General features: G+C 57.6%; 59 protein-coding genes and 1 tRNA gene (2 of these 60 running past the window's edge). 27 read left to right on the top strand and 33 right to left on the bottom strand.

What is annotated here, in order from left to right; all coding sequences use genetic code 11:
• On the bottom strand, nt 1–440 hold the start of the coding sequence (dgcN, locus tag GS612_RS01735) for an N-acetyltransferase DgcN (protein WP_171638893.1). 562 nt of this gene lie to the left of the window's left edge; only the first 440 of its 1,002 coding nucleotides appear in the window; the start codon lies at nt 438–440; its stop codon lies beyond the left edge, outside the window.
• Between the two features lie 295 nt (nt 441–735).
• Here dgcN and GS612_RS01730 point away from each other — a divergent pair, with 295 nt between their 5' ends.
• On the top strand, nt 736–1,698 hold the full coding sequence (locus GS612_RS01730) for an L-malyl-CoA/beta-methylmalyl-CoA lyase (protein WP_171638892.1): 963 nt from the start codon (nt 736–738) through the stop codon (nt 1,696–1,698).
• A 44-nt stretch (nt 1,699–1,742) separates the two neighbouring features.
• Here GS612_RS01730 and GS612_RS01725 read toward each other — a convergent pair whose 3' ends face one another.
• Nucleotides 1,743–2,321, bottom strand: a complete 579-nt coding sequence (locus GS612_RS01725) for a PA14 domain-containing protein (RefSeq protein ID WP_171229028.1) — start codon at nt 2,319–2,321, stop codon at nt 1,743–1,745.
• Nucleotides 2,322–2,440: 119 nt separating this feature from the next.
• Complete coding sequence (locus GS612_RS01720) at nt 2,441–2,893, bottom strand: Lrp/AsnC family transcriptional regulator (protein WP_171638891.1); 453 nt, start codon at nt 2,891–2,893, stop codon at nt 2,441–2,443.
• A 73-nt stretch (nt 2,894–2,966) separates the two neighbouring features.
• Here GS612_RS01720 and GS612_RS01715 point away from each other — a divergent pair, with 73 nt between their 5' ends.
• On the top strand, nt 2,967–3,563 hold the full coding sequence (locus tag GS612_RS01715; RefSeq protein WP_171638890.1) for a LysE family translocator: 597 nt from the start codon (nt 2,967–2,969) through the stop codon (nt 3,561–3,563).
• A 241-nt stretch (nt 3,564–3,804) separates the two neighbouring features.
• Nucleotides 3,805–4,767: an acetyl-CoA carboxylase carboxyltransferase subunit alpha gene (locus tag GS612_RS01710; protein ID WP_152459042.1), complete on the top strand. Its 963-nt coding sequence runs from the start codon at nt 3,805–3,807 to the stop codon at nt 4,765–4,767.
• Nucleotides 4,768–4,770: 3 nt separating this feature from the next.
• Here the strand turns inward: GS612_RS01710 and GS612_RS01705 are convergent, their stop codons facing one another.
• The 3 genes from GS612_RS01705 to GS612_RS01695 all read right to left on the bottom strand — a co-directional run bounded on the left by GS612_RS01705 (nt 4,771) and on the right by GS612_RS01695 (nt 7,388).
• The gene (locus GS612_RS01705) at nt 4,771–5,901 is read right to left on the bottom strand and encodes a lytic murein transglycosylase (RefSeq protein WP_171638889.1); all 1,131 of its coding nucleotides are present in this window, start codon (nt 5,899–5,901) and stop codon (nt 4,771–4,773) included.
• Nucleotides 5,902–6,014: 113 nt separating this feature from the next.
• Nucleotides 6,015–6,662, bottom strand: a complete 648-nt coding sequence (locus tag GS612_RS01700; RefSeq protein ID WP_170346010.1) for a GntR family transcriptional regulator — start codon at nt 6,660–6,662, stop codon at nt 6,015–6,017.
• A 30-nt stretch (nt 6,663–6,692) separates the two neighbouring features.
• Nucleotides 6,693–7,388, bottom strand: coding sequence for a M48 family metallopeptidase (locus GS612_RS01695; RefSeq protein WP_253286087.1), 696 nt, complete (start codon nt 7,386–7,388; stop codon nt 6,693–6,695).
• 100 nt (nt 7,389–7,488) lie between these two features.
• Here GS612_RS01695 and GS612_RS01690 point away from each other — a divergent pair, with 100 nt between their 5' ends.
• The 6 genes from GS612_RS01690 (at nt 7,489) to GS612_RS01670 (ending at nt 10,726) form a co-directional block, all read left to right on the top strand.
• A complete protein-coding gene (locus tag GS612_RS01690; RefSeq protein WP_171118864.1) occupies nt 7,489–7,815 on the top strand; it encodes a TIGR02300 family protein in 327 nt (108 codons plus the stop codon).
• Nucleotides 7,816–7,958: 143 nt separating this feature from the next.
• Nucleotides 7,959–8,034, top strand: a tRNA-Ala gene (locus GS612_RS01685).
• 63 nt (nt 8,035–8,097) lie between these two features.
• On the top strand, nt 8,098–8,307 hold the full coding sequence (locus GS612_RS20680) for a DUF6538 domain-containing protein (RefSeq protein ID WP_371809262.1): 210 nt from the start codon (nt 8,098–8,100) through the stop codon (nt 8,305–8,307).
• Nucleotides 8,308–9,064: 757 nt separating this feature from the next.
• Nucleotides 9,065–9,496, top strand: a complete 432-nt coding sequence (locus GS612_RS01680) for a cytochrome c (RefSeq protein ID WP_171638887.1) — start codon at nt 9,065–9,067, stop codon at nt 9,494–9,496.
• Nucleotides 9,497–9,506: 10 nt separating this feature from the next.
• On the top strand, nt 9,507–9,848 hold the full coding sequence (locus tag GS612_RS01675) for a copper resistance CopC family protein (RefSeq protein ID WP_171638886.1): 342 nt from the start codon (nt 9,507–9,509) through the stop codon (nt 9,846–9,848).
• Nucleotides 9,845–10,726 carry a copper resistance D family protein gene (locus GS612_RS01670; RefSeq protein ID WP_253286086.1) on the top strand — a complete coding sequence of 294 codons (882 nt, stop codon included), beginning with the start codon at nt 9,845–9,847 and terminating at the stop codon, nt 10,724–10,726. The genes GS612_RS01675 and GS612_RS01670 overlap by 4 nt, the downstream gene beginning before the upstream one ends.
• A 266-nt stretch (nt 10,727–10,992) precedes the next feature.
• Here GS612_RS01670 and GS612_RS01665 read toward each other — a convergent pair whose 3' ends face one another.
• Genes GS612_RS01665 through GS612_RS01650 form a run of 4 tightly spaced genes read right to left on the bottom strand, consistent with a single transcriptional unit; the run spans nt 10,993 to nt 15,217 of the window.
• A complete protein-coding gene (locus GS612_RS01665) occupies nt 10,993–11,775 on the bottom strand; it encodes a dimethylarginine dimethylaminohydrolase family protein (protein ID WP_171638885.1) in 783 nt (260 codons plus the stop codon).
• Nucleotides 11,776–11,778: 3 nt separating this feature from the next.
• Nucleotides 11,779–13,383 carry a 5-guanidino-2-oxopentanoate decarboxylase gene (locus tag GS612_RS01660; RefSeq protein ID WP_171638884.1) on the bottom strand — a complete coding sequence of 535 codons (1,605 nt, stop codon included), beginning with the start codon at nt 13,381–13,383 and terminating at the stop codon, nt 11,779–11,781.
• Nucleotides 13,380–14,564: a pyridoxal phosphate-dependent aminotransferase gene (locus tag GS612_RS01655; protein WP_171638883.1), complete on the bottom strand. Its 1,185-nt coding sequence runs from the start codon at nt 14,562–14,564 to the stop codon at nt 13,380–13,382. Before GS612_RS01655 ends, GS612_RS01660 begins: the two co-directional genes overlap by 4 nt.
• Entirely contained in the window at nt 14,561–15,217 is a 657-nt protein-coding gene (locus tag GS612_RS01650; RefSeq protein ID WP_174830398.1) for a TetR/AcrR family transcriptional regulator, read from the bottom strand. Before GS612_RS01650 ends, GS612_RS01655 begins: the two co-directional genes overlap by 4 nt.
• A 77-nt stretch (nt 15,218–15,294) precedes the next feature.
• On the opposite strand from GS612_RS01650, the gene GS612_RS01645 reads away from it, so the two are divergent.
• The 4 genes from GS612_RS01645 to GS612_RS01630 are packed head-to-tail and all read left to right on the top strand — an operon-like array spanning nt 15,295 to nt 18,455.
• On the top strand, nt 15,295–16,092 hold the full coding sequence (locus GS612_RS01645) for an ABC transporter ATP-binding protein (RefSeq protein ID WP_171169002.1): 798 nt from the start codon (nt 15,295–15,297) through the stop codon (nt 16,090–16,092).
• 42 nt (nt 16,093–16,134) lie between these two features.
• Complete coding sequence (locus GS612_RS01640; protein WP_171638882.1) at nt 16,135–16,899, top strand: transporter substrate-binding domain-containing protein; 765 nt, start codon at nt 16,135–16,137, stop codon at nt 16,897–16,899.
• A gap of 9 nt (nt 16,900–16,908) precedes the next feature.
• Nucleotides 16,909–17,661, top strand: a complete 753-nt coding sequence (locus tag GS612_RS01635) for an ABC transporter permease subunit (protein ID WP_171638881.1) — start codon at nt 16,909–16,911, stop codon at nt 17,659–17,661.
• Nucleotides 17,658–18,455 carry an ABC transporter permease gene (locus tag GS612_RS01630; RefSeq protein WP_171638880.1) on the top strand — a complete coding sequence of 266 codons (798 nt, stop codon included), beginning with the start codon at nt 17,658–17,660 and terminating at the stop codon, nt 18,453–18,455. Before GS612_RS01635 ends, GS612_RS01630 begins: the two co-directional genes overlap by 4 nt.
• Nucleotides 18,456–18,945: 490 nt before the next feature.
• Here GS612_RS01630 and GS612_RS01625 read toward each other — a convergent pair whose 3' ends face one another.
• The 10 genes from GS612_RS01625 to GS612_RS01580 all read right to left on the bottom strand — a co-directional run bounded on the left by GS612_RS01625 (nt 18,946) and on the right by GS612_RS01580 (nt 29,677).
• Nucleotides 18,946–19,701 (bottom strand): ABC transporter ATP-binding protein, encoded by a 756-nt coding sequence (locus tag GS612_RS01625; RefSeq protein WP_152459073.1) that lies wholly within the window; start codon nt 19,699–19,701, stop codon nt 18,946–18,948.
• 9 nt (nt 19,702–19,710) lie between these two features.
• Nucleotides 19,711–20,466, bottom strand: a complete 756-nt coding sequence (locus tag GS612_RS01620) for an ABC transporter ATP-binding protein (protein ID WP_170346000.1) — start codon at nt 20,464–20,466, stop codon at nt 19,711–19,713.
• A 10-nt stretch (nt 20,467–20,476) separates the two neighbouring features.
• Nucleotides 20,477–21,682, bottom strand: a complete 1,206-nt coding sequence (locus tag GS612_RS01615; protein WP_171118889.1) for a branched-chain amino acid ABC transporter permease — start codon at nt 21,680–21,682, stop codon at nt 20,477–20,479.
• A gap of 3 nt (nt 21,683–21,685) precedes the next feature.
• Nucleotides 21,686–22,717, bottom strand: coding sequence for a branched-chain amino acid ABC transporter permease (locus GS612_RS01610; protein WP_171118891.1), 1,032 nt, complete (start codon nt 22,715–22,717; stop codon nt 21,686–21,688).
• A 105-nt stretch (nt 22,718–22,822) separates the two neighbouring features.
• Nucleotides 22,823–24,169 (bottom strand): substrate-binding protein, encoded by a 1,347-nt coding sequence (locus GS612_RS01605; protein WP_152459077.1) that lies wholly within the window; start codon nt 24,167–24,169, stop codon nt 22,823–22,825.
• A 110-nt stretch (nt 24,170–24,279) separates the two neighbouring features.
• Complete coding sequence (locus GS612_RS01600; RefSeq protein ID WP_171638879.1) at nt 24,280–24,594, bottom strand: hypothetical protein; 315 nt, start codon at nt 24,592–24,594, stop codon at nt 24,280–24,282.
• A 144-nt stretch (nt 24,595–24,738) separates the two neighbouring features.
• Nucleotides 24,739–25,725, bottom strand: coding sequence for a zinc-binding alcohol dehydrogenase family protein (locus GS612_RS01595; RefSeq protein ID WP_171638878.1), 987 nt, complete (start codon nt 25,723–25,725; stop codon nt 24,739–24,741).
• 273 nt (nt 25,726–25,998) lie between these two features.
• Nucleotides 25,999–27,792 carry an alpha/beta hydrolase gene (locus tag GS612_RS01590; protein ID WP_171638877.1) on the bottom strand — a complete coding sequence of 598 codons (1,794 nt, stop codon included), beginning with the start codon at nt 27,790–27,792 and terminating at the stop codon, nt 25,999–26,001.
• A gap of 186 nt (nt 27,793–27,978) precedes the next feature.
• The gene (locus GS612_RS01585; RefSeq protein ID WP_171638876.1) at nt 27,979–28,356 is read right to left on the bottom strand and encodes a nuclear transport factor 2 family protein; all 378 of its coding nucleotides are present in this window, start codon (nt 28,354–28,356) and stop codon (nt 27,979–27,981) included.
• Nucleotides 28,357–28,498: 142 nt separating this feature from the next.
• Nucleotides 28,499–29,677 (bottom strand): AraC family transcriptional regulator, encoded by a 1,179-nt coding sequence (locus GS612_RS01580; RefSeq protein ID WP_171638875.1) that lies wholly within the window; start codon nt 29,675–29,677, stop codon nt 28,499–28,501.
• 78 nt (nt 29,678–29,755) lie between these two features.
• Between GS612_RS01580 and GS612_RS01575 the strand changes: the two genes are divergently transcribed.
• Nucleotides 29,756–31,414, top strand: coding sequence for a sulfatase-like hydrolase/transferase (locus GS612_RS01575; RefSeq protein ID WP_171638874.1), 1,659 nt, complete (start codon nt 29,756–29,758; stop codon nt 31,412–31,414).
• 250 nt (nt 31,415–31,664) lie between these two features.
• Nucleotides 31,665–31,865: a twin-arginine translocation signal domain-containing protein gene (locus GS612_RS20470; RefSeq protein ID WP_253286085.1), complete on the top strand. Its 201-nt coding sequence runs from the start codon at nt 31,665–31,667 to the stop codon at nt 31,863–31,865.
• 18 nt (nt 31,866–31,883) lie between these two features.
• Here GS612_RS20470 and GS612_RS01565 read toward each other — a convergent pair whose 3' ends face one another.
• From GS612_RS01565 to GS612_RS01545, 5 genes are all read right to left on the bottom strand, one after another.
• Nucleotides 31,884–32,150 (bottom strand): hypothetical protein, encoded by a 267-nt coding sequence (locus GS612_RS01565; protein WP_171638872.1) that lies wholly within the window; start codon nt 32,148–32,150, stop codon nt 31,884–31,886.
• A 346-nt stretch (nt 32,151–32,496) separates the two neighbouring features.
• Complete coding sequence (locus tag GS612_RS01560) at nt 32,497–33,345, bottom strand: ABC transporter six-transmembrane domain-containing protein (protein WP_171638871.1); 849 nt, start codon at nt 33,343–33,345, stop codon at nt 32,497–32,499.
• A 6-nt stretch (nt 33,346–33,351) separates the two neighbouring features.
• Entirely contained in the window at nt 33,352–33,771 is a 420-nt protein-coding gene (locus GS612_RS01555; RefSeq protein ID WP_171638870.1) for a DUF2141 domain-containing protein, read from the bottom strand.
• Nucleotides 33,768–36,896, bottom strand: coding sequence for an efflux RND transporter permease subunit (locus GS612_RS01550; RefSeq protein WP_171638869.1), 3,129 nt, complete (start codon nt 36,894–36,896; stop codon nt 33,768–33,770). Before GS612_RS01550 ends, GS612_RS01555 begins: the two co-directional genes overlap by 4 nt.
• A 3-nt stretch (nt 36,897–36,899) precedes the next feature.
• The gene (locus GS612_RS01545; protein WP_171638868.1) at nt 36,900–38,048 is read right to left on the bottom strand and encodes an efflux RND transporter periplasmic adaptor subunit; all 1,149 of its coding nucleotides are present in this window, start codon (nt 38,046–38,048) and stop codon (nt 36,900–36,902) included.
• 101 nt (nt 38,049–38,149) lie between these two features.
• Here GS612_RS01545 and GS612_RS01540 point away from each other — a divergent pair, with 101 nt between their 5' ends.
• The 10 genes from GS612_RS01540 to ureG all read left to right on the top strand — a co-directional run bounded on the left by GS612_RS01540 (nt 38,150) and on the right by ureG (nt 44,550).
• On the top strand, nt 38,150–38,767 hold the full coding sequence (locus GS612_RS01540; RefSeq protein ID WP_171638867.1) for a TetR/AcrR family transcriptional regulator: 618 nt from the start codon (nt 38,150–38,152) through the stop codon (nt 38,765–38,767).
• 248 nt (nt 38,768–39,015) lie between these two features.
• On the top strand, nt 39,016–39,912 hold the full coding sequence (locus GS612_RS01535; RefSeq protein WP_371809259.1) for an urease accessory protein UreD: 897 nt from the start codon (nt 39,016–39,018) through the stop codon (nt 39,910–39,912).
• A 1-nt stretch (nt 39,913) separates the two neighbouring features.
• On the top strand, nt 39,914–40,216 hold the full coding sequence (locus GS612_RS01530) for an urease subunit gamma (protein WP_152459090.1): 303 nt from the start codon (nt 39,914–39,916) through the stop codon (nt 40,214–40,216).
• 18 nt (nt 40,217–40,234) lie between these two features.
• Nucleotides 40,235–40,396 carry a hypothetical protein gene (locus GS612_RS01525; RefSeq protein ID WP_171638866.1) on the top strand — a complete coding sequence of 54 codons (162 nt, stop codon included), beginning with the start codon at nt 40,235–40,237 and terminating at the stop codon, nt 40,394–40,396.
• Nucleotides 40,393–40,725, top strand: coding sequence for an urease subunit beta (locus tag GS612_RS01520; RefSeq protein WP_171229060.1), 333 nt, complete (start codon nt 40,393–40,395; stop codon nt 40,723–40,725). Before GS612_RS01525 ends, GS612_RS01520 begins: the two co-directional genes overlap by 4 nt.
• Nucleotides 40,700–42,460, top strand: coding sequence for an urease subunit alpha (gene ureC, locus GS612_RS01515; RefSeq protein ID WP_171638865.1), 1,761 nt, complete (start codon nt 40,700–40,702; stop codon nt 42,458–42,460). Before GS612_RS01520 ends, ureC begins: the two co-directional genes overlap by 26 nt.
• Nucleotides 42,461–42,581: 121 nt before the next feature.
• The gene (locus tag GS612_RS01510; RefSeq protein ID WP_171232930.1) at nt 42,582–42,806 is read left to right on the top strand and encodes a DUF1127 domain-containing protein; all 225 of its coding nucleotides are present in this window, start codon (nt 42,582–42,584) and stop codon (nt 42,804–42,806) included.
• Between the two features lie 28 nt (nt 42,807–42,834).
• Nucleotides 42,835–43,287, top strand: a complete 453-nt coding sequence (gene ureE, locus GS612_RS01505; RefSeq protein ID WP_171363985.1) for an urease accessory protein UreE — start codon at nt 42,835–42,837, stop codon at nt 43,285–43,287.
• Nucleotides 43,271–43,924, top strand: coding sequence for an urease accessory protein UreF (locus GS612_RS01500; protein WP_171638864.1), 654 nt, complete (start codon nt 43,271–43,273; stop codon nt 43,922–43,924). The genes ureE and GS612_RS01500 overlap by 17 nt, the downstream gene beginning before the upstream one ends.
• Nucleotides 43,921–44,550: an urease accessory protein UreG gene (ureG, locus tag GS612_RS01495; protein WP_171638863.1), complete on the top strand. Its 630-nt coding sequence runs from the start codon at nt 43,921–43,923 to the stop codon at nt 44,548–44,550. The genes GS612_RS01500 and ureG overlap by 4 nt, the downstream gene beginning before the upstream one ends.
• A gap of 284 nt (nt 44,551–44,834) precedes the next feature.
• Here the strand turns inward: ureG and tcuB are convergent, their stop codons facing one another.
• From tcuB to GS612_RS01480, 3 genes are read right to left on the bottom strand one after another with little or no spacing between them, the layout of a single operon-like run.
• Nucleotides 44,835–45,914, bottom strand: a complete 1,080-nt coding sequence (gene tcuB, locus GS612_RS01490; RefSeq protein ID WP_171638862.1) for a tricarballylate utilization 4Fe-4S protein TcuB — start codon at nt 45,912–45,914, stop codon at nt 44,835–44,837.
• Nucleotides 45,904–47,298: an FAD-dependent tricarballylate dehydrogenase TcuA gene (tcuA, locus tag GS612_RS01485; RefSeq protein WP_171638861.1), complete on the bottom strand. Its 1,395-nt coding sequence runs from the start codon at nt 47,296–47,298 to the stop codon at nt 45,904–45,906. The genes tcuB and tcuA overlap by 11 nt, the downstream gene beginning before the upstream one ends.
• A gap of 11 nt (nt 47,299–47,309) precedes the next feature.
• The gene (locus GS612_RS01480; RefSeq protein WP_171118934.1) at nt 47,310–47,990 is read right to left on the bottom strand and encodes a GntR family transcriptional regulator; all 681 of its coding nucleotides are present in this window, start codon (nt 47,988–47,990) and stop codon (nt 47,310–47,312) included.
• A gap of 168 nt (nt 47,991–48,158) precedes the next feature.
• Here GS612_RS01480 and GS612_RS01475 point away from each other — a divergent pair, with 168 nt between their 5' ends.
• Nucleotides 48,159–49,133 (top strand): AbrB family transcriptional regulator, encoded by a 975-nt coding sequence (locus tag GS612_RS01475; protein ID WP_371809258.1) that lies wholly within the window; start codon nt 48,159–48,161, stop codon nt 49,131–49,133.
• Here GS612_RS01475 and GS612_RS01470 read toward each other — a convergent pair.
• The 5 genes from GS612_RS01470 to GS612_RS01450 all read right to left on the bottom strand — a co-directional run bounded on the left by GS612_RS01470 (nt 49,102) and on the right by GS612_RS01450 (nt 54,730).
• A complete protein-coding gene (locus GS612_RS01470) occupies nt 49,102–50,082 on the bottom strand; it encodes a D-2-hydroxyacid dehydrogenase family protein (protein WP_171638860.1) in 981 nt (326 codons plus the stop codon). The two genes, GS612_RS01475 and GS612_RS01470, sit on opposite strands and share 32 nt — an antisense overlap.
• Nucleotides 50,079–50,315 carry a hypothetical protein gene (locus GS612_RS01465; protein WP_152459102.1) on the bottom strand — a complete coding sequence of 79 codons (237 nt, stop codon included), beginning with the start codon at nt 50,313–50,315 and terminating at the stop codon, nt 50,079–50,081. The genes GS612_RS01470 and GS612_RS01465 overlap by 4 nt, the downstream gene beginning before the upstream one ends.
• 51 nt (nt 50,316–50,366) lie before the next feature.
• Nucleotides 50,367–51,455, bottom strand: coding sequence for a 4-oxalomesaconate tautomerase (locus GS612_RS01460; protein WP_171638859.1), 1,089 nt, complete (start codon nt 51,453–51,455; stop codon nt 50,367–50,369).
• A gap of 79 nt (nt 51,456–51,534) precedes the next feature.
• Nucleotides 51,535–53,565 (bottom strand): tripartite tricarboxylate transporter permease, encoded by a 2,031-nt coding sequence (locus tag GS612_RS01455; RefSeq protein ID WP_171638858.1) that lies wholly within the window; start codon nt 53,563–53,565, stop codon nt 51,535–51,537.
• 76 nt (nt 53,566–53,641) lie between these two features.
• Nucleotides 53,642–54,730, bottom strand: coding sequence for a tricarboxylate transporter (locus GS612_RS01450; RefSeq protein ID WP_171638857.1), 1,089 nt, complete (start codon nt 54,728–54,730; stop codon nt 53,642–53,644).
• Nucleotides 54,731–54,869: 139 nt separating this feature from the next.
• Here GS612_RS01450 and GS612_RS01445 point away from each other — a divergent pair, with 139 nt between their 5' ends.
• A protein-coding gene (locus tag GS612_RS01445; RefSeq protein ID WP_171638856.1) for a response regulator transcription factor crosses the window boundary here: on the top strand, nt 54,870–55,253 show its 5' portion. The gene runs 285 nt beyond the window's last position; 384 of the gene's 669 nt are visible here — the first part of the coding sequence; its start codon is at nt 54,870–54,872; the stop codon falls past the right edge of the window.

Here is a 55,253-nt window from a genome sequence, read left to right as displayed (position 1 = left end):
TCGGTGCCGACGGCCAGACAACGTTTGCCCCTGCGCTTGATCCCGTTGGCGATCGGGTAATCAACCTCGGGTACACGCACGTCGTGCAGCTTTCGCCCCGTCGCTTCGGCCACCGCCACCAGATCGGGCTCGTCGCGCAACAGGTTGTGCAGCCCAGAGGCCAGGTCAAACCCTTCCTCAAGCGCCATGACCAGAACCTTTTTCCATTCCTGGCTGATGACGCCGCCACGGTTGGCAACACCAATAACCAGCGTTTTGGCGCCGGCCGCTTTGGCCTCGGTCAGGGTCATATCCTTCAGGCCCAGATCAGCCTTGCAGCCGTCCATACGATATTGGCCGACGGCGTTTTCCGGGCGCCAATCCTTGATGCCCACAGCCACTTTGGCCGCCAATTGGTCGGGCGCATCGCCCAAAAACAGCAGGTACGGTGTCTCGATCATTGCGGTCACTCCTTTGATTCCGGCCCAAGCTAGAGAAGCGTTTAAACGAGCGTTTCGCGTTTTGATCCGCCCAACACGGCGGGCACGCGAGTTTCTTGCACCATTGACACAAAAGGCGCAAAATTATTCGAAGTTTCCAAAGTGATTAAACTTTAATCACCACTTCTCAACTGTTGACACGCAGTTTTCTGCAACCGCATTGCCGCAGATGCACAATCTCCCTTGCGCCAAGTTGCGCAATTTAATACCCCATTGGACGAGAAAATCGCAATTTCATTACCCACACGAGGTCCAGATGAGCTTTCGCATCCAACCCGCCGCGCCTGCACGACCCAATCGCTGCCAACTGTTTGGTCCGGGATCGAATACCAAACTGTTCCCGAAAATGGCAGCGTCTGCTGCGGATGTGATCAACCTTGACCTCGAGGATTCGGTTGCGCCTTCGGACAAGGACATCGCCCGCGCCAATGTCATCGAAGCCCTGAACACTGTTGATTGGGGCAGCAAATACATGTCCGTTCGCATCAACGGATTGGATACCCCCTATTGGTATCGTGACGTTGTCGACGTGTTGGAGCAGGCAGGCGACCGTCTGGACCAGATCATGATTCCCAAAGTCGGCTGCGCATCGGATGTCTATGCCGTGGATGCCCTTGTCACCGCCATTGAACGCGCCAAGGGCCGAACCAAACCCATCAGCTTCGAGGTCATTATCGAATCCGCTGCCGGTATCGCGCATGTGGAAGAGATCGCAGCCTCCTCTCCCCGTTTGCAGGCCATGAGCCTTGGAGCCGCAGATTTTGCTGCCTCGATGGGAATGCAGACCACGGGCATCGGCGGCACACAGGAAAACTACTACATGCTGCGCGAGGGTGAAAAACACTGGTCCGATCCGTGGCACTGGGCCCAAGCCGCCATCGTTGCCGCCTGCCGCACCCATGGGGTGCTGCCAGTGGATGGGCCATTCGGGGATTTCAGCGATGATGAAGGGTACATCGCTCAGGCGAAACGCTCGGCGACGCTGGGCATGGTCGGCAAATGGGCGATCCATCCCAAGCAGATTGCACTGGCCAATCAGGTCTTTACCCCGTCGGATGAGGCCGTTTCCGAGGCCCGCGAAATCCTGGCCGCAATGGAACAGGCCAAAGCAAACGGTGAGGGCGCAACCGTCTATAAAGGCCGTCTTGTCGACATCGCCTCAATCAAGCAGGCCGAAGTCATCGTGGCGCAGGCCGAACTGATTGCGGCGGGCAGCTAAGCCATAAAAAAGGGCGCTCCTTCGAGCGCCCTTTCATGAATTCTTCAACGGCCAAAAACGTCATTGGGCGTCCATGTGAAGCGTTCCCCCTTCTTTCCTGACTTCATCATCAGGCAAGAGGTTCCCAGTTTCTGGAAATAGACGATCTTCAATGGATACCAGCCCGCCTTGGGCACTTCCACTTCGGTGCGTTGATTGGCTTCACAGCCCTGAATGCCATTTACCCGGCCAATCTGCTGACCGCCAACCCAAGCCTCTATCCCGTCATTCGACCACGTTTCCAGCTCGTAAACGCCCGGCGAGTCAAACCGCATATACCCTGTGACCTCGGCGGCAACGTTGTAGGCCTGGTCGAAGGTCAAGACATCCTCACCCTTGCTGGTGTCCCGGTAATCCAACCCGCGCAACGGCTTTCCGGGCTTCGCCTTAGACAGCATGCTTTTTGCCTGACTCAGATCCCGGATCTTCTTGTGTTGATTGCCTGTACCGAAGTATTTGACATTCAAACCCGCCTTCGGAGACGGCTGTGGATTGGCAGGTTGCAGTTTCAGCGGGGCAGACAAAGCGGCCCCGGCAATGACCGACATGGCAACTGCGGTCGCCACTGTTCGAACGAGTTTCATCGTAATCTCCCTGTTTGCGTGCCGTTTTGGCTGGGCGTATCCCCTAGCAGCGTCATTACAAAGACACTAGGCCCTGAAAATTTGCGCTGCAAGAGAGTGTGGCTTCACATTTCCAGTGGCTACGCACGCAGATCCTTGGGTGACCCCATGACCACATAGGATGTGATCGACGTGACATGAGGCAGCGTTCCCAGCACCTCGGTATGGAAGGTCTTGTAGGACGGCAGATCGGCGCATTCGACGCGCAGCAGGTATTCGATCGTACCGGTGATGTTGTGGCATTCGACCACTTCGGGGGCTTTTTGCAGGGCCCGCTCGAACCCCTCCTGCGCCGCTTTCGTGTGTTCGCCAAGCCCGACCCCGATATAGGCGACAAAGCCGACACCCATCGCGGCCGGGTTCAGAACCGCACGATAGCCGGTGATCACGCCGGCCTTTTCCAACTCTTGAACGCGACGCAGGCAGGCGGACGGAGACAGCCCGACCCGTTCGGCCAATTCCAGATTGCTGATGCGCCCATCACGGGTCAGTTCGTGCAATATCTGGCGATTTATCCGATCATTCTTCATCATAAGTTGCAGAAATAGCGGAAACGCGCACGAAAAAGCAATTTCATTTGCTGCCGTTCAGACGATACTTCGCAGCATGACTTACGACATCCTTCTGGCCCTCATCGCTTTTGCCTTAGTGACATCCATTACGCCCGGGCCGAACAATCTGATGCTGATGGCATCGGGTGCGAATTTCGGCTTTCGGCGTTCGATCCCGCATATGCTGGGCATTGGCCTTGGCTTCACGCTCATGGTGCTGCTGGTCGGTGCAGGGCTGGTTCAGGTCTTTGACCGGTACCCGGTCAGCTATTCCGTGCTGAAGGTCGTGTCGGTGATCTATCTGCTTTATCTGGCATGGAAGATCGCGCATGCCGCGCCAGCCGCAGGCGATTTGGCAGCGGGGACACCCATGACGTTTCTGCAAGCCGCCGCCTTTCAGTGGTTGAACCCCAAAGCCTGGGCCATGGCCCTGACCGCCACTACCGCTTACACGCCCAGTCAGACCCTGCATGCGATTGCGCTTGTGGCGTTGGTTTTCGGGGCGGTCAACCTGCCCTCGGTGAGCACATGGACCTTTCTGGGGCAGCAGATGTCGCGGGTGCTGACGAACCCGCGCAGGCTGGTTGCGTTCAACTGGACAATGGCGGTGCTGCTTGTGGCCTCGCTCTATCCCGTTCTCTGGCCCGGTTGACCCTGACAGGTTGCGGCCAACACATTCTCGGGCGTGGTGTCGGGTGGGTACAGGGTCAGACGTCGTGGTAAGGTTGCAGGTCAGAACGCGCGGCGCGGGGTCTTTCTTGGCGGTGGCCATCAGTATCCGTATTTCCATTCACCCATCCGAAATCGAACATCCTCACCACTCGGATCTTGCCGAGTTGCATCCGGAGCACCGTCAGGCCATATAGCAGGGAACTTTCGCGTTGAGAGGCGTCATGACCCAGTATCTGGATTTCGAAAAACCGCTGGCTGAAATTGAAGGCAAGGCTGAAGAGCTGCGTGCGCTGGCCCGCACCAACGAAGAGATGGACGTAACCGAAGAAGCCGCCGCGTTGGACGCCAAAGCCGCCAAGCTTCTGGATGAGCTTTATGCCGACCTGACCCCATGGCGGAAATGCCAGGTCGCCCGCCATCCGGAACGCCCGCATTGCAGCGATTACGTCGATGCCCTGTTCACCGAATTCACCCCTTTGGCCGGAGATCGCAATTTTGCCGATGATCTGGCCGTGATCGGCGGGCTTGCACGTTTCAACGATCAACCCGTCATGGTGATCGGCCATGAAAAAGGCAGCGACACCAAATCGCGGATCGAACGCAATTTCGGCATGGCCCGTCCCGAAGGCTATCGCAAGGCAGTCCGCCTGATGGAGATGGCCGGGCGGTTCGGGCTGCCGGTGATCACCCTGATCGATACCGCCGGCGCCTATCCCGGCAAAGGCGCCGAGGAACGTGGTCAATCCGAAGCGATTGCCCGCTCGACCCAGATGTGTCTGAAGATCGGCGTGCCCCTGGTGTCGGTCATCATCGGCGAAGGCGGCTCGGGTGGGGCCGTGGCCTTTGCCACCGCCAACCGCGTGGCAATGCTGGAACACTCGGTCTATTCAGTGATCTCGCCTGAAGGTTGCGCATCGATCCTTTGGAAAGATGCAGAAAAGATGCGTGAAGCGGCCGAGGCGCTGCGTCTGACTGCTCAGGATCTTCACAAGCTTGGCGTTTGCGACCGGATCATCCCTGAACCCAAGGGCGGCGCGCATCGCGATCGTCCGGCCGCTGTCGAAGCTGTACGCGCGGCTCTCACCGATATGCTGGCGGAACTGGACGGCAAAGACGCGGCGACCCTGATACAGGACCGCCGTCAAAAATTCCTCGACATCGGCTCGAAAGGGTTGGCGGCGTAACCGTCAGCCGCCCAACCTGCGCAACAACGCAACCGAGGGTTCTCCGGTGACCGCCAGGCCATTGGCGCTTTGATACGCGCTGATGGCAGACGTCGTGTTTTTGCCGATCACCCCGTCCGCGCCTTTCGTATCATACCCTTGGGATGTCAGCCGCCGTTGCAATTCCTTGCGGTCGTCCAATGTCAGACCGTTTGCATCTGGCCCGAACGAGGCCTGAAACGGCGCGCCACCGGCGATTCTGTCCGCCAGATGACCGACCCCGATCGCGTAACTGTCCGAATTGTTATAGCGCTTGATGACCTGAAAATTGCGGAAGACGGCAATGCGCGGCCCGGGTTTCTGTGGTTGCAGCACGGCGACCGGTGTACCGGAAACGGTTCCGACCTCGCCCCCCCAGGGCTGCCCCCGCACCCAGCCTGAGCGTGACAGGTAAGCAGCGGTCGAAGCCAGAGAATCCGTCGGATCGTCCGACCAGATATCGCGCCGCCCGTCGCCGGTGAAATCCACGGCATAGGCCAGGTAAGAGGTTGGAATGAACTGCGTGTGCCCCATCGCACCGGCCCAGCTGCCGGTCATCTTGTCAGGCGTGGTGTCACCATTCTGAAGAATTTTGAGCGCCGCGATCAACTGGCTTTCAAAGAACTGACCACGCCGCCCGTCATAGGCCAGCGTCGACAGAGCTGATACAACGGGCACATCGCCCCGACGCGCGCCATAGCGGCTTTCCAGCCCCCACACTGCAACGACGATTTCCTTGTCCACCCCGTACTGCGCCTCGATCTGCGACAGCGTCCCGTTGTATTGCCGCAGCATCTTCTGGCCGGTGCTGATCCGCTCGTCCGAGGCGGCAATGGCCAGGTAGTCTTCGAGCGAACGCTTGAACTCTACCTGATTGCGGTCACGCTCGATCACATCGGGCAGGTACCCTGCTCCCTGAAAAGCGCGATCAATCGTGGATTGTGAAATACCTTGCGATGCCGCCCTGCCCTTGAACCCGGCAACCCAGGCATCCCAACCCGCGTTGGGAACAGCTCGCATACGCGATGCAGGCGCGCTGGATGGCGCACCGCCACGCGTGCAGGCGGCCAACAATGTTGATCCAAGGCAAATGGAAAAAGTCCGTCGAGTGATCATGGCTGTGGTCTGCTCTTGTTTGTGATTTGCCTCAAGAGTAACCCAGTCGGGTTGAACAGGCCAGAACGGTGAAACCTTGCGCAGTGGGCGCGGGAATGTCGGCGGGATGCCGCTCAGCTCACCAGCAAGCGCAATCCCTGCGTTACGTCCGAACGGACCGCCAGGCGCAAGCCCGGTTCGTCCCCGGCCTTGAGGGCAGCAATGATCAGCTTGTGATAATGCGGTGGCTCAGTGCGCCTGAGACGCCCGTAAAGCGCCCTCATCGTCGGCCCGAGTTGCAGCCAGACCGTTTCGGCAATGGCCAGCATCGCGGGCGCCTGAGCCCGCAGGTAAAGGGTGCGGTGAAATTCCAGATTTGAACGGATGTACCCAACCGCGTCCCGCTTGGTCACCATCTCGGCAACGGTCATGTTGATGGTCTGCAACCGGTCGATCAGCGCAATATGCGCCCGGGGCAAAGCCCGGCTGGCCAGCTCGACTTCCAGCAACGCGCGCAAAGCCGCCAATTCCTCAATCCGGTCGTTGGTCAATTCAGGTGTCGAGACCCGGCCGGAATTGGACAGGAACAAAGCCCCCTCGGCGGCCAGACGGCGCACGGCCTCTCGCGCCGGGGTCATCGAGACGCCGAATTCCTTGCCGATGCCACGCAAGGTCAGCGCCTGACCCGGCGCCATCTCACCATGCATGATTCGAGACCTCAGAGCCCGGTACACCCGGTCATGAGTGGCAGTTTGGGTGTCAGACGGGCGTGTGCTCAACATCCGCTTATGTGATCACAAAACTGCGCAAGGTCAACTCGGCTTTGCGTCAAACCTGTAACGATGCAACTCTGCCCCATTGTCACGCAACCAGCGGCGGGGCCGCTGACAGGGGCCGAAAATGCGTTCCACCTGTTTCCAGAACGCGGGCGAGTGGTTCATCTCGACAAGATGCGCCACCTCGTGCGCGGCCACATAGTGCAACACCTCGGACGGCGCGAGAATGAGCCGCCACGAGAACATCAATCCACCCTGCGAACTGCATGATCCCCAGCGTGACCGCGTGTCGCGCAGGCTGAGCGTGCTGTACGACCGCCCCAGCATTGCAGCGTAATCATCACACGCGCCAATCAATCGGTCCCGCGCCAATTCCTTCAGAAACCGGGCCAATCTGCGCGCCTCGGCCCCTTCGGGCACTGCGACCTCGTCCGCCATCAACTGAACACGCCGACCCTTGGCGGGCACGATTCGCCGGACAACGCCTTCAATCGGTATCTTCTGTCCGAACTGCACCACGGCCATTTCCGGCCTGTCCTGCAAATGCTGGCGAATCCACTCTTCCTTGGTACGTGCGAAACTCAGCGCCTCGGATTCAGGCACACCGACCGGATAGGTCAGCGTAACCCGGCCGTCCAGCTGAGAAATTCGCAAACTTATGCGCCGCGCCCGGGCGGATTTGCGCAGCCTCAGCGGCACCGGCGGTGTCCCTGGCAATGCGTGCTCTCCCATATCGCGACCTCTCTTGCGCAAAGACTTTGACAGTGCCCTCTGCCTGTGGCAGGTGAGCTGAATCATTTAGACGACTCACCTGATATCAAGGGGATTTGACATGCCCAAGGAAGAATGGGGCGTAAAGCGCGTTTGCCCGACCACCGGTAAGCGATTCTACGACCTGAACAAGGACCCGATCATCAGCCCCTACACTGGCGAGATCGTGGAGCTTGAAACATCCAAAAGCCGCATGATCGCGGCGGATGCAGAAGATGCCGCCTCGGTCAAAGCGCGTGAAAACGCGTCGGATGGGGAGCTGGTACTGGATGACGACGACTCTGTCGACGTCGAACTGGATGATGATCTGCTGGATGACGATGATGACACCAGTGATGACGTTTCGCTGGATGATATCACCGACATGTCTTCGGAAGACGAAAACTGATCATGTCAAAGGCGACCACAGGGTCGCCTTTTTCGTTCCACGGACAGCTTAGTGCGGAAATTCGCGTTCAATTCCATTTTTGGACTTGCACTCGTCGTCACTGTCTCCTAAACGTCCGTCCACCGCATCAGCGGTACCTAGATGGGGCCTTAGCTCAGTTGGGAGAGCGCTTGCATGGCATGCAAGAGGTCAGGGGTTCGACTCCCCTAGGCTCCACCAAAACCCAACAGAACAACTAGATAGCAAGCATTAGAGCGGTGTGACACACAGGTGTGACACAAAATGAAGCTGCATGCGTATCTCTCACTGTCCCGACACGGCATCTACTACTTCCGCTGGCCCCTGCCCGACACAAGACCAAAACCCCACACTCTACCAAACATCAAACGTAGGACCCTTCGGATGTCTTTGCGTACACGATGCCCTAAAGAGGCTGGTACTCTGGCACGGCGTCTTGCAGTGTGCGGCGACACAATAATAAAGCACATATAACAGTCGGGCATGAACTATGCACAATGATGCCCGGGGTCTCAAGAGTGCTTTGGCAAGGACAAGGGCGCGCGGGATAAACTCGGCCCTTTCAGTGAGTCTCATAGGGAGCGCATGATTGATACCATCCGATACTGCGAATTGGGCCATGACAACTATGGTGAGAATGCAGCGCACAAAACCGCATCGCAGTCACGGTTTGCTTTTTTTGCATCGCAGACCACAATTGAGCGACCCTGTTTCGGGGCGATGAATTGTGTGGCGTTGTATCGTGCGCTTGCGTGCAGTAACGTCCGGCACCATGGTCATCCGGCGATATTCACTTGTTCTATTGGTTGGCGTTCTGGTCATCCTGACCGGCATTGGCGGTGTTGCGCACGCGCTGTCGAAGGGCTGCGTGGGCCTTCACTGTGAGCACCATACGCAACCTTCCGAACACTCAGCATTGGCAACCAGCGGTGACGTCTCGGCTTCAGGTCATCATCATGACCCGGAGAGTTCCGAAACCGGAAAGTGCAATCTCTTTATCTGCCAAGCCGTTGCATTGCCGTTCCAAGTCAGTGAAGTTGCCAAGGGTCGGCGTGATACTGACCCGGAGCTCCATGTTGGAACCCAAATCAAGCTGAGTGAACCAGACGCCCTTTACAGGCCCCCTGACCTTTGAAGCAGCACAATTCCCTGCGGATGTAAGCGACCAGCACGTGCGGCTGTTCGCGATGTGCCGCAGCGCTACCAGCTTCCAAAATGTCAGGACCAATCCATGAAAAAAAGTCACTTGCTGATCGGCGCATGCGCTGTCGCTGCCGTCGCCGCCTTCGTAACTCTTCGCCCCGGCGCAATCGAAGAGACCACATCGCATGAAACACTCGAAGGCGACGCCATGGTCGCAATTCAGATGCCGGCCATCGCAGGCAATGCCGCAATCGGCCAGCGTGTTTTTGAAGTTTCGTGCGCGTCATGCCACGGCGCCAACGCGGTCGGCGTAGAGGGCGCCGGGCCGCCTTTGATCCACAAAATATATGAACCCAGCCACCACGCTGATGAAGCCTTTCACAGGGCGGTTTCACAAGGTGTAAGAAGCCACCATTGGCAGTTTGGCGACATGCCCCCCGTGGAAGGTCTGACACGAGGTGACGTTGCCATGGTGATCGCCTACATTCGCGAAATCCAGCGGGCCAACGGAATAAACTGAGGGTAACCCAATGAAGAAGATCATGACATTCGCGCTTATCGTTGCGCTTGCCAACGGCGCACTGGCGCATTCCAAAATTGAAGAAACAAACCCTGCCAACGGCGCCACGATAACCACTGTGCCCGCTGAAATTGGCCTCAACTTCTCAAAAAACATCCGGCTGACACGGATAGAGATGGCCCATGAAGAACACTCGGCAGTAAGCTTGGATTTGGGCGACCAGACAAGTTTTGGTCAGGCATTCACGATCCCACTGCCGAGCAATGGAACGGGCACCTATGTCATCGAATGGCGGGGTTTGGGTGAAGACGGCCATGCGATGCAGGGCGAGTTTTCCTTTACCGTGGAATGAGCATGCCAGACATCTGGGCGATTGCTGCGATCCTCGCAAAGCTTGTGCTCTACATCGGCTTTGCGGGCTCTGCCGGGCTTGTGATTGTTGGATGCCTCTATTCCGGCCTTGTCGCGCCGGTGAACCTTGCGATGACGCGCCAGGCCAGGGCCTTGGCATGGCTTGCTCTTGTCGCGACAGCAGTTGGCTTCTTGCTTCGTGGAGCCGCCTTGACAGGCGGGGTTGACGGCATGGTCGATCCGAAGATGTTTGGCCTGCTTTGGCAGACATCCGTGGGCGACACACTTGTTTATCGCCTTGCAGGCGCAGCGTTGATCCTTGTTGGGCTGTCCGTTCCTCGCTTTAATCAGTGGATCGCGCTGTTGGGTGGCACGATCGCTTTGTGGTCGTTTGCGCAGATCGGGCACGTGCCGGAACTGGAGAGCTTTGGTATCCAGCTCCTTCTCCTGCTGCACTTGTTATGTGTAGCTTTCTGGGTGGGCATCTTCAGCCCGCTGCGGAATATGGCCCTTGCTCCTGAACACCTGAAGGATGCTGCTGAACTCGGTCATGTCTTTGGGCAAGCTGCCACTTGGCTTGTGCCGGCATTGATCGTGGCGGGCCTTTGGATGGCCTGGTTGCTTGTCGGCAATCTCCAAGGGCTGCTGTTCACTGGCTACGGGCAGTCGTTGTTGCTCAAAGTGTTTTTTGTGGCGCTGCTGTTGTTTCTTGCCGCCGCAAACAAGCTCCGATTTGTTCCGGCCATGCAAGGTGGAGAGGTCAAGGCAGCGCAACGCCTCGCCCGCTCTATCGAGGTTGAGGCATTGATGGTATTGATGGTGCTGGCGACAACAGCGACACTCACGAGTGTTCTGACGCTTCCGAATTCGGGCCATTAGAGCGGGCCAGACACCGGTGCGCGCGCAATGTGCAGCAATGGCAACAGCGGTGCACGATCCGATGCGAACAAGAAAGACGATCCCACTCAGGGCCCGCCGACCCTTGCCGCGGGGCCTTGCCATTGGGCCTATGGCAAACAGGGTTCAAACAGTGCCACCTGCGCGCCGGTCAACCGTAAGAAATCAAGCTTGTTCACCGCCTGTCTTTCGAACCATCAACACGCGACCTGCCGAATTCACTGGGGTCTGAACCCTGCAGCTGCCCCTCAGAACCTTAATGAAAGACAGGACATGCCACCATCAAGCTTTGCACAATCGGTATTGTCAATTTCAATGACCTCATATCCTTCGCGGTCCAGCATCTCTGCGGTGCGTGGGAAACCAGCGGCCATCAGCACCAGATTGTTGAACCGGATCGCGTTTGCCGCCGCCTCCTCTCCGTCAGCAACATGCAGCACCCGGTAGCCTTCAAAGCAGCCCGAAGCGTCCAATCGCCGGGTCGCAAGGATTGTCTCGGAATCCATCAGCGAACAATCCGTTTTGAAGTGCAAAACGCCCTCGGGCGTGAACACTTCCCGCAGTTTGTAACCCCATTCCGAGGTGATTTTCGCCAGTTCCTCGACACCTTCCGCGTCAGTGCGGTCTGACCGGCCCACAAGAATTTCGCGGCCGGTTACAAGGATGTCTCCACCCTCGATATGGCCGGGACCATTGATCTGTGTGACCGTTTCATAACAGGCCCGCAGTGCCGGGGCGATCTCGGCCACTTCCCCCATTCGCGAAGGCGCGCCCGGCTGCATGAGCACAGCGCCCTGCGGCAGGCACAGGGCCGTATCTTCCACAAACTGCGCGTCAGGGAACGCATCCAGGGGATCAAGCTCGATCACCTCGGCCCCGGTGCTTTTCAGTGCTGCCACGTATGCCCCATGCGCGGCCGTCATCCCATCGAAATCCGGGTTTCCGATATCTTCTGCGCGCAATCCGTCAGCAATGGTCGGTGCCGGGCGGCGAGTGATGGCGCGGGAAAACTCAAAAGTTGGGTCTGACATGTTTCAATCTCTCTGAGGTTCGAATTTTCGGGCGGTGACTTCGATCATCGCGGGCCCGCCCATGGACGCCATTTCGCGTAATGCATGCGCGACGGCCTGCGGCTTGTCGGGAACCCGGGTGTGTGGAATGCCAAAGGATCTGGCCGTTGCTGCAAAATCGGGGGGTGTGGGATCACATCCAATGACCGTCACGCCTGCATCCTGCATCGATGTGGCGATTTCCCGGTACCCGTGATTGTTCCAGATCACGAAAGTGACCGGCAGGTTTTCGTCTACCGCGGCCATTGCTTCCGGCATTGAAAACTGCGCCCCGCCATCGCCGACGATGCATATTACCCGCGCCGTTGGATCGGCAATCGACGCACCGATGGCTGCGGGTATGCCATAGCCAAGCGCACCATACCCCGTTGCCGCATTGAACCAGCCACCAGCCCGGTCGTGGTCACAGTAAAGATTGCCGGCATAAATGGGCTGGGTGGAATCCCCGACCATCAGAGCATTCGGAGACGCCGAGCGCATTGCATTCAGTATCTCCACCTGTTGGCGATAATCCGGACCAATCTCCTGCCAGGCCGCATTGCGCGTTTTTCTGGCACAGTCCGCACCGTTGCTTTGCCGTGACCTCTGCGGCAGGACCTTACACAGCGCTGGCAAAACCAAGCCGACGTCACCTTGAATGGCAATCGCTGCCTCATGCCGTGAAAGCTGATCGCTGCACCGATCAACCCGTATCAGGTTTGGCAGTTTCGCAAACTGACCGGTGGCATACATGTCATAATCGGTTGGCCCCAGCTCGGTTCCCAAGGCCAGAACGCAATCGGCGCTTTCCAACAATGCGCGCACCGCGTTCAGGCTGGGGCTGGCCGGTACGGTCAGAGCATGTCCGTGCATCAGGCCGCGCGCGTTGACGGTTTGCACAACCGGAGCATCCAGAGCTTCGGCCAGTGCCTGCAATCCCGCCTCGGCACGTTTCGCGCCGCCGCCCGCCAAAATGACGACTTTCTTTGCCTCACCCAGTTGCCCTGAAGCCTGCCTGATCAATGCCGGGCTGACCGGAGGATCAGGGTCAGGCGTCTCGACTGCTGTTTCCTGATATTCCGCCGCTGCGACATCCAACGGAACCTCGATATGCGCCGGCCCGCGGCGACCATTGCTGAGGCCGTGAAAAACGCGGTCCAAAACCGGGGCCAGAGCACTGGGGCCGGTGACCTGTTCGGATACCAACGCAACCGTTTTCGCCAGCCCGATTTGGTCTGGCAATTCGTGCAGATGCCCCAAACCCTTGCCAAGCGATCCGGTTTTGTTGACGCCGGACACCACCAGCATCGGTATTGAATCGGCCCGCGCCTGCGCCATAGGCGTCAGCGTGTTGGTCAATCCGGGGCCGGTGATCACAAAGGCAACACCCGGTTTACCCGACACGCGGGCATAGCCATCGGCCATGAAACCCGCCCCCTGTTCGTGTCTGGGCGTCACATGTCGTATGCCCGAAGCGGCAAGCCCTCGGTACAGTTCCACCGTGTGAACGCCCGGAATTCCGAAGACGCAGTTCACATCCTGCTGGCGCAGCCCGGCAACCAGAGCTTCGCCAATTGTCATACCGCTCATGCGACCTCGCGTGATTTGCTGTTGGCGTGTTCGATGATACGGGAAACCGCGGTACCAAAGTCCGTGTCATTGATCGTCAAAGCAACCCGCACCCAGTCCTTAAGGCTGTCACCAAAGGCGGATCCCGGCATGACGGCCACCCCGGCCTGTAGCAGATCCCAGGCATAGGCTTCGCCATCCAGCCCGGTGGCAGAGACATTGATGAGTGCGAACATTCCCGCCTCGGGCCGGTGAACAATCAGATCCGTTTCAGCTTCAAGACGATCGGCCAACAGGGTGGCGCGGCCAGAAAAGCGGGCGGCCATACCGGGGGCAACCTCGGACCCGTCACGGATCGCCTTTTCGGTCATGTCCGCGATGAACGGTTGATTGCCAAAAAGCATGGTCTCGGAATAGGGCAGCAGCGTTTCGCAGAACGCGGCGGGCCCGACACACCAGCCACTGCGGAACCCCGGAGCGGCATGAGATTTCGAGATGGATGATACGCCAATGACACGATCCGCAAGTTCCGGATCTGCCAAAGGTGAAACAAATCGGGCACCGTCAAAGATCAGTTCTTCATAGACCTCGTCCGAGATGATCCACAAATCACGCGCAATCGCCAGCTGCCCGATCTCGGCAATGTCCGCGGCGGTCAGGATCGCGCCCGTCGGGTTATGCGGCGTTGTCAGAAGAATGGCGCGGCTGCGCGGAGTGATGCGGGCCGCGATATCTGCGGCCTGCATGCGAAACCCTTTCTCGGGCCGCAGCGGTACGGGCACCATCTCGGCCCCGGATGCACGAACAACACCTTCATAGGTCGCGTACATCGGATCGCCGACAAGAACTTCGTCACCCGCCTCGGCGACCCCGGCCATGGCTGCGAACAGGGCGGTTTGCGTGCCGGGAAAGCACAGAAAATTCCCGGGCTCGAAAGCCCGCCCGCGAGAGGCAGAATAGCGCGCAGCCAGCGCGTCAAGCAGCCCTGCTTCACCGCGCCCGTTGGAGTACCCTGTCCGCTGCGCCCGCAATGAGGCAACGGTGGCTTCGACCAGCGCATCCGGCACCGGCACGTCCGGTTCTCCTATCGTCATTTCGACGATGTCCGCTCCGGCCTTGATCAGGTCGCGGGCTTTCAGATGTACGCCCCATTTGGCACCACCCAAGCCCGCCAACCGTTCTGTCACCGATGTGGTTTTCATGACTGCTCCACCTCTTTGGTCAATGGAATCCCGACGATGGCGCTGACGGAATCCAAACCGATCCGCGCCAGTTGGCCTTCGCAAAACGCATCCGGAAGCGCACCCCCTTCAAGCCACAGGCCGTCGATCACCGCGTTGCAGGCGATGGCCAGTTGCATTGCCTCTGACGCATCAACCGAACGCCCGGTTTCCTGCAATGCCGCGACGATCAGCTTCTCGAGGTGATCCCGGAAATAGTCATAGGTTCGCTGGTGAATGCGCTGCATTTTCGGGTCATGCTGCACTTTGTTCAGGAAACCCGCCCACAACGCCACGGCGCTTGGATCGACGATCGGCGGTCGCAGTGACGCGTCGACGAAGTTGGTCAACTGAGAAACCGCGCTTCCGGTTCCTGATGACGCCGCGGTCTGGTCCGTCAGCGTATTCATGTGGTGCTCATACGCCGCCTGAACCAGTTCGTCCTTGGATGAGAAATAGTGCCGGATCAAACCTTGGGTCACATTCGCGCGGGCTGCGATCTCGCGCACCGTGGCACCCCGAACGCCCATCTCAGCGATCAGGTCCAAAGTCGCCAGAATCAGCGCCTCGCGGCGAAACTCGGCAGACTCACGTTTGAATTTGCGGCTGTCGTCCTGCACGTCAGTGTCATCCATGGCACGGAGTTATTATACACTTGCATAATTGCGAGATTCGGGGCTTACTGCAAGCTGAAATCAGAAGATTCTTGGATATGGACACAGCCAAAGCAGTTGCACCCGCACCCGAAACAACCACGCCTGACGAGGCGATCAAGGTTGAGGATCTGCACAAATCCTTTGGCACGCTGGAGGTTTTGAAAGGCGTATCCCTGACCGCAAACAAGGGGGATGTTGTTGCCATTATCGGGGGGTCAGGCTCTGGAAAATCCACCATGCTGCGCTGCATCAACTTTCTGGAAACGCCGAGTTCCGGAAAGATAACCATCGGCGGGGAACTGGTTGAAATGCACACCGATGGCAGCCCTTCCAACCGCCGCCAGATCGAACGTATCCGCACGCGTCTGGCCATGGTTTTCCAGCAGTTCAATCTGTGGACACACCGCACGCTTCTGGAGAACGTGATCGAAGTGCCGGTGCATGTGCTCAAGGTGCCAAAGGCCCAGGCGATCGCGCGGGCGCATGAGCTGCTTACGCGGGTGGGCCTTGGCGACAAGGCTGACACCTATCCGGCCTATCTTTCGGGTGGTCAGCAACAGCGCGCCGCCATTGCCCGGGCGCTTGCGGTCGATCCTTCGGTAATGCTTTTCGATGAACCCACGTCGGCGCTTGATCCCGAGCTTGTTGGCGAAGTTCTGACCGTGATCCGCGATCTTGCCGCCGAAGGGCGCACAATGCTGCTTGTCACCCATGAAATGAAATTCGCACGCGAAGTCGCAGACCACGTTGTCTATCTCTTCGAGGGCCGCATCGAAGAGCAGGGCCCACCTGCCGAGGTCTTCGGAAACCCAAAATCAGAGCGTCTGAAGCAGTTCCTCAGCTCGGTCGCGTGAACCTAAAAAACAAAACAAAATGAACCAAAAGGGAGTATCAAAATGAACGTCAAGAAACTGCTCGCGTCCGGCCTTGCCGCCGCTGTCCTTTCGTCTGGTATCGCCAGTGCAGAAGAGGTCAAGATCGGCATCGCAGCCGAACCTTACCCGCCATTCGCATCACTGGACAGTTCAGGTAATTGGGTCGGCTGGGAGATCGATGTCATCAATGCGGTCTGCGCCGCTGCGGAACTTGACTGTGTCATCACGCCGGTCGCCTGGGATGGTATCATCCCGTCGCTGACCGGACAGCAGATCGACGCCATCATGGCGTCTATGTCGATCACCGAAGAGCGGCTGAAAACCATTGATTTCAGCGATCCTTACTACAACACACCTGCCGTCATCGTCGCGGACAAATCGATGGATATCGAAGCGACCCCCGATTCGCTGGCCGGTAAGGTTGTCGGCGTTCAGGCGTCGACCATCCACCAGGCTTATGCGCAGGAATATTTCAAGGATTCCGAACTGAAGGTTTATCAAACTCAGGATGAGGCCAACCAGGACCTGTTCGCAGGTCGTATTGACGCCACTCAGGCCGACAGTATCGCCATGGCGGACTTCGTGAACTCGGATGCCGGGGCATGCTGTGAAATCAAAGGCGCCGTCGCAGATGATCCGGCCATCCTGGGCCGGGGCGTTGGTGCGGGTGTTCGCAAGGGCGACGATGACCTGCTTGCAGCGCTGAACAAAGGCATCGCGGCAATTCTTGCCGATGGAACGCACGAGAAGATCACTTCGAACTATTTCTCGGCCAGCATCTACTAAGCGGCTGCCGTGACCGGACTGTTGGAATCGCTTGGATTGGTGCAGAGCGCAGAGCTTCTGTCGCTGTCGCCACCGGGTTGGGGGGGCAATCTGCTGCGCGGATTGTCCCACTCATTGCAGATCGCTTTTGGTGCATATGCGCTCGGCCTCGTGATCGGATTGTTCGGAGCCTATGGCAAGCTTTACGGCGGGAAGGTCACGCGCGATCTTCTTGCCATCTACACGACCGTGATCCGGGCCGTGCCGGAACTGGTCCTGATCCTGATCCTGTATTACGTGGGATCTGACATCATCAACAAAATCTCCGCTGCAATGGGCGGAGGACGGGTCGAGGTCAATGGCGTCGCTGCGGGCATTTGGGTTCTGGGCGTCGTTCAAGGCGCATATGCAACCGAGATTCTACGCGGAGCCATACAGGCGGTTCCACCCGGACAGATCGAGGCCGCCAAATCCTACGGGATGCCCGCATTCATGACCATGCGCCGCGTGACGATCCCCGCCATGATGAGCTTTGCCGTACCCGGTCTGGCCAACTTGTGGCTGATCGCCACCAAGGACACCGCCCTGCTCGCGGTCGTGGGATTCAACGAACTGACACTGGAAACCCGGCAGGCCGCCAGCAGCACACGCGCCTATTTCACCTTCTTTCTTGCGGCGGGTTTTCTCTATCTCATGGTCACCCTGTTTTCGGGCGCCATCTTCGCGCGGATCGAAAAATGGGCGCGGCGCGGTCAACCTTCTCTGAAAGGAGGTGGCAGATGATCAATCTCAGGTCCTTGATGCAACCCCATCGCATCGTGATGATGCTGATCTTTGCCGGGATCGTGATCTGGTGTGCCATGTCTTTGCGATGGGATTGGTTGCCAAAATACGCACCGCTTGCGTTGCAGGGAATCTGGACCACGCTCTGGCTGCTTGTTGTCACCGTCGTTCTCGGGTTTCTGCTGGCCGTACCACTCGGGTTGGCCCAGGCCGTTGGGCCCTGGTACCTTGCGGCTCCCGCCAAGGCGTTTTGCACCATCATTCGGGGCACACCCCTGCTTTTGCAGCTTTGGTTGCTGTATTATGGCCTCGGCTCATTGTTCCCTCAATTCCCCTGGATACGATCATCCGAGCTTTGGCCGTATCTGCGTCAGGCCTGGCCTTATGCGGTGCTGGCACTAACGCTTTCTTATGCCGGCTATGAAGGTGAGGTAATGCGCGGAGCCTTCAAAGGCGTCGCAAAAGGTCAGCTGGAGGCCGCCAAATCGTTCGGCATGCCCAGGCTGACAATGTTCCGCCGCATCTGGCTGCCACAGGCAATCCGCAACGTTCTGCCGACCCTGGGCGGTGAAACCATCCTCCAGTTGAAGGCGACGCCCTTGGTTGCCACGATTACGGTGGTTGATATCTATGCCGTTTCATCCCGAGTGCGGTCCGACACGTTCATCATCTACGAGCCGCTCATCCTGCTGGCCGTATTCTACATTCTCGTTGCCGGTATTATTGCCCTGATGTTCCACTGGCTGGAAGTGAAGGTGCTGGGAACCGGAAGCCGAAATGGGCCAGCCGGATAGTCCAAGCCGGAAGTAAAGCGAGACCCACTGCCCCACTCCGGGCACAGATTTCGTCGGCGCGTTTTCAGGCCGATTGAAACCATGGGCACACGATCAAGACGGTTGCCCGAAATGATTTAGGGAAGGTTCGGCTTGCAGGCCCCTGCGGCGAAGGCACTGGCAGCCCAGGGCCAGAGCCTGACTTTCTTATCCATTGCACAACGACCTGGAACACCGCGGCGCAATCGTCTGGTTGCCGCAGTGGCGGATGTCACGAAGCATTGCAAACTTGCCCCCTCGTCCTTTGGGGCCCGTTGCACAAGACGTGCATTCGGCACAGCCCCGACACAACCTAATGCCGCAAACCCGTATTTAGATTTGAGCCGACCATCATTTTTCGGGGTAAAACACCTTTGACCGCGCGAATGGGCAGTATCTGCCCTGAACGCGGGTCATGGTGAGCCACGAACTGGTCATACCCTTCGGGTCTGTTTGCCAATCAGAACAACGCTCAGATCGCCAGATACTCCTCACGAAGACCGGTGTCCTCAAGCACTTCTTTTGCCGTTCCGTCGAACACGATGGTACCGGTGTCAAGAATGATCGCGCGGTCCGCCAGTTCCAAAGCGCGTACAGCGTTCTGTTCAACGATGATCGTGGTCATACCCTGCTGTTTGACATGTATGAGGGTTTTTTCGATTTCGTCGACGATAACAGGCGCCAAACCTTCATACGGCTCATCCAAAAGCAGCACCTTGATGTCCCTGGCAAGAGCTCTGGCGATTGACAGCATCTGCTGTTCGCCACCCGACAGTGTAATCCCTTCCTGCTTCCTGCGCTCACCGAGACGCGGAAACAGCTCGTAAAGCCGTTCAAGGGACCATCCGATCGGAGGCGCAATCTGTGCAAGTTGCAGATTTTCTTCGACTGTCAGGCCGGGAATAATGCGTCTGTCTTCTGGTACAAGACCAAGGCCAGCCGCTGCTGCTTCATAGCTTGTCATGTTGTGCAGCGGTTTGTGGTCCAACCAGATTTCGCCATGTCTTACTTCGGGTTCTCCAACCCTTGCAATCGAGCGCAGTGTCGAGGTTTTGCCCGCACCGTTGCGCCCAAGAAGAGCAAGAATCTCGCCTTCATGCACATTGAAGCTGACACCCTGCACGATATAGCTTTCTCCATAATAGGAGTGCATATCCCAAACGGAAAGAAACGCAGGGGCGGTGCTGGCCATATTGGCGTTTTTCGAAAAGTCAGGTTTCTCGTTCATAGCTTTTCCTTACGCAGCCTCGCCCAGATAGGCTTCGCGAACCTTTGGGTTTCCGCGGATGTTTTCAGGAGTATCTTCAACTAGGGGTGTCCCTTGGGCCAGAACAGTGATGCGTTCGGCAAGGCTGAAGACAACATGCATGTCATGCTCGATGATCGCGATGGTGATGTCGCGTTCATCCTTGATCTGTTTCAGCAGGTCGATCGTGTTGTTGGTATCCGCCCTCGCCATCCCCGCCGTCGGTTCGTCCAACAGCAACAACCGCGGGTTCTGACTGAGGCACATACCAATCTCAAGCCGCCGCTTGTCGCCGCGCGACAGCGAGGCCGCGTGCATCTCACGTTTGTCGGCCATGTTCATCTCTTCCAGCATCGCTTCGGCCTGTTCAACAACAGCCTTTTCGTTGGCGATGGTCTCATAAGCGTGCATCCGGAACGCCCCATCCCGCATGGCGAAGATCGGAATCAACATGTTCTCCATCACCGTCAATTCACCAAAAATCTCGGGTGTCTGAAACACGCGGCTTATGCCCATCTGGTTGATCTGGAAGGGTTCAAGCCCCAAGACCGATGCGTTGTCGAACAATACGGACCCGGTATCTGGCATGAGCTTGCCGACCAGACAATTCAGCAAGGTCGACTTGCCCGCACCGTTGGGCCCGATGATTGCGTGAACCGAATTCTCCTCGACGCTGAGATTCACGTCCGTGAGCGCCTTGAGACCGCCGAAACGCTTGCTGACGTCTTTGACTCTTAGAATTGCCATGGCTCGCCCCTTATTCCGCCGGTTCCGTTTTGCCCGACGTCGCGTCGTCGGATTTTGATTTCTTGCGCTTGAGCCGGTTCAGCAAACGCTGACCACCTTCGACAAGACCACCCGGCAAGTAGATAACGACAAGCATGAAAAGAATGCCCAGCGTCAGATGCCAGCCCTTGCCGATGAACGGATGGATCAAGAAAACCACCGCGTCCTCCAGCCCGTCAGGCAGGAATGCAAACCAGCTGTGCAACACGTTGTCGTTGATCTTCGAGAAGATATTTTCGAAGTACTTGATGAAGCCCGCACCCAGCACCGGCCCGATCAGTGTGCCGGTGCCGCCCAGGATCGTCATCAGAACGACCTCGCCCGATGCGGTCCACTGCATACGTTCGGCACCTGCCAGCGGGTCCATTGCGGCCATCAGCCCACCAGCCAGGCCGGCATACATGCCAGAGATGACAAATGCCGCCAGCGTGTAAGGTTTCGAGTTCAGGCCGGTATAGTTCATCCGTTGCTGGTTTGATTTGACGGCCCGCAGCATCATCCCGAAAGGTGAACGGAAAATTCGGATGGACAGATAGAACACCACCATCATAATCACTGCACACAGATAGTATCCCGCGTTGAAATCAAAACTCCACGCACCCACGTCTAATGTGTAGGTTGCGCGCATCGGCAACCCGAACAAATGCGGCAGGTCCGGCGAATTCGCCCCTTGCAGAATCTGTGGATCATCCGCGTAAACCTGCAATCCCGTTTCCCCGTTCGTCAGGTTGAATTTGGGGTTGGACAACACCGAATAAGCCAACGCAAAGCTCATCTGGGCGAAAGCCAGCGTGAGGATCGAAAAATAGATGCCCGACCGGCGCAGGCTGACGAACCCGATCAGCAATGAGAATACCCCGGCGACCACAACGCTGAGTGCGATGGCCGGGATGATGTTGTAACTCAGCAGCTTGAACATCCATACGGCGGAATAGGATCCAACGCCCAGAAAGGCCGCGTGACCGAATGACAGGTATCCGGTAAGGCCGAACAGGATGTTGAAGCCGATGGCAAAGATGCCAAAAATGACAAAACGCTGCATAAGATCCGGATAGCCCGCGTTGAACTGCGCCATGGCGCTGCCTTCCGGGAACGGATTCAGGATGAAGGGTGCCAGCATCGTAAGGATGCCGACGATGATCAGCAGGCTGGTATCTTTTTTGTTCAGTCCCAACATCGATTATTCCTCCATCACGCCTTTGCGTCCCATCAAACCGCGCGGGCGTGTGAGCAGCACAATAATGGCAACAAGGTAGATGATGATTTGGTTGATGCCCGGGATCGTCGTTGTGGCCCAGGTCGTAGAGGCGAAGCTCTCAAGAATGCCCAGCAGAAAGCCAGCCAGCACCGCGCCGGGAAGAGACCCCATGCCACCAACAACAACCACAACGAAGCTGAGGACCAGAAAATCCATCCCCATGTGATAGTTTGGTGGGTTGAGCGGCCCGTACATGACGCCCGCCAAACCGGCCACCGCGGCAGCGATCCCGAACATGATCGTAAAGCGCCGGTCGATGTTGATCCCCAGCAAGCCCACAGTTTCGCGATCCGCCATGCCGGCGCGCACAACCATGCCGAAGGTGGTGAATTGCAGGAATGAGAAGACGGCACCGATAATGGCAACTGCAAAGCCAAAATAGACGAGGCGCCAGATCGGGTAGATGATCGCGTTGGGATCAAACCCGATCATGGTGCCAAGATCGATAGAGCCACTCAGCGCGTCGGGCGGCGGGGTCTGGATGGGGTTGGCACCAAAGAAATACTTTACGATTTCCTGCAACACGATCGCCAAGCCGAACGTGACAAGGATCTGGTCCGCGTGGGGGCGTTTGTAGAAATGCTTGATAAGCCCGCGTTCCATCACATAGCCAACCGCCAGCATGATCGGGATCGCAAACAGGATTGCCAATGGAACGGACCAGTCGATGATCGTCGCCCCGAACTCCGGGCCGAACCATGCCTCGACATAAGGTGTTTCCACCTTCAGCGGGTTGCCAAGAAAGTCGGTTTGGCTCTCGTCGATGGTTACAAAGCTCAGGTTCATGAGCTTTTGCAAAGTGACGGCACAGAACGCACCGATCATGAACAGGGCCCCATGGGCAAAGTTCACAACGCCGAGCGTCCCAAAAATAAGCGTCAGCCCCAGCGCAATCAGCGCATAAGCCGACCCTTTGTCCAGACCGTTCAGAATTTGCAATAGGATGGCGTCCATTGGCCCACCTCAGGGTTGGTCAGTGTGAATTGAGTGGCACAACAGGATCAACCCTGCTGTAGATGTCTGGCCACCATTTTGGCGGCCAGACTTTGATACGCGGTCTTATGCGCCCGGGTTACACTCACCCAGTGCGCCACCGGCAAACATCGGATGCTCCGGATCGTATTCGACCTGCGCGCGTGGGGTGATCTCGACGATCTCCAGCGTGTCATAGGCGTTGGTCGGGTTCATGTTGCCACGCACGACCAGTACGTCCTTGAAGCACTGGTGATCCGCGCCGCGATACCAGGTCGGGCCGTTGCCCAGGCCGTCGAACTCGAAGTCTTCCAGCGCTTCAACGACACCGCATGGGTTGAACGTACCGGCACGCTCGCAAGCATCAGCATATAGCAGAACCTGTGCATAGCAGGTTTGCGCCGAGTTGGACGGCGGCTTGCCGTATTTTTCGCCGAAGGATTTCACGAAGGCTTTGGTGCCTTCATCCTGCAACTGCCAGTTCCAGTTCATCGAACCCAGCACGCCCTTGATGTTCTCGCCAGCACCGGCGGCCATCAGTTCCGAATACAGCGGCACGACGATCTTGAAGTCCTTGCCGTTTGCGACTTTGTCTAGCAGGCCGAACTGAATCGCGTTGGTCAGCGAGTTCACCATGTTGCCGCCATAGTGGTTCAGAACCAGAACGTCCGCGCCCGAGTTCAGAACCGGAGTGATGTAGGACGAGAAGTCTGTTGACGCGAGTGGCGTTTTGACGGTGTTGACCGTTTCCCATCCCAGGGCTTCGGTCGAGGCGACGATCGACTCTTCCTGAGTCCAGCCCCAGTTGTAGTCCGCCGTCAGGTGATAGGCGCGGCGGTCATTGCCCATCTCGGCAGCCAGCACCGGCGCAAGCGCAGCGCCCGACATGTAGGCGTTGAAGAAGTGACGGAAACCATTGGCTTTCTTGTCCTTGCCGGTCGTGTCGTTGGCGTGGGTCAGACCCGCCATAAAGATCACACCCGCTTCCTGACACAGGCCCTGAACCGCAACGGCCACGCCCGAGGACGACCCGCCGTTGATCATGATCGCACCGTCTTTTTCGATCATCGACTTTGCGGACGCACGTGCGGCGTCTGACTTGGTCTGGGTGTCACCTGTGACGAACTCGACCTTCTTGCCGAGGATGCCATTGCCCTTCAGCGCCTTGGACGTGAAGGTGTTCAGGCAACCGCCGTCACCCTCTCCGTTCAGGTGTTCCACCGCAAGCTGTTGCGCCAGCAGCTCGTCATTGCCCTCTTCCGCATACGGCCCGGTCTGGGGAACATTGAAGCCCAGGGTCACGGACCCTCCGGTTGGTTCGTTGGTGTAAGCGGCAGCCGACGAAGCCGTGAAGATCGTAGGCAGGGCCAGACCGGTGCCTGCAACGGCACCAGACTTCAACACGCCGCGGCGTGTGACAGATTTGTTGGTCATTAATTCCTCCCATTTCCCTTTCTCTCGTCGTCTGGCTCCTCTTCCAGCAGACGAAAGCGCACTTATGTGCATTTCAATAATGGAAAGGCGGTGGAAAATTTCACAACAAATTACTGGATTTGAAACAAAATTTTGTAAACGTCTTGACGAAAACCAAGATCGCTTGAAAAGTTTTTTCGCTTGCCTACATTTAAACATATATTTTTCATATATTTAAATGTAAGTATTAACGACACGGTTGTAAGGCATGACACCAATATTCGTTCTCTGCGGCGCCAAAAGCCGATTTGCAATACAAAGCCAGCATTTTCAACACGCTGAATGAAAACAAGCTCTTCGCTCATCTGACGGTCCAGTTTGATTGTTGGCGCATGATCGTCCACGAGTCCGTCGGTATGATCATATCCTGCACGCGTGAGCGACATCCCATTGCGCCGAGCGGTCTTTCGTGCTCCGGTGTTCCGTCCATTCCACGATCAGTATCCGTTTGCCTAAGCCACCACCCTAATTTCGGATGCTGACGTCCGCTGTGACTTGTCAAGCCGGTGCGGGGCGCGACAGACCATTGGTCAGGGAACCAATACCGCTGCCCCTTGCAATCGTCCGGCGCTCAGATCCGCGAGGGCTGTGTTGGCGTCCTTCAGTGAATATCTTTGGGTTCGTGTCTGGATGCCTGCGGCTTGAGCCATTGCAAAAAACTCCTCACCATCCTGACGCGTCAGGTTTGCGACAGACAGAATTTGGCGTTCCCCCCAAAGATCTCTGTAGGGAAAGGAAGGAATGTCGCTCATGTGAATTCCGCCGCAAACCACGCGGCCGCCCTTGCGGACAGATTGCAGCGCTTTGGGCACAAGGGCTCCGACAGGTGCGAATATGATTGCAGCATCCAGTTCCGCCGGTGGTCGTTCGTCGGACCCACCAGACCATACCGCGCCAAGGTCACGCGCAAAATCCTGCGCCTCGATATCGCCGGGCCGGGTCAGCGCATATACATTCCGGTCCTGCCAGACGGCCAGTTGTGCAAGGATATGCGCGGCGGCTCCGAAGCCATAAAAGCCGATATTTTTGGCATCTTGGGCCATTCGCAGACAGCGAAACCCGATAAGCCCGGCACATAACAACGGCGCCAGTGCAACCGGATCGGCAATCTCTGGCAGGGCAAAGACATACCGTGCATCCGCAAGGCAGGCTTCGGCAAATCCTCCGTTTCGCGTGTATCCCGTGAACACCGGCGCGTCACACAGGTTTTCCTGTGCGCGGCGGCAATACGGGCATTTACCACAAGTGGACCCAAGCCAAGGCACGCCCACGCGCTGACCGGCATCCAGCCCTGTTACGGCATCCCCCTTTCGAACGATCCGCCCAACGATTTCGTGGCCCGGAACCAGTGGAAGTTCAGGATGTTCGAGGTCACCATCGACGATGTGAAGATCCGTGCGGCAGACACCACAAGCCTCGATCTGGATCTCGATATCATGAGCGCCCGGCGCCGGAAGTTCTATGTCTTCCAGTTTCAGCGCGCGGCCGGCCTCGTTCAAAACCATTGCGCGTGTCATGGTCCAACTCTCCAGATACATCCGCCCCAAATCATCTGTGTATTGCCTCTTTTCGTTGCAAATTTCGGGTTCGGCCTTCGACAAAACCGCAAATGTGGCACTGGGTTCCGACGACCTGAACGATAACACACGTGCGCCGCAGCAAGGCTTGATCCGTCGCAAAGTCCCAGATCTGACCGAGCGACCAAAATCTCAACTGCACCAGAAGGGCTTGCTCAGGATGTCCAAAGGAGATCGACCGGGCACTGACGGGTCTGACCCACGCCACCGGTTTCAGGTCAGATGAATGTAGCTGCCCGGCGCTTTGGGCAGGTTTTCAGCCCCCCTTCGTTTTCCGCCCATCGGCGGCGGCGCAGTTTCGCCCGATGAACGGTCTTTGATCCAATCCACCATCGCAGGCCACCAGGAACCTTGCTTTTCTTCGGCCGACTCAAACCACTCATCCGGCGAGGTATACAGCGCGTCCGCCGGCCTGTGGCCCAACCGATAGTGGCGGTGCTTGTGCCCCGGCTCGCTCAGGATGCCGCCATTGTGACCACCGTTGGTCAGCACGAAGGTGAGATCTCCGTCGGTAAACAGCCGAATTTTGTACACTGATCGCCACGGAGCAATGTGGTCGGATTCCGTTCCGACCACAAACATGGGTACGCGTATATCCTTGAGCGCAACGACCCGACCTTCGACAGAAAAGCGCCCAGCGCTCAGCCGGTTTTCCAGGAACAGACCGCGCAAATATTCGGAATGCATTCGCGCCGGCATCCGGGTCGTGTCATTGTTCCAGACGGTCAGATCCGTAGGCAGGTCGTCTTCACCCAGAAAATAGCGACGGACAGCCCGGGCATAGATCAGATCCTCGGCGCGGATTGTCGTAAAAGTTCGTGTCATTTGAGGGCGATCAAGATAGCCCTGCAACCACATCAGGTCTTCGACAAAAGCGACCTGGCTATCATCGATAAACAGCAAAAGCTCACCGGCTTCGGCGAAATCAACCTGCGCCGCCATCAGCGTAACGCTTGCAAGCCGGTCATCGCCATCGCGTTGCATCACCGCAGCTGCAATCGCCAGAAGTGTGCCCCCCAGGCAATACCCATTGGCGTGGATCTTTTTACCCGGAACGATTTTCTCGATGGCCTCGATCGCGGCCATGACACCGTTCAGGCGATAATCCTCAAGGCTGAGATCAGCCTGATCAGCGGTGGGATTGACCCAGGAGATCATGAACACGGTAAAGCCCTGCTCAACCAGATACCGCACCATGGAGTTTTCCGGAGAAAGGTCGAGCACATAGTATTTCATGATCCATGCAGGCACGAAAAGGATCGGTTCGGCCTGTACGCGCCTGGTGCGTGGAGTGTATTGAATCAGCTCGAACAGCGCGTTGCGATAAACGACCCTGCCGGGGGTCGCGGCAATGTCTTTACCGATTTCATAACCCTGAGGGGCAGGTTCGTGCTGTTGCGTTATGGTATGGGCAACATCCTCAAGAAAGTGGGCGGCGCCCTCAATCAAATTGCGACCGCCGGTCTGAAAGGTGCGATTGATGATTTCCGGGTTTGACCACGGGAAGTTCGAAGGAGAGACAAGATCAAGTGCCTGGCGAACCTGAAATTGCGCCCGTTCGGCGTCGCGGGGGGCGATGCCCGGCATTTCGTCCGTTGCGGCCTGCCACCAATCCTGTGCGCTCAGAAAAGCCTGCTGCCAAAGGGAAAATGGCGCCTTGTGCCAGCCGGGTGCATTGAAACGGTGATCCTGCTTGCGTGGCTGAAAAGGCGGAGTGGCCTTCGCGCCGGTCGCCATCTCGCTGGCATAGACCCAGAGCTTGGCCGCATCGCGTGCCGCGCGTTCTGTCAGTTCAAGCTGGCGTCCGGGTGAACGACCCAGGTGCAGGGCCCAATCCATCCAGGTGGCCATTATCGAATGCGGGGAAACACCGGCGGTGGCACGGGCAAGGGCCGCGCGCGTTGCGCGGTCAAGTTTCTCATAGGGGTGTGGCGGGGCATTCTCGTCGGTATCTGCCGCACAAACCCCGGCCTCGGCAGACAGCTTGTCAGGTGAGAGTTCGGTCATCTAGGTTCTCCGATCCGGGCAGAGTGCTAAAATGCTGCAAGCCTTAATCCATCTGTCCATCAAGCCCCGGACCGACCAGTCAACTGCCCATTTTGATTGGACGTACTTGATTGCAGCGCCGGACCTGGCGAGGCTTCCTGAAATGGCCGCAAGCGCTTGGGAACCCGTGTTGCCAGGCACCGTTCGCTATTTTGGCAACATAAAGAACTCTTCCAGTACAATCTTGCCATCTTCAACGGAATAAATGGCGATCTCGCTAAGGTTCATTCTTTGTCCGGTGTCTTTCTGCACGACCTCGGCATTGAAACGCACCCCAAAGCGATTGGGCGGATGAACAAAAGGACCATCTGCCGTAAGCGTTTGGATTTCATGCGTTTTCAGCCAGTCTTCCCGCTTTGCCTTGATCGCGTCGCGCCCCTTTGTAATCCGAAATTGCCGCACCGGAGGCACAACCGCCTCTATGGACTGAGCGTTTTCCGCGTACATCTCGTCAACACTTGCCAAGCCATTGCGATCATGCATCGCCTGAACAAAAGTCCGCCCAATTTCGACCAGTCTTTCCATGCAAGACCTCCTGATACACTGGTGACTGTATCTCGGCGGGCCGCATCCAACCTTGACAAAGATCAAAATGAGACGGTTCTGCAAAGATTGGCCCCTGCCCTGATACTTCCGGGTGCTGAAGAGCGGAGTTGGTATGGGAAACCTATTTCTGCACGCCCCTTGTTTCAGAGGGAAGCTCGCGGAAAAACAGCCTGTAGTCGCGCGCGAACTGGCCCATATGCCAAAATCCGAGCCGGTTTGCAGCATCGGTTATTCTTCCGCTGAAAGACCCTGAAAGAAGGTCCTCGCGAACACGGTTCAACCTGAGACGCATATAATATGACTTGGGGCTTTGTCCGAACTGTTCCTTGAACGCGCGATCCAGAGTTCGCCAAGACGCCCCGCTTTCTTTACAAATCTCTTCAATTGAAATCGGGTCTTCCAGATTGGCAACCATAAGATCAGTTGCGCGTTCCAGGGCACGCCGCCTGGTGCCCGCCTGACTCCTGTCAAAATGCGCTTCGTTGTCGGTCAGAATAACCAGGGCTTCCAGCATCAGGGCCTGCTCAGCCGCCTCAGACCACTGCGCATCACCACTGTTGAGAAGCCCGGCTACGCGACCCTCCAGGTTTGCCATGCTGGCCAAGCCTGCTTTGGACCTCAGCCTGTGGGCGTCCGGGGTGTCGCGCGCCAGGTGAAATCCGCAGGACTCTGCAAAATTCTCCAATCTTTGGGTTTGGAAGGAAATGACATTTCCCGTGAAACCGGCCGTCGAAATACCGTCAAACCCATCACTGTCACCGAAGGACAGGAATGCGTTATCGGTTACGTCCTTCGCCTGCCATTTGTCGACCGCACCATTTGACGGAATCCCGAACGTCATCCAGCCCTTGGGCGAAACACCACGTTGATGAACGCGTTGGTTCATCGCGATGCTGAGAGCGGAGACCGAACGCCCTGAGCGCACCCTTATGGACGTCGACAATCGACCGGGATCGAGCTGTCGGAAGTCTATCTCCCACGGCGTGATTTCCCCGATTTTGTTGGGATGTTCGAATTTCAGAACGGCTGCGGGCGTCACCCCGCCCGATACGGAAGGGACACCCTTTTGCGAATTTGGCGAATTTGGCGAATTCTTGATGCGGTCCATTCCCAGAGCCTGACACTTTACCGGTAATGTAGCGAATTCGAACGGCAGGGAGTCAAGTGTCAGCAAAAACTCCAAACCTCGCCACCATGGGCCGACCACGGCTTCCTGAGGCCGATGCCCGATCAGAGCGCGTGGTGACGTTTCTAACGCCACCAGAACACCAGCGGTTATCTGAGCTGGCGCATCAGTCAAACCAATCTCTTTCAGCAAAATGTCGCGACCTGATTGTTCAGGCGATGAACTTCAGGAGCACCAAAGGGGGAACGAAGAATGACTAATGTTGTCCAAAGGACTGGCATCGCAGCCTGTTTGCTAGCAGCGTTGAGCACCACACAATCGGCCGCACAACAAGACGCGATTGTGCATGACGGTGAATTCGCGTTCCTGCGCGCCCAATTTGGCGAGCAATGGGATGCGCAGGACGTCGAGATTGAAGCGAGGCTGGCTGAACTTCGGGAAGCCAACGGCGGCAAACCCCCGAATTTCCTGTACATCCTCATCGATGACATCAGCTTTGGCCAGATGGGCGAACGCAAACTCAACTATGTGATGGGCATTGAAACCCCGAATATCAATGACTTTGCCAGCGAAGGCATGTCGTTGATGCGGATGTACACCGAGCCCTCATGTACACCCACTCGTACGGCCATGCTGACCGGGCGCCACCCGATCCGGGCCGGCGTGGAAGAGGTGAAAGTGGCTTTGGTGGGGGAAGGGCTTCCTGCCAGCGAAGTGACTCTGCCGGAAATCCTGAAACAGGCGGGCTACAACACGTCGCATGTCGGCAAATGGCATCAGGGCGATATCGAAGAGGCCTATCCGCACAATCAGGGCTTTGACTGGGCGGCCTTCCCGCTGCATCAGCAGGTTCAGCTGAGCCTGATGACCCGCGAGGCGATGCGGGCCAACAACATGTTGGGGTACCACGCGTCGGGACAGAACAATGCCCTTCTGCTGGATGAGCGTTTCAAGCCCTATGGTTTGGTGACAGGTGTCGAAGCCGAGGCCGGAGGGCAAGCCCGCGAAGTCGAAATGGCCGCAGGTGAAGAATGGACCCAAGCCAAATACGAAGAGATGAACGAGCGCTACCAGACGCAGGCAATTGAACAGCTCGAGCGTGTCGCAGCCTTGGATGAGCCGTTTTTCCTGCAATACTGGCCGCTTTATCCGCTGAACTTTGTCTATCCCGATCAGGCGCTGTCACGTAACGGCGGCTTCCACGCGGACAAGTTGCAGCTTCTGGACGGTTGGATCGGCGACGTTCTCGACGCGCTGGAGAAGACCGGCGAGGCGGGCAACACCATCGTCATGATCATGGCCGACAATGGGTTGATGTACCATTACGAAGGAACATCCGGGCTGAACCAACTGATCTATCGCGGCGGCAAGACCCAACATCTCGAAGGGGGTGTGCGCACTGATGCATTCATTCGCTGGCCCGGTGTGATCGAGGCTGACAGCGCCGCCGGTGACATTTTTCATGTCTCGGATATCTACACGACGATGGCGCGTATCGCTGGCGCCACCGACTATATCCCGCGTGATCGGGTGATCGACGGGATCGATCAGACGGCCCTGCTGCTGGAAGGCGAAGGCAATGGGCGCCGCGACTACGTTTATGTGTACGAGGGCCCGGTTCTTCGCTCGGTCGTGAAACAGGAGTTCAAGATGCACTTGCCTGCGCCGGGCGCACCCGGAGCCGCCGCGCCAACGTACAACATCTATCGCGACCCGCGCGAACTGCATCCGCTGGTCGGGTATTCCCTCTGGGCCGGCGCATCGTTCCAGGACATGATCAAGCGACATCAGAAGATGATCGCCAAGTATCCGAACTCGGAAATCGGTAAAGACGTTCCCTATGGCGGCATCGAGAACCTGCGCCCAGAAAGCGAAAAGGCGCGGCAGGTTTTCATGAGCTGGCAAGAGTGAAGCCTTGATGGCGCGCGGAACCTGCCCGCGCGCCAACGACAACCTATGCAGTCAAGACAACACTGGGCCACTCCCCAAGGCTTGGACAAGATTCCGCGTGGCACAAGCCAATGGAAAGCCGAGGAAGGTAATGTTCTAAGGCAATCCTTGAACGCATCGGCGCCACTGTTTGCCCCGATATTGTTCAACCCGGTAGCAACTGGCTTTTTAGGCTTTTACCGGATGTGTTTTTTTGCGGATCGTTTGACCGATGTGCCAACCGCATTCCAACCCAGCTGGACAAATCACCGTGCCCAAAAAAAACTCTGCTTTGATTACTGACTACCTCAGCCGCCGCGGCTTTTTGAAAGCCTCCATGAGCGTGGCCGCATCGCCTGCGATGCTGGGCGCTGCCTGGAACAACGTCACAACCAAGGTTGCGGCCCGACAGTCCGAACCGGGGCTTGAATGACCTTTGATCGGGTACTCCTCACGGTTCTGCTGCCGTCGAGGAGACGGGATCGAAATCAAGGTCAGCGCTTTCAACAAAGATATTGATCCGAACGCGGCCCGTATCACGTCGCCCAGCATCGGTGCCACGGTGGCCGCGCAATACATCGTATCGCGCTAGGACACGGTTTCGCAAACTGGTTGGGCGCAGCTGATCGAAGGCCAGGGCGAGGTCTTCTGCGCGGGCACCATCTATTGGTTCCTGGGTCTCAATTGGAAGGACCGCACCACTCAGCAAATCACGCATAACATTCTCAGCCGTTTTACAGCCTGAACCTAAGCAATTGCAGATAGGCTGGCTTGGCTGATCCTTCCCAGCCGGAAAGAGCCCGCCGACGCCATCTTGGCAAAGCTACAGCCTGTACGACATTCCATTCAACACTCTGACCTGCGCAGAGACACTGCCATTGTTTCAAAACCTGCTTTTCCCGCGTTGCAGGCCTCTGACAGTTTTGCCGCAGAGCAATCGCACAGGGTATTTGCCACAAAGAGCTGCCCTGCCGCATGCTGGAGGGTGGTTCAACAGCGGTCACGAGAAGACCAACACCTGATTGCAACACCTGTTCCACGCAACTTGCAGTTTGAAAATCTGATCATCCTCTCTGCAATCGGACCGTGATTTCGGACAGCCGGGACCAGGATTGGAACGTGATCGGCAAAACAAGCGCGGCTTCAGCAAATTCCCATGAGTAGCTGACAATCGAAAAGATCATTCCAGGTGTCGCATCCAGGTTTTGCGTCGCGAACCACAGGTTGAACAGGATCAGACAAATCAGCAGAACAAAGATCACACCGTACAGGTAGGCTTCGGTATCCGAGAGCTTGACTTCGAAACGACGCAGTTTCGTCAGGTGGACAAGCACCGGACGGACGCGGCGCTGTTCCAGAATGCTGACCTGATGTTCCATCTGCTCATTCAGGGCACGGTTCCATTGCCAGAACGTCGAATGAAACAGGGCGTAGATGCATATCATTCCCACAAGCACCCCGCAGGCTGACAGAGCCAGCACCGGCGAGAAGTAAAACAGCAATATTGCTGAGACGACGAACTGCATGATTCCTGAAATTGCCGAAGGCAGGATCTCTTCCAGAAAGTCGGCCAGTTCGCGCCCCATTCCGATCCGCGCGTTCAGCGAAGAAATCGGCAGGTTTGAAAAACGCGCAGCAAGCGCCTTGCCCAGCTCGACGCGGATCGTTCCGTAGACACGCGTATCGTATATCCGCCGGATCACGCCGATCAGCGTGAGGGCGACCATAAGAGCGCCCAGATGCACAAAGGGCTGAAACTGTCCGCTCAGCAATCCATCGATGGCAAAGCCGATAAACAGCGGGATTAGCACAGTCAGTGCTGTTTCCGACAGGATCAGAAACCATGTGATCCCCACACGCCACCGAAACACGCTCAGCAACGTGCCGACGGTCAGTTTTCTGTCCCTCAGCATGCGGCATCACTGATCATAGTGGACACGAACGCGGACATCGCCCGGCCAGACCGAGGCGGCCTTGAAATCAGGCATGTCCTGACGGTTCGGGGCGCCGGTTGAACCCAGCCCCTCCAAAAGTTTCGTCTCGGTCATGTTCAGGTCTTCGTCCTTGTTTTCGTCGTGAAACAGCAGCACCGCATAGGGGCCGGCCGTCAGGTCGGGAAACTCATGGCTGACACTGCCTTTGCGGGACGGAACCTGGGCGTAGTCAGTCGCGCTCTGGACATCCAAACCGTCAAAGGCACGCGCGTCGTCAAAAACAAGGATCACAATGTTGCCCTTGGCGTTGCGGATACCCTCCACAATCACGTTCAGACCATCAGAGGCGGCAGGCGTTGCAAGCGCCATCAGGGCGAATGCAGGGGCCAGAATGCTACGTGTCATAACTGTGTCCTTTCTCTGGAAGGGTGCGGCGGGACTGGCTTGAAGACGACAAGGACATCTTCGGCAATGGCGATCAGCACGGGCACCAGCAGCAGCATGAGGGCGGTGCCGAACAGTTCGCCAAAAGCCAGAGAAATGGCGGCAGGGATCAGATACTGCGCCTGTTCCGAGGTTTCCGTCAGCAAGGGCAGCAGGCCGATCACCGTCGTTGCGGTGGTCAGAAAGATCGCCTTGAAACGTCCGATGCCAGCGCTTTCCAGCGCCAGGTTCACGGGCTGATCTTCCTCGCGCGCCTGATTGTATCGGGTGATCATGACCAGACTGTCGTTCACGATCACGCCGGTCAGCGCCAGCATGCCGAAGAACGAAAACAGCGACAGCGACACATCCATTATCAGGTGCCCGACCGCAGCCGCGATAAAACCAAAGGGCACGATGGCCAGAATGACGAAAGGTTGCCAATAGCTTTTCAACGGCACGGCCATCAACACATAGATCAAAACGGCGGCCAGCAGCAGCGCACGTTTCAAGCCACCGCTGATATCGGCCATCTCTTCCAGTTCACCGGCGGGCAGAACTTTGACGCTCGGGTACTTTTCGCGGAGTTTCGGGACCAACTGTTCGAACACCGCCTGACCAACCTCTTCGGGGGCAACACGGTCGCGGTCGATGGACGCGGCCACGATGTTCATGCGCTTGCCGTCGCGGCGATCGACGGTGTCAGAGGCGTAGGTGCCTTCGATTTCGGCAACCGTCTCAAGCGGCACCCAGGCACCGGATGCGCTGCGCAACTGGGTCTGCATCAGATCGGCGAGCGTATCGCGGTTTTCCCGCGCGTTCTGCACGACCACGCGGATTTCGGACCCGTCGCGCCGAACCTTGGTCACCTCGGCCCCGCCAAACCCATAACCAATCTGTCTGGCCAAAGCCTCGGCATTGAAGCCAAGGTGCCGCGCGTCCGGTCGCAGGCGGAGCTTCAGTTCGGGCTGGCCGCCCGCCAGCCCATCCCGAACATTCGCCACGCCCTCGATGTTCGACAGGAAGTCTTTCATCTCGGCGCTGGCCTGTTGCAGCAGGTCTTCGTCTTTGGACGCCAACCGGATGCGGAATCCTCCGGCGAGTGTTTCCGAGCCGGTGAACTCCAGTTCGGTGGCGCCTTCGACCGCTCCGACCCGGTCGCGCCATTCGCGAACCACGGAAAGGATCGGATTATCCGGTCGTTCGGCCACCGGGATCATTTCAGCGTATATTTGCGCGTTTCCTGCGCCGTTGATGATGCTGAACACCGTCTGAACGGGCGGCGTGGCCATGCCCGCGCCCTCGGCAAGCTCGGCGTTCAGATCGTTCAACACAGTTTCGATCCGGTCCACGTTCGCGCGGGTCAGCGCAAAGGGCGCGCGGGCGTCCATTTCCAGGTTCATCGTGATGATCTGGCCGGGCACTTCGGGAAAGAACACCGTTCTGACCTTGCCTTTGTACATAAGGCCAAGCCCCAGCGTCGCGGCGGCGACGAACAGGATCAGCACGGCATAGCGCTGCCGCACCGCTGCGACAAGCAAGGGCTGATAGATGCGATCCCGTACCCAGTCCAGGCCGCCCTGCGCAGTATCCTGTACGCGGCCCCAGAGGCGGGACAGCAGGTACCTGCGCTCTTGCCCCATCGAAACCTGCGCCAGATGGGCGGGCAGGATGAACTTGCTTTCGATGAGCGAAAAGATCAGCGTCAGGATCACGATCCCTGCGAACCCGGCCAGCACCTTGCCCAGCGGGTTGTCGATCAACAGCATCGGGAAAAACGCCGCGATTGTCGTCAGCACGCCGAAGACTGTTGCGACCGCCACGCGGTGCACGCCGCGTTCGGTGTCCTGGACCGGGTCCCTGCCCTTTCGACGTTCCTCGAAAACGCTTTCTCCGACCACAACGGCATCGTCGACCAGAATGCCCAGGGCGATGATCAGACCAAAGGTGGTGACATCGTTGAGCGAATAGTCCACCCATTTTGAACCCGAAACGGCTATGGCCCCCATGACCGAAACCGGAATGCCCATGGCGACCCAGAAGGCCAGGCGCACGTTCAGAAACACCGACAGCATCAAGGTCACAAGGATTAGCCCCTGCACCCCGTTTGACCGCAACAGCGCCAGCCGGTCCGAGATATAGCCGGCGCTGTCGCCCCAGACATCGACCTGAACCTGCGACGGCAACTGGCGGCTGAACTCATCCACCGTGCGGCGCACAACGTCACTGATCGTCAGCAGGTTCTCTTTCTGCCCGACCAGAACCTCCATCCCGACGGTTGGTTTGCCGTTCAGCCGAAACAGGTACTCGCCGTCCTGAAACCCGTCTTCGATCTTGGCGATATCACCCAAGGGCACAAAAGACCCGTCGTCACGTTCAATGATCGGCAGGGCCGCGTATTCAGGAGCGTATTTTGCGCGATCATCGGCCCGCAGATAGATCGTGCCGCCCTCGGTCCGCAAACGACCTGCCTGAAATGTCACCGAGTTTTCCTCGATGGCGCGGGTCACATCAGCCACGGTCAGGCCATAGTGGCGCAACAGCGCAGGGTCGATTTCGATGCGCAGTTCCCGCGGTATCAGACCCCAGATTTGCAGCCGGGACAATTCCGGTTGCGCCAGCAGCTCTTCCTTCAGGCGCTGCGCCAGGCTCTGCAATGTGGCCGGGTCCGTTTCGCCGTAAAGGTTCAGATACAGCGCCGGAAAATCGAAACCCGACGCTTCGATCACAGGGCGGCGCGCGGTATCGGGCAGATCGGTCAACCCATCGATGCGAATGCGGACACGATCCAGAACGGCTTGCAGTTTCTGGCCACCCGCGCGGCGGACGGTCACGACACTCAGATCGTTTTGGGATCGCGAAGTCACACTGCGCACGCCCTCCAACCCTTCCAGCGCCTGCTCAACTTTCCGGGTCACCAATTCATCGACCTGTTCGGAAGTGGCGTCCGGGAACTCGATCGAAATCGTAATGCTTTCCGCAGGAATGCGAGGGAAGCCCTCGATCCGAATATTCAGCAGCGTCTGCACCCCAAGAAAGAGGATCAGCGCCATCATCAGATTGGCGGCGACAGGGTTGCGGATAAACCAGGATGTCAGCGAGTGCATGGCTCAACCCCCATCCGACAGCGGCGTGACGCGCTGACCCGGCAGAAACGAGGCCAAAGGTGTCTTGGCCACGCGCCATGGGCCGTTCCCGTCGGGGGCCTGTATCGTGACAGCACCTTCGCTGCGGAACAGGATGTTCGGGCTTAACCTCTGAAGGTGGTCGTTTTCATCCACTATCCAAATGTACCCCGCGCGCGTCAGGGCGCTTTCCGGCAGGGTCACGGTGTCAGCAATTCGCCGTCCGGGAATGTGCACTTTCAGAAAGTCTCCGGCGAGTATGCCGTCACCGGGGTTTGCGACATCCAAAAAGACGCGCACCTGTCGTGTGTCCTGATCCAGAAAACCGCCTCCACGCCGGACGCGTGCCTGACCCAGGTTTTCGCCCGAACGGTGCGTCAGGTCAGCAGCAACGCCAGAGATCGGATGATCGAACAGCGCCCAATCCGCTTGGCTGAACCCGGCAACCAGTTCGAATTGCCGGTTGTCCGACAGGTGTATCAGGGGATCGCCCGGGTTGACCGTCTGGCCAAGGCTGGCAAAACGACGGGTGACAAAGCCTGAAAACGGGGCAACAATTTCTGCGTCCTTCAGGTCATTTCTCGCCGCATTCAGGCGTGCCTGCGCCGCTGCAACGGTTTTTTCGGCGACGCGCAATTGCGGCAGGTTCACGGCCAGTTCGCTTGGCGGTTCCACCCCATCCCGTTCGAACTGCCGTTTTGCGACAGTTACGTTGTTCTGCGCGCGCAACAGTGCAAGTTCCGCTCGCTCAAGCTCCATCTCAGCGGCTGCAACGGCGCTTTGATAAGGGGCATTTTCGATTGAAAACAAAGGGTCGCCCCCTTCCACCTGTGTCCCGGCCAAGGCGCCGGCATGGACTGCGGTGATGCGCCCGGACACAGCAGATCGCAGCTCGGCATCCCAACGGGGCCGAACTTCGGCAAATGCAGAAACACGCGCCTGCACGGTTTCCGGAACAACAGTTACGACAGAGACGGTCGGTGGCGGAGGTGAGAAGTTTGTTGCCTGAACATCAACCGTATCTTCCGCGTCAAATAACAAGATGACGATCGCCACAAACAGCATCAGCGACAATCCAATCCAGAGCCATCGTCGGGCTGGTCTTCGCTGAGCTTCTGAGGTTTTGTCTGTCATTGTCCTGTTTTTCCTGAGCCGCCTGAACCATTGCGCCTTGTGGTGCACGATTGGATGTTATATATTATGAACGATCGTTCGTTCAATATGAAAAAGAAAAAATGACCGAAAGCACCAAAAAACCAGGGTCAACCCGGGAAAAGGCTACAGCCAAGCGCCGCAACCAGATTTTGGAAGCCGCCGTCATGTGTTTTCTCGAGCGCGGCTATCATCAGACCGGCGTCCGCGATATCGCAGCGCGGGCGGGCGTCAGCCTTGGAAACCTCTACAACCATTTTCGCGGCAAGCATGATGTGCTTGTGGAAATCGCAATGCTCGAACGCCGCGAACTGGAGCCGTTTCTGAAAGTCCTGAATTCAAATGCACCCGCACCCAAAGTGTTGAAAAAGTTCATCCGGGCCTACGCCAACTATCTGGCTGCGCCGGAAAACGTCATCCTCACCTTGGAGATTTCGAGCGAAGCCGTTCGTCAACAGGATATCGCGCGACTGTTCGTCGAAAACCGAGCAAGACTGACCGAGGCGCTTGAAGAAGTAGTGAGACGCGGCGTGGAGGCGGGAGATCTGCGCGCTGTTCCGAATCCTCTACAGGCGTCGCAATTGGTGATAGAGGTTCTGGAAGGAAGCGCGTATCGCAGCGTTCTGTCGGAAACGCCCATGAGCAAAATCGCTGGAAGCATGGAGGATTTCATTCTGAGCTCTCTGCTGGCGCGCCGATGAAGCCTGTGTCACTTGTCTATTCGAGGCTGATGAAAGCCTGCGAACGGGAAGACGCACTGTGGCAATCGTGCGGATAGCTGAGTTCAGCTTTCCGCCCATCCTTCAGGAAAACGAAGCCTCCCCAAGTTACCTTTAACCCAATTTGGGAAATCGGCGAGATGCGCATATTTTTTCATCCAAGCCAATGGTTGCTGTCTAAAATTTAATCACATGATGTGAAATTAAGCAGATTCTGACGCTGCAAGTTAGTGTTCCGATACTTCAACAGAGAAACAGGTGGCAGCAAAACGAAGCGCTGTAGGTGCCCTATTACACAAGTTGCAACCATATTACCCGCGCACAGCGCAGTACCACCGCGTGCAGCAGGCACCGTCAGCTTAAGCACCAAGCAATTGCGCAACAGGACCGTGCTGAACAAGTTTCGCCAATCTGGGTCTTTCAAATGCCTATTCCCCAGAACCACGACACCTGAACTTGATGCGGTTCTGCTAAACTCGGCAGGCGGAGTGACCGGAGGAGATTCATTTCGGTTTTCTTGCAAGGCAGCAAAAGGCACGGCGCTGACCTTGACTACGCAAGCTTGCGAGCGCGCTTACAAGGCCCAGCCCAAAGAATGGGGCCAGGTTACAAATCATTTGACGGTAGAGGCTGGAGCCCGGCTGAACTGGTTGCCGCAAGAGACCATTCTGTACAATGGCAGTGCGTTGGACCGGCGCCTCAGGATCGACCTGTCACCGGATGCCGACATGCTGATGGTGGAACCGCTTGTTTTTGGACGCGTCGCCATGGGTGAAACGTTGACTGAAATCCGCTTGCGCGATCAGATCGAGATTTGGCGCGAAGGAACGCCGGTGTTTCTCGATGCGATTAGGTTCGCTGGTGATTGGCACACTCACTTGGCTAAGCGGCATATTGCAAACGGCGCAGGGGCGATGGCCCTGATCGTCTTAATGTCGAGTTCCGCCGAAGGTCATCTGGAACCTGTCAGGGAATTGCTACCGGACGCCGCCGGGGCAACTCTGACCCGGAATGACCTGCTGGTCATTCGCATTCTGGCCGGCGACAGCTTTGCACTGCGCCGCACATTGATGCCGGTTCTGCGCCGGCTGAACAACGACACATTGCCCCGATGCTGGATGCTCTGACATGAACCTGACCCCTCGTGAAAAAGACAAACTACTGGTGGCCATGGCCGCCGAGGTCGCTCGCAAACGGCTGGCGCGTGGCGTCAAGCTGAATCACCCCGAGGCCATTGCGTTGATTACCGATGCCGTGGTCGAAGGCGCGCGCGATGGCCGTTCGGTCGCCGACATGATGCAAGCTGGGGCTGAAGTGATCTCTCGGGAACACTGCATGGAAGGCGTGCCCGAGATGATCCACGAGGTGCAGGTCGAAGCCACTTTCCCGGATGGCACAAAACTTGTGACTGTCCACAACCCCATTCGCTAGTTTCCAAAGGAGTCACCCATGATCCGCATGCTGTTTCCCGCGCTCATTCTGGCTGGTCCGGCCACGGCCCATTCGGATGCCCATATTCACGCCCATGGCAGCGATTACACCGCGCTTGTAGTTGGGTTGGCTTTGATTGGGGTCATCGCCATAACCGTGATTTTGAAGCTGCCGAAATGATTCCGGGTGAGATCATTCCTGCCGAAGGCTCACTGACGCTGAACGCGGGGCGCAGTAGCCGTCTTGTTATTGTCGCCAATACAGGCGATCGACCAATACAGGTCGGCAGCCACTACCATTTTTCCGAAGCAAACTCGGCCCTGGATTTTGATCGGTATGCAGCTTTGGGTATGCGGCTGGACATCCCGGCGGGTACAGCGGTGCGATTTGAGCCAGGCCAAACTCGCGAAGTTATACTGGTGCCATTTGAAGGGCGCCGGCACATTTACGGTTTCAATATGCATATCATGGGGGCTCTGAAAGATGCCGGGCAAGATCAGTCGGAGTGACTATGCCTCCATGTTCGGCCCCACGGTCGGCGACAAAGTACGATTGGCAGATACCGATCTGATCATCGAGGTAGAAAAAGACCTTATCGTGGAGCGCGCAACAACTGCGCGTTTTAGTGAAACCGGCCACCGCGAAGATGTCTATGGTGAAGAGGTCAAGTTCGGTGGCGGCAAAGTCATTCGAGATGGGATGGGGCAGTCTCAGGCCACGCGTGCCGAAGGTGCCGTGGACACTGTGATCACCAATGCTCTGATCGTGGATCACTCGGGCATCTACAAGGCGGATGTCGGTCTGAAGGACGGGCGCATCGCCAAGATCGGCAAGGCCGGAAATCCGGATACGCAACCCGGCGTAGACATCATCATCGGTCCGGGCACAGAGGCCATCGCGGGCGAAGGTCGCATCCTGACGGCTGGCGGGTTCGACAGCCATATTCACTTCATCTGCCCGCAACAGATCGAGGACGCGCTGCATTCTGGCCTGACGACCATGCTTGGCGGTGGCACCGGCCCGGCACATGGCACTCTGGCGACCACATGTACCCCCGGCCCGTGGCATATCGGCCGGATGTTGCAGGCGGCGGATGCTTTTCCCATGAATCTTGCTTTTGCAGGCAAGGGAAATGCTTCGCTTCCCGCTGCTTTGGAGGAACAGGTCAAAGCCGGGGCTTGTGCCCTGAAACTGCACGAGGACTGGGGTACGACCCCGGCGGCCATCGATTGCTGCCTTTCGGTCGCTGACGCGATGGACGTTCAGGTGATGATCCACACTGACACGCTCAACGAATCCGGGTTTGTTGAAAACACGGTTGCCGCGATAAAGGGTCGGACTATCCACGCTTTCCACACTGAAGGCGCGGGCGGCGGCCACGCACCAGATATCATCAAAATCTGCGGTGAGGACCATGTACTGCCCTCCTCTACAAACCCCACGCGGCCTTTTTCGGTGAACACGGTCGAGGAACATCTGGACATGCTGATGGTCTGCCATCACCTCGACAAATCCATCCCCGAGGACGTGGCTTTTGCTGAAAGCCGCATCCGGCGTGAGACCATCGCGGCTGAAGATATCCTGCACGACATGGGCGCGTTCAGCATCATTGCGTCCGACAGTCAGGCTATGGGCCGCGTGGGCGAGGTGTTGATCCGGACGTGGCAAACCGCCGACAAAATGAAGAAACAGCGCGGGCGCCTTCCCGAGGAAACAGGCGAAAACGACAACCTGCGCGTCAGACGCTATATCGCCAAATACACGATCAACCCGGCCATTGCCCATGGCCTGAGCCACGAGATTGGCAGTATCAAAGAAGGCAAACGTGCCGATCTCGTTTTATGGAACCCTGCCTTTTTTGGTGTGAAACCCGAGATGGTTTTGCTGGGCGGTACGATTGCTTGTGCCCAAATGGGTGACCCAAACGCGTCGATCCCCACACCGCAACCAGTCTATTGCCGCCCGATGTTCGGGGCCTATGGCCGCTCGGTCGAGCATTCGGCAATCACATTTGTCTCTGAGGCCGCACAGGCCGACAGGATTGGCGATACACTGGGCTTGGCGAAGCAGACCGTCGCTGTCCAAAACACACGAGAGATTGGCAAACAGGATCTTTTGCTCAACAACGCGACGCCGCATGTCGAAGTTGATCCGGAAACCTATGAGGTCCGAGCAGACGGTGAATTGCTGACCTGCCAACCGGCCGAAGTGCTGCCGATGGCACAGCGATACTTTATGTTCTGACTAAAAATTATGCTGCGTTGCACCGTGCGCAAGGCAGAAATGACCAAACACCCACTTCAACGTGAGGCCGATATGACAGATATTAATGCTCAAGGGAGGACCAACGTTTACGAGGGTCCAAATGGCACACTCAGCAACACAATCACACGCAGGCTTTTCGCTGCCCGGTCTGATCGCGTCCATCGGATCATCAATCTACGGGGCTCTGATCAGTTTGGCCGAAGCTCAATCGCGCGTGCGGCAAGTCGAATTCCTGCAATCGCTCAGCGACGAAGAGTTGAAAAAACGCGGCCTATCACGCGAACGGATCGTGCATCGGGTGTTTTCGGATTCGATCTGGCTCTGACCATTTCTGCTCCAGAGGAGGCGACGGTATGACCGCCCTGCTCTGCACCGCACGCCGTTACTCGCATCACATGCACGACGACACTGCCGATTGTCTGTCGTTGACCTATGACGATCGGTTTTTGCGCCGAAAGGTTTTAACATGCGAAAGCGGCGAGCAGATTCTGGTCGACCTTGCTCAGACAACCTCACTGGATCACGGCGGCGCGCTGATCCTGGACGATGGGCGCGCGGTTGAAATCCAGGCCGCGCCCGAAGCCTTGCTGGAGGTCTCGGCTCCGGATCTGACACGTATCGCATGGCATATCGGCAATCGCCACACGCCCTGCCAGATCGAAAAGGATCGTCTGTTGATCCAGGTCGATCATGTGATCCGAGACATGCTTTTGAAAATCGGGGCCACAGTACGTGAGGTGCACGAACCGTTCACCCCTGAAGGCGGGGCCTACGGCCACGGCAGGACACATGGCCACGCCCACTGAAGCTGATATCCTGACGCTAACCCAGTGGTTGTCTCCGGCATATCCTGTGGGAGGCTTTGCATATTCTCATGGGCTGGAAGCCGCAATTGACGAGGGGGCTGTCGCCAGTTCACAAGACGCCGAAGCCTGGATTTCTGATGTGCTGGAACATGGGTCGGGATGGAATGACGCTCTGTTCGTAGTGTCCGCTTACAACGCGCAGGATAATGATGAGCTTATCAGCGTTGATACCAAGGCACGGGCGATCTGCGCGTCATCGGAAAGAAAAATGGAAACCGAATTGCTGGGACAGGCATTCGGGACCGTCACAGGAGACGTCTGGGATTTAGACATCCAACTGCTTTCCTATCCAGTGTCGGTGGGCTATGCCGCGCATCTGCAGAGCCTTCCCATACTGTTAACGACAAAGCTGTATCTACAAGCATTTGCAAGCAACTTGGTCGCGTGCGCAACGCGCCTTGTGCCGCTGGGGCAAACCGACGCTCAAAAGCTGATCCGTAATTTGACACCGCTATGTGCTCGTATCGCTGAACAAGCGCAAATGGCAGGCTTGAACGAATTGAGTTCGACTGCGTTCCTGACGGACATCGCGTCGATGAGACACGAAATACAGTATTCAAGGATATTCCGAACATGAGCAGTATGAACGGCCCTCTTCGCGTTGGCATCGGTGGTCCGGTTGGAGCCGGAAAGACCACCTTGACGGCTGCCCTATCTGAAACCCTGCGCGATGTTTGTTCAGTGGGCGTTATCACCAATGATATTTACACTCAGGAAGACGCCGAGGCGCTGATGCGCTTGCAGGTCTTGCCAAGAGACAGGATCATCGGTGTCGAAACGGGGGGTTGCCCACATACAGCTATCCGTGAGGATGCATCGATAAACCTTGCAGCGGTTGCTGAAATGCGAAACCGGCATCCCGATCTTGACATCGTTCTGATCGAAAGTGGCGGCGACAACCTGTCGGCTACATTCAGTCCAGAACTCGCAGACCTTACAATCTATGTGATCGACGTCGCAGCAGGAGAGGAAATCCCGCGAAAAGGCGGACCGGCAATAACGAAATCCGACATCCTGGTCATAAACAAGACCGATCTGGCGCCGCATGTTGGCGCTTCACTGGAGGTCATGGATAGAGATGCAGCCAGAATGCGCAATGGACGGCCCTTTTTATTCACGTCCCTTCGTCACAAAAAAGGGGTCGGCGCAATTGTTGACCTTTTAGCGAAGAAGGGGGGGTTAATGATTCCAGAAAGGAATTAACGCTCAGAACGAAGATGCCAATCTGTCGACACCTGTCATCGGCTCTGCCGTTCAGAGGCACCTAATTCATAGATTTTTCGTCATTCTGTTTTCGATCGGCGCACAGACTTTACCACTCGCGACTCCAAGCTTTTCCATCAATTCCACACTTTTCGTGGCGGTATCTTTCAGTGCCGCTGAGAAATATTCACGCGAACCCTTTGGGACGTTGACTGCCACCCGCGACACAGCGTCCTTCGATTTTAAATGCGTTTTCCTTTACCTCACTCAGAAAATGCGGGCTGCTAGCGGACCACCGACACATCTCTTTTTCGTTGCGCATCCCTGACAAGGGCAGCAAGCCGATAGAAACCGTGCGCCATTTTTGTGTAAGGCGTAAGAAGGAAGAACGCGAGGACCGACCCCAGATGGACGGCAAGCAGCGCAGGCATTACTGCGGATGAACCGAAAGCGTAAAGAACAAGCCCGCTCAACGCTACAAACCCAAGCAGTAATATAAATCCGATTTCTCCGCCCCAAGCTGAAACATCGCCGAGATTGCGGTCTGACTTGTGTTTCAGCCGGACCATCATGTAGCAGCCAACAGTGAGCAAAACGCCCCCTGTGACTCCAAACAGCTTCGGCAATGACCAGAACCGGTAAGGTGCGTGCAGATCGAACCCATAATGCATGATCGTCGCCACCGAAGTCGAAGCAAAACACAGCAGAAACCCGTACATGATCGCATGATGCACGTGGCGGCGGGCCTGGCTAAAACGGTCTTCGTCCTCGAAATTGCAACCCTCCCCGTGGCCAGCAGCCAGGTCCTGCATTTTGGCCGTTCGGCTTAGCGCGGCTTTCAAGTCTCCCAGTTGGATCGGCTTGCCTCCAACTGCGTGCCAATAGCGCCGCAAGCTGATGCCAATGCTGAACAACGGCAGCAGGAATGCCGGAGCAAAAATCAACACCATCGCGTCGTGAGAGAGGACAGAGTAGAAGCCTTCGCCTCCGGCCGAGCCGATCGCGCGAATGGCCCAAAAAATAAGCGCGAAGCCGACGACCAGAGCCAGAGCGATCGCACCACCGTGGCTATGGAAGCAGCGCGCCAGAGGTTGCGGCCAGGCGAAGCTTTCCCAACTGTCGCGCCGGACCTCGGCCAGAGCCTTCGGCAGGTTGAGGTCGAACTCATGCGGCGCCGTATATTGGCAGGCATAGTAACATCCTCTGCAGTTATGGCAGAGATTGGCCAATTGCGTGATATCGCCGTCCGAGAATGCGCGTTCAGCGTGAAGCGACGGAAAGACAGAGCAGTAGCCTTCGCAGTACCGGCAGGCATTGCAGATCTCAGCCTGACGGCGGGCTTCCTGTATCAGTTCAATTCGCATAAGAAGCGGCCTCTCGTCCTGCAATGCGTCCGAAGACGGTTCCGATGGTCATGCCGAACCCGGCCAGATAACCCTGCCCCAAAATCGACCCAGCCATGGTTTCGCCTGCCGCCCAGAGGTTCTGGATTTTGCCGTTTGACAATGAACATTGCGCAGATTCATCCACCTTGAGCCCCAGATAGGTGAAGGTCACACCGGTGCGCAGCGAGTAGCCATAGTAAGGAGGTTCGGTGATCGGGCGCGCCCAATTGGTTTTGGGTGGGGTCAGGCCGGTAGTTGAAACTCCGTCCAACTCTGTTGGATGGAAACCACTTGTGTTACCGCAGGCGGCATTGAATTCTGCGACGGTCGTGGTCAGCTTATCGGCGGGCAGGCCCATCGCTTTGGCCAGTTCCTCGAGCGTGTCCGCCTTTAACGGCGGAAAAACCGACGGCATGAACAGATTCAGCGATTTGGCATCAATGATCACATAGCCCACCTGATCCGGCTGGGCTGCGACCAAGCGACCCCAGATCGCGTAACGCTTTGGCCAGACGTCCTCGCCCTCGTCATAGAACCGCTCGGCATCTTTGTTGACAACAATTGAGAATGGAACGCAGTCCAGGCGGGTGACGATGCCGCCATCGAATTTCGGAGCACGCCCGTCGACGGCAACGGCGTGGCATTGGGTCGGGTCTCCGACGCTCTCAACGCCTTGATCCAGAAGATCGGCCAGCACGACACCCCGGTTATAGGGCGTGCCCCGGATCAGGAAGTTGCGTGCCGCAGGTCCCCACGCACGCGTCAGCCAATCGGTGTCAGCCTGAAAGCCGCCCGATGCGACGATGACCGCTTTGGGTGTTATGCGATGGGATTGGCCTTCGCAGGTGAAGTCTACCCACTCAATCCGGTCTCCGTTCAATTCGAGATGCGTGACGGCGGCTTCGTACAGGACTTCGACGCCCAGCTTCGCTGCTGTCCGGTAATAGGCATTTACCAGCGATTTACCGCCGCCCATAAAGAACGCATTCGTCCGCGCCAGCGATAGCGTCCCCGACAAAGAGGGCTGGAACCGAACCCCGTGCTCCTCCATCCAGGGAAGACATTCCTCGGACGTACGAATTGCGAGGCGCGCCAGATCTTTGTCGGTTTTGCCCCCGGTAACCTTGAGCAGATCTGACAGGTATTCGTCTTCGCTGTATTCCTCGACCAGCGGGCCCAACGGGCTGGAATGCATACAGCGAAAGTTTCGGGTGTGGCGAGAGTTTCCGCCACGATAGGGTTTTGGCGCCGCTTCGAGGATAAGAACGCGCGCGCCTGCTTCGGCGGCGGTCATCGCAGCGCACAGGGCGGCGTTACCTCCGCCAATCACAGCGATATCGTAGGCTTCCTTTGGGGTGGCCATGTGGTTTCCGCCTATTGAGTTTGGTCCGTTGTTCGGTCGCGCTCCTGCAAGGCGCGAATGCGCATGCGTTGTGCTGCGTGGATATGAGCGCGCATCTCTTTCTCAGCCGCCGCGCCATCCCGGGCTTTCAAGGCGGCCATGATAAGGCGATGTTCGGCTACTGCGACCTCGGCTCGGTCGCCGTCCAGCAATTGCGACGGACCCAGGATCAGCAACGCCTTTTGTAAAGACAACATGGATTTAGCCAGAAACCGGTTCTTGGCCGCATCCAGAAGCGTCGCATGGAAAATCCGATTGATCCGCGCGGCCTCCGGACCGGTGCCTGCCTCGGCCAGCCGGTCATTCAGCACATCCAGCTCATCCAGTTCGACATCGGACGCCGCCCTTGCCGCCAGACGGGCCGCAGTTCCCTCGAGCACAGCGCGCATCTCATAGAGCTCCATCACTTCGGCGTAATCCAGGCTGCGTACCGTCGCGCCTTGACGGGGGATATGTGTTACCAAGCCATCCGCTTCCAGCTGTCGGATCGCTTCGCGCACAGGCGTGCGGCTAACTCCCAACCTCTCGGACAACTCTATCTCGCGCAGGCGTTCGCCGGGCGGCAGGCTACCTTCGCGAATCTCATCCAGCAGGCGCTGATAGGCGGAATTGCCTTGTGGGCCTGGCTGTAACGGGTCGTCCTGCAGGGTCATCACGCGCTCACTTGTGTTATTGCGTCCATTTGTATACATTTGGATACACACTAAGTCAACCGCACCGGAATCTACATTTTGTCCACCCAGATCAACGCACCCTCCTCAGCGAAAAAACGTGCAGTGACCTTCGCGCTTGCAGTGTTGGGCACCGGAGCATTCTGGTTAATGAATTTGCCCCTGCCCTTCCTGTTCGGCCCAATGAGCGCCTGTCTGATTGCAGCCCTGGCGCATGCGCCGATGGAGGGATTCGGGCAGGTCTCGGTGGCGGCACGCACTATCCTGGGCGTTGCCGTGGGAGCATCGATCACTCCGGCCCTGTTTGCCGAATTGCCGAAAATGGCCGCGTCGATTGCGCTGGTTCCGTTCTTTATCCTGCTGATCGCACTAGTCGGAGTGCCATTCTTCCGCAAGGTTTGGGGCTTCGATACTACAACCGCTTTTTATGCTGCCATGCCCGGCGGGTTGCAGGACATGATCATCTTCGGATCCGAGGCGGGTGCCAATCCGCGCACGTTGTCGCTGATCCACGGCACACGCGTGCTGATCATAGTGACGTTGGCCCCGCTATTTCTGACTGTTTTCTATGGCGCTGAATTGACCAACCCAATCGGTGAACCCGCACACGCCCTGCCGGCTCACGAACTGGCCCTGATGGTGTTGGCCGCCTTTATCGGCTGGAAGGGCGGCGAGCGCATCGGTCTCTTCGGCGCGTCGATCCTGGGACCGATGATCCTGACAGCTGCTTTGTCACTCGGGGACTTCATCCATACCCGCCCCCCGCGCGAGGCCATCCTGGCCGCGCAATTCTTCATCGGTTGCGGAATCGGAGTGAAGTTTGTCGGTGTCACCTGGGTGGAATTGCGCAAGGTCGTGGCAGCGGGTTGCGCCTATGTGGTTGTTCTGGCCGTGTTGGCTGCGGCCTTCACTGCTGTTGTCACCACGTTAGGGCTTGGCAAGCCGGTCGAGGCGTTTCTGGCCTTCGCGCCCGGCGGGCAGGCCGAGATGACAGTTCTGGCCATCGTTTCAGGCGCGGACCTGGGCTTTGTGATCACTCACCATCTGACAAGGATTGTGCTGGTGATCATCGGCGCACCCATCGCCGCCAATCTTATTCTACGGTGGTCCAAACCTCGGGGTTGATCATGTGGATCGGCGCACCGTCAGCGTACGCATTTACCTGATCGAAGATATCGGCAAATTGCAGGTCGAACTCATCCTCGGTCACAAAACCAATATGCGGCGTCGCGATCAGGTTGGGATGTGCCAGCAAAGGATCGGTCGCGTCAGTCAGTGGCTCGGAATCGAATACATCAATCGCGGCTTTGCCGGGGCGACCGGCGTTGAGCGCTTCAAGCAAAGCGCCCGGAGCAATCAGCCCGGCCCGTGAAGTGTTCACGAAGATCGCCCCGGGCTGCATCTGCGCAATATCCGATGCGGTAATGATCGCACGCGTGTCCGGTTTCAGGCGCACATGGATCGAAACAACATCACTATCGGCAAAAAACGCCTCGCGGTTCGGCGCGACCCTAGCGCCATCCGCTTGCGCACGCGACCGACCTTCATCGGACGACCACCAAACGACATTCATTCCGAACGCCTCGGCATAACCCGCAACCGCACGCGCGATACGGCCGTAACCATAGAGCCCCAATTGACGACCGCGTAGCGTCTTGCCTACCCCTGCCTGCCAGTGCCCTGCCTTGACCGAGGCCATCTGAGCGGGCAAATCCCGCATCCCAGCCATGATCAGCGCCCATGTGAGTTCCGCCGCAGCATAAGACGGCGTGCCGCTATGCATATTCGAACACAGTAAAACACCCTGATCTGTACAGGCCGGCACATCAACATGGGGATAGACGCTGCGCTGGCTGATCAGCTGCAAATTCGGCAACTTTTCCAGCAAGGCGCGCGTGACTTTGGTCCGCTCTCGGAACAGCACCAGCACTTGAGCCTCCTGCAAACGCTTGGCCAAGATGTCAAGATCCTCGACATGATCCGTCCACACCGTCACTTCATGAGCGTTGAGTCTCTCAAAACATGGCAGCCCACGCAGCGTGTCGAACCAATCGTCCAGAATGTGTACTTTCATCGGCTTTCTATACTCTGCCCGGTGGTCAGTTTTCTGGGTGTCGGCACAAAATGCTGCACGTCAAGTGCTGCCAGCGCGTTTCGGACGCGTTCGCTTTGGTCCAACAGATGATTAAACTGCTCGTCGCATCCCGCGATTGGCGTGGGGTATTCGGCCATATCCCGCCGCAAGGCAGCTTGCGCCAACCGGAGCTCCTGACGCGCGATATCGAGGCATTCCGAGTAGTCGTCCATCGTAACCTCTCTCGTTTGTATACAAAAGTATACTAATTTGGATATACCTAATCAACTCCCTTTCCACACGGATGGTGGAACGTACACATGGCCGTCTGCCAACTTGCGCGCGGTACGAACCAAGCCTGCTGCGTTTACAGTGAACCCATTCTCAGTGGTGAAATCCACCAATACGTCGATCGTGCCCGAGGCATGTTCCAATATGACTTCAGCCGGGCTTGTCGTAGGGCGATCCAGCAAACCGTCCGCGACCGTGCCGGGCGTCAAAGCGCAGGACGCCATGCACTGCGCACCGGTAACCGCCATGGTCGGGTGGGTCTTCCACGGCATGAAATACCGCACCGCAAGCGTTCCGCCCGTTTTGGCAGGAGCTACAAGGCCGAATTTGGGGGTCACGGATTTGGACACATCCCCCATCCCCATCCGTTCACCGGCTTCGATCCGAACGGCTTCCATCCTGTCAAAAAAGGTGCGGTTGGCGTCGAGATCCTCGGCTTTTTCATAACCCGTCAGTCCGAAGTCGGCGGCGCAGGCAATGGCCATTGGCATAGCGACGTCCATGCAAGTCAGTTCGATCCCCTGTACTGTGTCACGCAGGTTGCCGGTGGGCAGAAATGCACCGGTTGCTGACCCAACCACCCCCATGAAACTCAGCTGCACCGGTGCAGATTGGCCGGGCACCCCGGCAATGCCTGTATCACCCTCATAGGTCAGCCTTCCCCCGGGTGTCTGAATCCGGGCCACTACACGGGCCCCGGTGTTGACCGCCCGGATACGGATTTCGGTTTCATCGCCTTGGGGCTCAAACAACCCCATTTCGATTGCAGCGGGGGCGACACCTGACAGGATGTTGCCGCAAGTTGGTTTGAAGTCGACCAACTTATCCTCGACCGCAACCTGCGCGAAGAAATAGTCGATATCGGCCCAGTCATCCTCGCTGACCGACAGCATCGCGACCTTGGTCGTGACCGCCGCGCCACCGCCGATACCATCAATGTTCAGCGACTGCCCGGCCCCGAGGGCAGCGATCAGCACTTTGGCCAAAGTGTCCAGATCCTCGGGCAGATCCGAGCGGCGGAAATACGGGCCCCGAGAGGTTCCGCCCCGCATGAATACATATGGGATTGCTGTTTGGGTCATCGGGTCCCCCCTAGCCAAGACTGAGTGGTGTTTCTTCTGCCCGGCCCGGTACACAGGCCGAGCGATGTCATCGGGCTGCTCATTTCAATGGCCAGGGCAAGCTGACCATGTCCTGCAACAGTCCAGGTGGGAAATCGCGGTTCAGAGCACCCGCCATCAGGCACATAAAGCCAATACCGCAGGCGGTCAGGATCAGCGCCATCTGCCAGCTGGCCCCCGCCCGAATACGGAAAAACGCGATCAGGAAACCCAGCAATGCAAGGATGAACCCCACCACCCATGTCGCCGCGATGAGACCGGCGAACCACGCCAGCGTGGACCACAAACCATGGGGGGCACTGGCGTCCTCACCCGCAATTTCCTTGTCTGCAAAAATCGCGTCGCCCTCGGGCCGCCGCATCATCTGGATCAGCAGAATCACGCAGCAGAACAAAGAGATGCAGCCGATCACCAGGGGGATGATTTTGTCGGTCATGTTGTAGTCAGGGATCATGTTAGCATTGACCAAAGCCACGATCAGATAGGCCATGATCACCAGTAGAAAGACCAATGGCGCACGCTTTGTACCTGCCTGAACCTCACCCTCGGCCATGATCATCTTGGCTTGCCGGATGCCCAGAATAACCGAGGCAACCGTGACGACGATCAAGACAATGACGATGGGGCTGAAGACATATTCCATCCCTTCGCCAAAGCTCTTTCGGAAACGGAACGATGCTATCTGGAAGGCCTGATTGGTGAACTTTTCAACCGGGTTCGACAGAACAAAGCCGATCAGGAAAGCCGGGCGCGACCAGTCGAACCGACGCAAGAAGATGCCGATCAAACCAATCACAAACAAGGCCAGCAGGTCTTCGAAGTTCTGACCGGATTGGAAGGCTGCAAAGCTGATCAACATGAACAGGAACGGCGCCAGATAGGTAAAGCGGATCGTGGTCAGCTTGGCGATCCCGCCCGAGGCCGCGATGCACAGGATGGTGCCCACCACGTTGGCCAGCGCCAACAGCCAGACGATCGAATAGGTGATGTCGAGATTGTCCTGAAGCATGCTCGGACCGACTTCGATATCTCCCGACCCCAGCAACGCAACCGCACCAATGAAGATTGCCATCGAGCCCGAGCCCGGAATTCCGAACAGAAGCGTCGGCACCAGACCGCCGCCTTCCTTGGCGTTGTTCGAGCTTTCCGGGCCGATGACCCCGCGCACTTCGCCTTTGCCGAAATTACTTTTGTCCTTGGTGGTTTGAACCGAATGGCCATAAGCGATCCAGTCAACGACCGAACCGCCGAGGCCCGGAATGACGCCGACGACGACCCCGATGATCGAACACCGGACCGACAGCCAGATATTCGCAAACCAGTCTTTGACGCCTTCCAGCCATCCAGCACCTATCGAGGCGCCTTTCGCAATCGACCGATCCTGCCGCAGCAGCGAGACGATTTCGGGCACCGCAAAAATACCCAAACCGACGATGACAAGTTTCAAGCCATCGGTCAGATAGGGAATGTCATAGGTCGCCATCCGAAGCGATCCACCAGCATCGGCCTCGCCAATTGTGCCTACCATCAGGCCCAGACCGGCGGCGGCGACGCCTTTCAGTGGGATACGTCCTGCCAAAATGGCGACCATCGACAGGCCGAGAATAGTGATCATCAACATCTCGGGCAGTCCAAAGGCCAGAACGATTGGGCGCGCGATCAGAATGAACATGGTCAGAAAGGTCGCGCCGACCAGCCCTCCGAACAGGGACGAGGAAAAGGCCGCCGACAGCGCCCGCGCGGCCTCGCCCTTTTTGGCCATGGGGAAGCCATCCAGCACTGTGGCCTGCGATGCCGAACTGCCGGGGATGCCCATCAGGACCGATGCGAAAGTGTCAGAGGTCGGAACCACCGCCACCATCCCGATCATCAGGGCCAGACCCAGGATCGGGTCCATGCCGAACATGAAAGGGAGCAAGAGCGACAGGCCGGCAATGCCTCCAAGCCCCGGGAAAACACCCACGGCCAGCCCCATAACGACGCCGAGCACGAGATAGCCCAGAACGATGGGTTGCAGGATCAGACCCCACGCATCACCAAGCGCAGGTAGAGCGGTGGCGAAAACCTCCATAGCGGCCGCCTTTCATAAATTGTCTTGTATGTAGAAAAGCGCGCGCCCTTCGTTGGGCGCGCGACGACGTGTCGGCTTAGTTCAGCTCGACACCATAGGCTTCTTTCAGCCAGTTCAGGACATATTGCTTGGCATTGTCATCCACATTGGTCGCGGTTTGCAGCGCAGCTTTTGATCCGTCGCCGACGAACACCGGATACTTGCCTACGCGTTTGGACGAAATGTCTGCAAAGTCACCACGCTCGGTTACAGCTTGGAACGCCGCGGTGTAGGTATCGACGACCTCTTGTGGCGTGTCACCGGGCAGGAAGGCCAGTTTCTGAACCGGGAAGCCCGCCACGAAGAAGGCTTTCCATGCGTCCCATGCTTCACCGCTGGTTTCACAGCCATCTGTGGCCTCGCAGACCTCTTTGAAAGTCGGGATATCCGGGAAAGTCGGATCGCGCACGATGTTGCCGTCTGCATCCAAGGCACCCCATGTCATCATCGGCACGGCCTGACCAGCCTCGACCAGCGGCGCCGAACCGCCCAGATAGCCCGAGGAGGTTTGATAATCGATGTTGGCCTCTCCACGTTCGAACATCAGGCGTCCGTCTCCACGGCCTTTGATGCCAAAGACAGGCTCAACGTTCATGCCTAGCATCTGCCATGCAAGCAACGGCACAAGGTCCAGACGGGTTGCGCCTTGAGAGCCATAGATGAAATTGGTGTCTTTCAGTGCATTTGCCGATCCATCAAACTTGGCACCATCTTCTGCGTTCAGATAGGCGACGCCACCGGTTCCCGATGCCATGACCGGAATCCAGTCGTTATATTCATAACGCACGCGCGGATCGTTCAGCAGATACGGGAATTGAGTTGAACCCGAGGTACCGAACAGCAGCGTACCGTCATCATGGCTTTGCTCCTGAAACCAGTTCGCACCCTTGGTCGAACCAGCGCCCGGCATGAATTTCACGACCACGGTCGGTTGACCCGGCAGCGCCTCGGACAGAAGCGGCGCAAAGAAGTTGGCCCATTTGGCAGACCCGCCGGTTTCCGAAAACGGGATGACCCATTCAATGGTCTTGCCCGAGAAATCGACCTCGGCTGCGGCGGGTGCTGCGATACCGGCGGCGGCGATCAGCCCCACGACGGCGCGACGAGTGAAGTTGGAAATGGCCATTGGTTCCTCCCTGTTGACCAGACAACCACGTCGGCGCCCTCCGCGCCACCGTGATCGCAAATAGAACTGTGGGGTTGATTCCCCCTCCCATCTGGCAATCATGGAGCGCCAACCTTGCGCGAAACTTGCGGGAGCCCGAATGCGGATCGTCATCGTCGAGGATAATGAGACCCTCGCCAACGCCATTGCCTATCGCTTGCGGGATCGGGGCCATGCTGCTGATGTACTGACAGATGGCGATGCAGCCGAACTGTATCTAGAGCAGGAAGGCGCGGACCTGATCGTTCTGGACATCAACCTTCCGGGTCGGTCAGGGCTTGAAATCTTGCGGTCGTTGCGCAACCGGGGTGACAGCGCCCCGGTTATTCTGCTGACCGCGCGCACCGAGACCAGTGACCGAGTGTCTGGTCTGGATATGGGCGCTGACGACTACCTGGTCAAACCTTTCGAGATGGACGAGCTCGAGGCGCGCATCCGCGCCCTGTCTCGTCGCAAGCAACTGGATTACGGCTCGCAAGAGACC

This window comes from Ruegeria sp. HKCCD6157 (genome assembly GCF_013110685.1).
Classification (GTDB): domain Bacteria; phylum Pseudomonadota; class Alphaproteobacteria; order Rhodobacterales; family Rhodobacteraceae; genus Ruegeria.
Note: the sequence above shows the minus strand (reverse complement) of the source record. Positions and strands in the feature narration are given on the sequence as shown.

What these genes read in the sequence shown, in the direction of transcription:
- GS612_RS01550 (WP_171638869.1), bottom strand. Translation starts at nt 36,896, where the DNA reads ATGCACTCGCTGACATCCTGGTTTATCCGCAACCCTGTCGCCGCCAAT.
- GS612_RS01630 (WP_171638880.1), top strand. Translation starts at nt 17,658, where the DNA reads ATGATCAATCTCAGGTCCTTGATGCAACCCCATCGCATCGTGATGATG.
- GS612_RS01605 (WP_152459077.1), bottom strand. Translation starts at nt 24,169, where the DNA reads ATGACCAACAAATCTGTCACACGCCGCGGCGTGTTGAAGTCTGGTGCC.
- GS612_RS01530 (WP_152459090.1), top strand. Translation starts at nt 39,914, where the DNA reads ATGAACCTGACCCCTCGTGAAAAAGACAAACTACTGGTGGCCATGGCC.
- GS612_RS01625 (WP_152459073.1), bottom strand. Translation starts at nt 19,701, where the DNA reads ATGAACGAGAAACCTGACTTTTCGAAAAACGCCAATATGGCCAGCACC.
- GS612_RS01680 (WP_171638887.1), top strand. Translation starts at nt 9,065, where the DNA reads ATGAAAAAAAGTCACTTGCTGATCGGCGCATGCGCTGTCGCTGCCGTC.
- GS612_RS01715 (WP_171638890.1), top strand. Translation starts at nt 2,967, where the DNA reads ATGACTTACGACATCCTTCTGGCCCTCATCGCTTTTGCCTTAGTGACA.
- GS612_RS20470 (WP_253286085.1), top strand. Translation starts at nt 31,665, where the DNA reads ATGTGCCAACCGCATTCCAACCCAGCTGGACAAATCACCGTGCCCAAA.
- GS612_RS01500 (WP_171638864.1), top strand. Translation starts at nt 43,271, where the DNA reads ATGGCCACGCCCACTGAAGCTGATATCCTGACGCTAACCCAGTGGTTG.
- GS612_RS01690 (WP_171118864.1), top strand. Translation starts at nt 7,489, where the DNA reads ATGCCCAAGGAAGAATGGGGCGTAAAGCGCGTTTGCCCGACCACCGGT.
- GS612_RS01525 (WP_171638866.1), top strand. Translation starts at nt 40,235, where the DNA reads ATGATCCGCATGCTGTTTCCCGCGCTCATTCTGGCTGGTCCGGCCACG.
- GS612_RS01610 (WP_171118891.1), bottom strand. Translation starts at nt 22,717, where the DNA reads ATGGACGCCATCCTATTGCAAATTCTGAACGGTCTGGACAAAGGGTCG.
- GS612_RS01730 (WP_171638892.1), top strand. Translation starts at nt 736, where the DNA reads ATGAGCTTTCGCATCCAACCCGCCGCGCCTGCACGACCCAATCGCTGC.
- GS612_RS01450 (WP_171638857.1), bottom strand. Translation starts at nt 54,730, where the DNA reads ATGGCCATTTCCAACTTCACTCGTCGCGCCGTCGTGGGGCTGATCGCC.
- GS612_RS01460 (WP_171638859.1), bottom strand. Translation starts at nt 51,455, where the DNA reads ATGACCCAAACAGCAATCCCATATGTATTCATGCGGGGCGGAACCTCT.
- GS612_RS01650 (WP_174830398.1), bottom strand. Translation starts at nt 15,217, where the DNA reads ATGGATGACACTGACGTGCAGGACGACAGCCGCAAATTCAAACGTGAG.
- GS612_RS01465 (WP_152459102.1), bottom strand. Translation starts at nt 50,315, where the DNA reads ATGGACGACTACTCGGAATGCCTCGATATCGCGCGTCAGGAGCTCCGG.
- GS612_RS01575 (WP_171638874.1), top strand. Translation starts at nt 29,756, where the DNA reads ATGACTAATGTTGTCCAAAGGACTGGCATCGCAGCCTGTTTGCTAGCA.
- GS612_RS01670 (WP_253286086.1), top strand. Translation starts at nt 9,845, where the DNA reads ATGAGCATGCCAGACATCTGGGCGATTGCTGCGATCCTCGCAAAGCTT.
- tcuB (WP_171638862.1), bottom strand. Translation starts at nt 45,914, where the DNA reads ATGCGAATTGAACTGATACAGGAAGCCCGCCGTCAGGCTGAGATCTGC.
- GS612_RS01520 (WP_171229060.1), top strand. Translation starts at nt 40,393, where the DNA reads ATGATTCCGGGTGAGATCATTCCTGCCGAAGGCTCACTGACGCTGAAC.
- GS612_RS01595 (WP_171638878.1), bottom strand. Translation starts at nt 25,725, where the DNA reads ATGACACGCGCAATGGTTTTGAACGAGGCCGGCCGCGCGCTGAAACTG.
- GS612_RS01565 (WP_171638872.1), bottom strand. Translation starts at nt 32,150, where the DNA reads ATGCGTGATTTGCTGAGTGGTGCGGTCCTTCCAATTGAGACCCAGGAA.
- GS612_RS01555 (WP_171638870.1), bottom strand. Translation starts at nt 33,771, where the DNA reads ATGACACGTAGCATTCTGGCCCCTGCATTCGCCCTGATGGCGCTTGCA.
- GS612_RS01455 (WP_171638858.1), bottom strand. Translation starts at nt 53,565, where the DNA reads ATGGAGGTTTTCGCCACCGCTCTACCTGCGCTTGGTGATGCGTGGGGT.
- GS612_RS01590 (WP_171638877.1), bottom strand. Translation starts at nt 27,792, where the DNA reads ATGACCGAACTCTCACCTGACAAGCTGTCTGCCGAGGCCGGGGTTTGT.
- GS612_RS01620 (WP_170346000.1), bottom strand. Translation starts at nt 20,466, where the DNA reads ATGGCAATTCTAAGAGTCAAAGACGTCAGCAAGCGTTTCGGCGGTCTC.
- GS612_RS01665 (WP_171638885.1), bottom strand. Translation starts at nt 11,775, where the DNA reads ATGTCAGACCCAACTTTTGAGTTTTCCCGCGCCATCACTCGCCGCCCG.
- GS612_RS01510 (WP_171232930.1), top strand. Translation starts at nt 42,582, where the DNA reads ATGGCACACTCAGCAACACAATCACACGCAGGCTTTTCGCTGCCCGGT.
- GS612_RS01470 (WP_171638860.1), bottom strand. Translation starts at nt 50,082, where the DNA reads ATGAAAGTACACATTCTGGACGATTGGTTCGACACGCTGCGTGGGCTG.
- GS612_RS01540 (WP_171638867.1), top strand. Translation starts at nt 38,150, where the DNA reads ATGACCGAAAGCACCAAAAAACCAGGGTCAACCCGGGAAAAGGCTACA.
- GS612_RS01585 (WP_171638876.1), bottom strand. Translation starts at nt 28,356, where the DNA reads ATGGAAAGACTGGTCGAAATTGGGCGGACTTTTGTTCAGGCGATGCAT.
- tcuA (WP_171638861.1), bottom strand. Translation starts at nt 47,298, where the DNA reads ATGGCCACCCCAAAGGAAGCCTACGATATCGCTGTGATTGGCGGAGGT.
- GS612_RS01710 (WP_152459042.1), top strand. Translation starts at nt 3,805, where the DNA reads ATGACCCAGTATCTGGATTTCGAAAAACCGCTGGCTGAAATTGAAGGC.
- GS612_RS01480 (WP_171118934.1), bottom strand. Translation starts at nt 47,990, where the DNA reads ATGACCCTGCAGGACGACCCGTTACAGCCAGGCCCACAAGGCAATTCC.
- GS612_RS01560 (WP_171638871.1), bottom strand. Translation starts at nt 33,345, where the DNA reads ATGCTGAGGGACAGAAAACTGACCGTCGGCACGTTGCTGAGCGTGTTT.
- GS612_RS01720 (WP_171638891.1), bottom strand. Translation starts at nt 2,893, where the DNA reads ATGATGAAGAATGATCGGATAAATCGCCAGATATTGCACGAACTGACC.
- ureE (WP_171363985.1), top strand. Translation starts at nt 42,835, where the DNA reads ATGACCGCCCTGCTCTGCACCGCACGCCGTTACTCGCATCACATGCAC.
- GS612_RS01615 (WP_171118889.1), bottom strand. Translation starts at nt 21,682, where the DNA reads ATGTTGGGACTGAACAAAAAAGATACCAGCCTGCTGATCATCGTCGGC.
- GS612_RS01660 (WP_171638884.1), bottom strand. Translation starts at nt 13,383, where the DNA reads ATGAGCGGTATGACAATTGGCGAAGCTCTGGTTGCCGGGCTGCGCCAG.
- GS612_RS01645 (WP_171169002.1), top strand. Translation starts at nt 15,295, where the DNA reads ATGGACACAGCCAAAGCAGTTGCACCCGCACCCGAAACAACCACGCCT.
- GS612_RS01545 (WP_171638868.1), bottom strand. Translation starts at nt 38,048, where the DNA reads ATGACAGACAAAACCTCAGAAGCTCAGCGAAGACCAGCCCGACGATGG.
- GS612_RS01700 (WP_170346010.1), bottom strand. Translation starts at nt 6,662, where the DNA reads ATGTTGAGCACACGCCCGTCTGACACCCAAACTGCCACTCATGACCGG.
- GS612_RS01475 (WP_371809258.1), top strand. Translation starts at nt 48,159, where the DNA reads ATGAATTTGCCCCTGCCCTTCCTGTTCGGCCCAATGAGCGCCTGTCTG.
- GS612_RS01725 (WP_171229028.1), bottom strand. Translation starts at nt 2,321, where the DNA reads ATGAAACTCGTTCGAACAGTGGCGACCGCAGTTGCCATGTCGGTCATT.
- GS612_RS01675 (WP_171638886.1), top strand. Translation starts at nt 9,507, where the DNA reads ATGAAGAAGATCATGACATTCGCGCTTATCGTTGCGCTTGCCAACGGC.
- GS612_RS01640 (WP_171638882.1), top strand. Translation starts at nt 16,135, where the DNA reads ATGAACGTCAAGAAACTGCTCGCGTCCGGCCTTGCCGCCGCTGTCCTT.
- GS612_RS20680 (WP_371809262.1), top strand. Translation starts at nt 8,098, where the DNA reads ATGAAGCTGCATGCGTATCTCTCACTGTCCCGACACGGCATCTACTAC.
- GS612_RS01695 (WP_253286087.1), bottom strand. Translation starts at nt 7,388, where the DNA reads ATGGGAGAGCACGCATTGCCAGGGACACCGCCGGTGCCGCTGAGGCTG.
- GS612_RS01655 (WP_171638883.1), bottom strand. Translation starts at nt 14,564, where the DNA reads ATGAAAACCACATCGGTGACAGAACGGTTGGCGGGCTTGGGTGGTGCC.
- ureC (WP_171638865.1), top strand. Translation starts at nt 40,700, where the DNA reads ATGCCGGGCAAGATCAGTCGGAGTGACTATGCCTCCATGTTCGGCCCC.
- GS612_RS01600 (WP_171638879.1), bottom strand. Translation starts at nt 24,594, where the DNA reads ATGTCGCTCACGCGTGCAGGATATGATCATACCGACGGACTCGTGGAC.
- GS612_RS01705 (WP_171638889.1), bottom strand. Translation starts at nt 5,901, where the DNA reads ATGATCACTCGACGGACTTTTTCCATTTGCCTTGGATCAACATTGTTG.
- ureG (WP_171638863.1), top strand. Translation starts at nt 43,921, where the DNA reads ATGAGCAGTATGAACGGCCCTCTTCGCGTTGGCATCGGTGGTCCGGTT.